The sequence below is a fragment of the Shewanella sp. ANA-3 genome (assembly GCF_000203935.1).
In the GTDB taxonomy this organism is placed as follows: Bacteria; Pseudomonadota; Gammaproteobacteria; order Enterobacterales; family Shewanellaceae; genus Shewanella.
In genome coordinates this window covers 230,687-287,300 of record NC_008577.1, presented here as the reverse complement: position 1 = coordinate 287,300, position 56,614 = coordinate 230,687, and the positions used below count along the sequence as shown (strand labels likewise).

Genomic DNA, 56,614 nt, shown 5'->3' with positions numbered 1-56,614 from the left:
GGTTGCCGCCAGCGCCCGCTTTTGCAACATCACTAATGCTAATGTCAACACAATCGCGACGACTGAGACCACCACACCTAAAGTTGCGTGCTCAACCGGGGCGGGATTGAGTAACCGCTCTCCCCCATAAAACAGCAGCAGGAATGCCGAGCCCATAATAAAGGCCGATTGCGCCAGCGACGCTAACGGCTCCGCTTTACCGTGGCCGTATCTGTGGTCATGGTCGGCGGGGACTATGGCATAACGAATGGCGATAAAGTTGATGATTGAGGCGAGTGCGTCGGCGAAGGAATCCGTTAAGGACGCCAGCATACTGGCCGAGCCAGAATATAACCAAGCTAACAGCTTGATAAGAATAAGGGTCAAAGCGGTAGCCACGGAAGCGCGACTAGCCAGTTTGACCCAAAAATCGTATTGGGAAGTCTGAGTCATAGGGGTCTATATCGGGAAGCTATGACCCTATTGTATATCAGCTTACAAGCTTAACCGCGAGGTTCTTTACCAGCTTGTGCTTCAAATCGCGCTTTAAACTTAGCTTGCTGTTCAGGTGTCAGCAGATTGTAGATTTGATTCTGCATCTTCATCCGTTCAATCGCTTGGGCTTGACGTTTTTCCTGCTGTGCACTCATCAGCGCCTTAGCTTGCGCCTCATCGAAGGTCGCGGAGGTGATCAATGCTTGCATTTCAGCACGATGCGCTAAACGCTCCTCCTTGCTCGGTTTGTCGTCGCTACGTGCGGCGCGTTGCTCAGCAAACAACTTTTTAATGTCGGCCTTCTGTGCATCGGTTAAATCCAAGCCCTCAAACATTCTGTGCATACCATCATGGGCCATACGATCGCCGTGTTTGTGGAACTCGCCACGAGGATGGTCACAACCTTGGCCCGGCTCGGCATTAACTGTCGTCGCGAATACCGCGGAGCTTGCTAGGATGGCAAATAGGCCTGCTTTAAAAGGAGATAATGTTTTCATCATGTTAACCTCAATAGTTCAACGTTATGTTGTAAAGACAAGATACAGTGACGACCCTTTTAAAAGCCGAATCACTTTCGACGATTACAGTCTAAAGCGTCATATGTAAGTGAGGGCGTGATCTGAGTAAATCAGTGTAAAGTTGCGACAATAACTAACAAATTCCCTATTCTTTACTTTGGCTTACATTGCTACACAGCAATTGACATCAAAAGAGGTATACTCAGGCAAAATACTCAAGCCGTCTGTGGTTTAGCACATCGCTTTGAGTCTTTCACACCAGTTCACCCAGATTAAGGAACACTATGAGTCGGATATTATTAATCGATGATGACCTTGGTTTATCAGAACTCCTCGGACAATTACTCGAACTCGAAGGGTTTAAGCTCACGCTGGCCTACGATGGCAAGCAAGGCCTAGAACTGGCCCTAGCGGGGGATTACGATCTGATCTTACTCGATGTGATGTTACCTAAATTAAACGGTTTTGAAGTGCTACGCGCCCTGCGCCAACACAAGCAAACGCCAGTGCTGATGCTCACCGCCAGAGGCGATGAGATTGACCGAGTGGTTGGCCTTGAGATCGGTGCCGATGACTATTTACCTAAACCCTTCAATGACAGAGAGCTTATCGCTCGGATTCGCGCCATCATTCGCCGTTCACACTTAACCGCCCAAGAGATCCACGCCACCCCGGCGCAGGAGTTTGGTGATCTACGCTTAGATCCCTCACGCCAAGAAGCCTACTGCAATGAGCAGCTGATTATTCTGACGGGAACCGAGTTTACCCTGCTACACACGCTAGCGCTGCATGCGGGTGAGTTGATGAATAAAGAAGAGCTTAACGAGATAGTGCTCGGCAAAAAACTCATGCCCTTCGACCGCAGCCTAGATATGCACCTCTCGAATCTACGCAAAAAACTCCCCGAGCGAAGCGACGGCAGACCTAGGGTGAAAACCATCCGTGGCAAAGGCTATATCTGGCTACCATAACGGCGGGAACAACTGTGCCTAATCGCTTATTTATCAAGTTACTACTCGGATTTTGGATCTGTAGCTCGCTGATTATCGCTTTGGTCGGCCTGCTGCCATTGCTGCAGCAAAATCATGACCGCGCCCCAATTCCGCCGCATCTGCAAAAGGTGTTGGCAAGCATAGCGCAGCGTATTCAAGACAATCCCGAGCTAGTCACATCTGATTTTCTGCGCCGCTGGGAAAGACGTGGCGATATGGAAGGCAAACCCCTTAGGCTCTATCTGGCCAACAGCCAAGGCCAAGTGATTAATACCAGCCGAGTGAGCCGCGGTGTACGCAGCTTTATGCTGATGACCGACGAGGAAAAACAGCCGATTAGTCATCAATTTAAAGATGAATTGGTCTTCGGCCCACACCAATTTACCCTTCAGGGTGAAACCTATTATCTCTATGGCCGCTTGCCGGATATTCACCCTCGCCCCTGGTTCTTCTTCTTTATCGAAAATAAGCTGCTCACCCTAAGCCTAGCCATAGTGCTCTCGGGATTACTGTGCGCCATACTCGCTTGGCATTTAGGTAAACCATTAAACTCGCTCAAGAAAAGTGCCGATGCCCTCGCCGAAGGTGATCTCAGCAATCGCGTCGATAAGGCGACCACTCAACGTAACGATGAAATCGGCCAGCTCGCCACCGCCTTTAATAGCATGGCGGATTCGATCGAAGCCATGGTGAAGAATCAGCAACGTTTGATGGGGGATATTTCCCACGAACTGCGCACCCCACTGACCCGCCTACAATTATCACTGGCATTGGCCCGCAAGAAAGGCCAACAGACTACGGAAACCGACCGTATCGCCTATGAGGCCGAGCAACTAGAGAAATTGATCGCAGAGCTCTTGGAGTTGTCGCGGGTCAAACTCAGCACCAATGAGACTAAGGTGCGCCTCGGATTGGCCGAGTCTCTCAGTCAAGTGCTTGATGACGCTGAATTTGAGGCCGATCAACAGGGTAAAAAGATCACTATCGATATCGATGAAGCCATCGAGCTCAGCCATTATCCGAAATCCCTGTCCCGTGCGATAGAAAACCTGCTGCGCAACGCGATTCGTTATGCCCAGAGCGATATTCATCTGCTCGCGAGCCAAGCCAACGGCCAAGTACAGATCACCATTAAAGACGATGGTCCAGGGATTGATCCTGCTGAGCTTGAGGCAATTTTCAAACCCTTCTATCGCCCCGATTCGGCAAGACAGCGAGAAAGCGGTGGCTGGGGCCTAGGACTCGCCATTACCGAAGCAGCCATTAGCGCCCATAAAGGTAAAATCAGGGCCGAGAATCGCCAGCCCCACGGCCTTGAAGTCAATATCAGTTTACCAACCTAAAAACATAAGGCTCGCTAACACAGTTAGCGGGGCTTATATCATCAACAGTCAACTGCCGTTAATCCTTAATCCCTAGCTGTTTTAACTTGCGATACAAGGCATTACGGCTAATCCCCAAACGCTTGGCGCATTGGCTCACATTGCCATCGCAGGCACGGTAAGCCTGCAACACATTCAGATTAATGGTTCCGTGGAGCGAGTCGATGGTGACGGAGCTAGACTCAACCAGCTCGTGCGGATGCGCCGTAGCTTCTGCGTCAGCAACCTCAGTTAAAGTTTGGGGCTCACACGCCAGATTCATTAGCTTTTGAGCAAGGTAATCGGGGAGATGATTGATCTCGAGTACAGCTTCACCTTCGGCCATCAAACAAGCCACCTGCATCAGATTATCCAGCTCCCTTAGGTTGCCGGGCCAATCGTAACGCATCAGTTGCGCCAACAGCTCAGTACACAAGGTTTGCGCGCTGCTGCGGTGACGGCGGTGCAATTTATGGATGATGCGCTCAATATCCTGCCGCTCACGCAGCGCAGGCAGCCGCACCTGCAATCCATTCAGGCGATAAAACAAATCCTGACGGAACAACCCCTGCGCCACCAGCGACTCTAAGTCCATATGGGTCGCGGCGATGATCTGAATATCGACCTTAAAACTTTGATTACTGCCGACGGGGACCACCTCGCGCTCCTGTAGCACCCGGAGTAAACGACTCTGCGCCGCTAGCGGCATCTCGCCAATTTCATCGAGGAACAAAAAGCCGCCGTGTGCCTGGCGGATCTTACCGATAAAACCAGTTCGATTGGCGCCAGTAAAAGCTCCCGCCTGATAGCCAAATAACTCAGACTCAACTAACTCAGCGGGCAAGGCGGCGCAATTTACTGCAACTATGGGCTGTGCGCGGCGGGTACTCTGGGCGTGGAGCTTTTTCACAAATTGCTCCTTACCGACACCCGTTTCGCCAAGCACAAGTAAAGGAATTTGCTTAGTGATCACCTTGTTCGCCTGCTGCCAGGCACGCTCAAGTAATGGGTCACGAAACCTGACACCCAATTGGTTCAAGGGTTTATCTTGAAGGGTTCTGGTACTTTTCGTCTGCGTCAGTGCCAATGCTTGCGTCTGCACATGCAGCGCCGAATCGCGATGAAAGCCCCCCGCTCGCGCCCAATTGTCGCCGAGGTGTTGATCTAAACTGTCACCCAACTTGGCTTGGCTCAGCAGTTGTTTCGCCATGGGATTACAACCCACAATCCGCCCGTCACTGCTAGCGATAACTATGCCTTGCCAGCCGGAATTTAATAGACTCGGCTGCGCCGCGAAATCGATTCGATAATGACTATCGGGTAGATGACACAGCAGCGCCGTTTCGACCTGCTGCGCCAGACTCGACACTAGCATTAAGGTTTGCTGCGAATGCCGTTGCTGCTCACTGGTAATATCAAGCACTCCGAGCATCTCACCTTGGGGCGAAAAAATCGGGCAAGCGGTGCAACTCATAAAACGGTTTTGGCGGATAAAATGCTGCTCGCCGACCACTGACACCGCCTGCTTGGCCGTGAGCGCTGTGCCTATTGCATTGGTGCCCTTATACTTTTCGAGCCAGTTGACCCCAATATCGAGCGCCACATCCGCCAGCTTGCTGGAATAGCGGCTCACCCCCCAATGTTTCAGCACATAACCGTCGGCATCGGAGAGCAATAATCGACTATTAGAGTGCGCCATCAGTTGATTAAATAGCGGCAAGGCGTGGGATTGTACTAATTCGATGAGCTGCTGATATTGCTCATGTTTATATTTGAGCTCCGAACGCGTGAGCCTGAGATCCTCACCGGCACGAAACTCTGACAAGCCAGCACCTAAGCTGCGCTGCCATGAATCGGTTAACCATGCCTGTGTGGTTGGAAAATGCAGTTTTACTGTCATAGCCAAGCTCCCCGAGCGCTGCTCCATTTCGGCACACCCATGGTGTGTCGTTGGATGACAAAATGACCACAGGGCACCTTTCCTTCCGTGAGCGCCCCTATTGTTTGGGATCTGCAAAATTAGCTTTTCATCATACTGTTAGCTCAACAAGTGTACAACTCCTGCCAGTTTGGCACTGTCCTTGCGATGTCTGTTTGTACGCAGTGCTCAAGTGTTGCGTAAGAGAACACCAACTTAATCAATAGCTTTGTCAGTCAACTCGATTGGCAAAGGACAAAAATAACAACAGTGCTTAAACCTATTTCAACAAGACCCATTGCTGAGACGCTGTACATTTAGCGTATTCGGCAGCCACAGAAGGAAAACACTATGATTTATGCTCAACCCGGAACCGCTGGTGCCATCGTTAACTTTAAAGAAAAATACGCCAACTTTATCGGTGGCAAATGGGTCGCCCCAGTCAACGGCGATTACTTTGAAAATCGCTCTCCCGTCAATGGTCAAAACTTCTGTAAAATTCCCCGCTCCGACTACCGCGATATCGAACTGGCGCTCGATGCTGCCCACGCAGCTAAGGATGCTTGGGGCAAAACCTCAGTCACCGAGCGTGCCAATTTACTGTTGCGTATCGCCGATCGCGTTGAGCAAAATCTCGAATACTTAGCCGTTGCCGAAACCTGGGAAAACGGTAAAGCAGTGCGTGAAACCCTCAACGCCGACTTACCTCTGTTTGTCGACCATTTCCGTTACTTCGCCGGCTGCATTCGAGCACAGGAAGGAAGCGCAGCCGATATCGATGGCAACACCGTCAGCTACCACTTCCCAGAGCCATTAGGTGTCGTCGGGCAAATCATTCCGTGGAACTTCCCGTTGTTGATGGCTGCGTGGAAAATCGCCCCCGCACTCGCCGCGGGCAACTGCGTAGTACTCAAACCCGCAGAGCAAACGCCCGTATCTATCCTTGTGCTGCTCGAACTGATTGAAGATCTGCTGCCGCCCGGCATCCTTAACGTCGTCAACGGTTTTGGCGCCGAAGCGGGTCAAGCCCTCGCCACCAGCAAACGCATCGCTAAACTGGCCTTTACTGGCTCCACCGAAGTCGGTTACCACATCTTAAAATGTGCCGCGGAATCGCTGATCCCATCGACAGTCGAACTCGGCGGTAAATCGCCTAACCTGTATTTCGCCGATGTGATGGACCACGAAGACGAGTATTTAGATAAGGCCGTCGAAGGCATGTTGCTGGCCTTCTTCAACCAAGGTGAAGTCTGTACTTGCCCATCACGGGTATTGATCCAAGAGTCGATTTACGATCGCTTTATCGAAAAAGTTCTCGCCCGTGCGCAAACCATCAAGCAGGGCAACCCGCTGGATACCGCCACCCAAGTGGGCGCACAGGCCTCCCAAGAACAGTTCGATAAGATTTTAAGCTATCTCGCAATTGGTAAAGATGAAGGCGCACAGGTGCTCTTAGGCGGCTCGCTCTGCCAACTCGAAGGCGATCAAAGCAAGGGCTATTACATCAGCCCAACGATCATGAAAGGTCATAATAAGATGCGGATTTTCCAAGAGGAAATCTTCGGTCCGGTTATTTCGGTCACCACCTTCAAGGATGAAGCCGAAGCCTTGGCAATTGCCAACGATACCGAATACGGCCTTGGTGCGGGTGTATGGACGCGGGATATGAACCGCGCTCAGCGTCTAGGTCGAGGCATTCAAGCGGGTCGAGTTTGGATTAACTGCTACCACGCCTATCCCGCCCACGCAGCCTTTGGTGGTTATAAGAAGTCAGGCATCGGCCGTGAAACCCACAAGATGATGCTTAATCACTATCAAAACACCAAAAACCTATTGGTGAGCTACGATATCAATCCGCTCGGGTTCTTCTAACCAAACTGAAACTATGCCTTGATAACAAGAAAGGGCCATGGGCCCTTTCTTTGTTTTTATCGCATTGAACTATAAGAACATACCGCCAGAAGCCTCGATACGCTGGGCGTTTATCCACGCCGCGGCGGGTGACAACAAGACACTGATTGCGCCGCCAATATCCTCGGGTAATCCCACCCGCCCCAAAGCCGTTTGCTGCGCTAAAAACTCATTCATTTTTGGATTATCCCGCACGGCACCACCACCAAAGTCCGTTTCAATTGCACCGGGAGCCAGCACATTGACGCGAATCCCGCGTGGCCCTAGCTCCTTCGCCCAGTATTTGGTCATGGTTTCGACCGCGCCTTTCATGATGGCGTAGGCACCAAACCCTGGGACTGCAAAGCGCGTTAACCCCGTAGAGACATTGATAATACTGCCATTATCGGCAAGCAGAGGCAGCAACGCCTGAGTTAAAAAGAAGGGGCCTTTGACATGGATATTCATCAGAGTATCGAACTGCTCCACACTGGTTTCAGCCATGGGAACATGGATACCAATCCCAGCATTATTAACTAGATAGTTAAAACTATCCCGCAGCCAAGTCTGTTCGAGTGCGGCTTTTACGCGCAGCGAAAAATCACTAAAGGACTGGCTATCACCCACATCTAACGGTAAAGCGACGGCCTTGCGTCCATGCCATTCAATTTCCGCAACCACCTCGGCGGCTGCAGCGGCATTGCTTTGGTAGGTTAGAATAATATCAACACCTTGTGCGGCTAAGGTCAGGGCCGCATTTTTACCTAAGCCACGGCTTGCACCAGTGATCAGCGCGATGGGAGCTGTGTTCATTGTGTATCCTCTTCATTCATCTATGTTAATGCCGCCGCACAGCATGGCGATTCCACTACACAGCTTATTACTTGCACAAAGAGGGATAAACACACTATAAATGGCAAGACTGTTAGCTATTAGAGAACAATTGCGATGCAAGATAGACTACAAGCCATGCAAATTTTTATGCGAGTGGCTGAATTAGAGAGTTTTACTCAAGCCAGTATCAGCCTTGGTCTGTCGAAAACCCATGTGTCGAATGTCGTAGCTCAGTTCGAAACCGCACTAGGTGCACGCTTACTACAACGCACCACTCGCACGGTGCGCCTCACTCAAGACGGCATAAGTTGTTATGAGCGCTGCAAAAACTTGCTCACCGACTATCAAGAATTAGAAAGCCTTTTCCAGCTACAGGCGACGCAAATTTCGGGGCGCTTAAGAGTCGATATGTCTACAGGGATTGCGCGCAACTTAGTGCTTCCTCATCTTCCTGACTTTATTGAACAATATCCCCAAATTGAGTTGGAGCTAAGCAGCACCGACCGTAAAGTCGATATTGTCGCCGAAGGTTTTGACTGCGTGATCCGCGTTGGCAGCGTGCAGCAAGAAGGCGTTATCGCTAAAAAGATTGGCCACTTTAAGATGCTCAATTGTGTCAGCCCAAGCTACATCACAAAATACGGCAGACCCTCGAATATAGAAGAACTTAGCCATGGGCATAAGCTTATCCACTACGTTGGCCAGTTAGGCGGCAGTGATTCAGGATTTGAGTATCTGAGCCAAGATAACCACGAACTATGCGCCCTAGCCTTACCTAAGCTAATCACAGTCAATAATGCCGATGCCTACAGCGCGGCCTGCCTAGCGGGATTAGGGATTATTCAAGCGCCGAATATTGGGGTGGCAAAATATCTCCAAACCGGAGAACTGATTGAGATCCTGCCAGATTACCCAGCCCCCTCAATGCCAGTGAGCCTGCTCTATCCCCATAGACGACATCTTTCTAAAAGACTTCAGGTATTTATGGCTTGGTTGACCGAGCTGCTAACGCCTTTTTTAGTATCGCGTTAACGGCCAGTCTCGATATTCGCTAACCGCTGCGACAGTTCCGCCATCGAGCTTGCCGTGTGGGGATCGCACTCAGGGTTGGCTACTGGGCTAAATTCGAGACGCGGACCGCCGAACCGACCTAAACGGCTTGGCAGAATATACAAATCCCAAACTAGCTGATCGTAGTAATGCAGCCGCAGGCCATTATCCGCAACTGGCCAATGGGCATAGAGTAAAAACGAATGATAGCTCTGCGAGAGGGAGCGACTCGCCACTAATTTAAAGGATGCATCGAGCAGGCTGCACTCGGTCGATTCTTCAAAGGGGCAATTGTAGGAGGTCAGCAGTAAATAGCCTTGGGCGCCATTGGGTAACGAGCAGCGGTACTGGGCCTCAAGCTGCCTTCCTGCGATGTTGACCCCAGCAGCTTGCTGATTGAAATATAAAGGCTGAGTGAGCGCCTCGGTATCGGACACTCGCAGTGTGAAGGCTGTTATCGGCTGCATGCGGTATCCTCCCTGAGCCTTGAAATCGCTAATTTCGCTTCCAATACAAGCCCATCAGTATCAGGTATCCCACAAAATACGCTAGCAAGTCGAGTGGATCGAAATGGCTACCAATCACGATTCGCGCCAAGCGATTGCCGCCCAGCCCCAGTTTGTCCACTAAGCCCCAATACTGACCAAATTCGATAGCGAAGGCAAACAGCAACACCGCCAGTGCCAACCATGGCGTGTGCCAAAACCGATTGATTGGCTCCCCTTTTGCATTCACTACAGGCACTAGTGCGCGCGCCATGCAAAACAACAGGATCACCACTAACACGTCACCGACAAAACCGCGAATAAACCCCGAAGGCGCAAAACGCGCGATCAACACTTCGATGATAAACAGCAGCACCGCATAAATTAAAAAAGATTTTCGATCGGGCCGACGGCTAAAAAGATGGACAGGCATAAACGGTTAATCCCTTACCTCTCGAAGATGAAGCGGAAAAATCTAGCTGAATACCAATAGCTTAACAAGCTTAGTTCGATGGATTTCTCACTTATTTACCCAGTTAGCTCATCAGAACACCGGGCAAGTTCACCCCGCAAAATTTAAGCGCCGTTTAAGTTTGGCTTTAGTAGCCTGCAAGCACACCACCTTAGGAGCAACAGATCATGTCCTCAAATATGCAGCAAAACATCAAAGTCTGGGATCCCTTGATCCGTATCTTTCACTGGTCATTGGTGGGCTTTTTTACCTTAGCCTACCTCACCGAAGGTGAAGACGAATGGATGAATATCCATAGTTACGCCGGCTACAGCATCTTAACCCTGCTGGTATTTCGCCTGTTATGGGGCGTTATTGGCACTCACCATGCGCGTTTTATCAACTTTGTTACCCGTCCGAGCATCGCATGGGCATACCTGAAGGAACTGTTCACGGGCAAGGCTAAGGATTACATCGGCCACAATCCCGCAGGCGCACTGATGATAGTCGCCCTGATCCTCAGCATAGGGTTCACTGGCTTCTCCGGCATGGCGCTTTATGCCACCGATGGCCAAGGTCCACTGGCCACAAGCTTTTTCGCCACTTGGCCCGAGGGCGCCCTGAAGGAAGTGCATGAGTTTTTCGCCAACTTCAGCCTGCTTCTTATCGTCACCCATGTCGGCGGCGTGATCGTCAGCAGCCTGCTGCATAAGGAAAACCTCGTCAAAGCCATGCTGACAGGTAAAAAGCAGCGCCAACTGATCCAACAAGATGAACATCAATAATCGTCACAATCCGACCGTTCAAAGGAGTCAGACATGAACAACAACCTGAATAAAAGCCTGATGGGACTGGCGCTCACTGTGGTACTGCTCAGCAGTGTTAATGCCAGTGCCGCCAATACTAAGGTCGCCAGCTTGCCACTCAGCGCCGAGCGAATTGGCTTACAACTGCAACAATATCAGGCACAAGGTGCAGGCCCCTTTAGCGCCGCAGCAGGACAAGCACTGTGGCTACAGCAGAGTGAAGACCGCAGCTGTGCCAGCTGCCACACCGCCAAAGTGACAGACTCAGGTATGCATCAAAACACCCGAAAGTCCATCGAGGCCATGGCGCCGTCGCTCACCAGTAACCGTTTAACCGATGCGGCCAAGATTGAGAAATGGTTTACCCGCAACTGTAACTGGACCTTTAAACGCGAGTGCACGCCTCAAGAAAAAGGCGACGTACTGCTGTGGCTGAGTTTGCAATAACGGCGTTATTCACATCCATTTTAATCATTAAAACCTAAGGAAATATCATGACTAAACAAGCCCATCCCCTAAGCTGGATTGTAGGTTCAACACTCACCGCCCTCGCCCTTGCGATAGGCGTCGTAGGGCTCAGCTTGACCTTTACTGGTACAGGTTATGCCCACGATGGCTTCGAACATAATCAAGCCATCCCACAAAATGCAGAATATTCAGCAGAATGCGGCAGCTGCCATATGGCGTATCCCGCAAATTTACTGCCCGCCGAAAAGTGGCAGGCAATTACCAGCAACCTAAGCAACCACTTTGGTGATGATGCCAGCCTAGCGCCTGAAGCAACGGCTAGAATTGAGCAATATCTCGTTCAACATGCTGCGCAAAATGGTAAGGTCATGAAAAATAGCAAACCTTTGATTGACGGCATGGGGCCGCAGAAAATTACCGAGCAGGCATTTTTTATCCGTAAGCACGATGAGATCCCAAGACGCATGGTGCAAGATAACCCCAAAGTCGGCTCATTCAGCCAATGCAGCAATTGCCATAACCTCGCAGAGAAGGGCATATTCGATGAAGATACCGTTAATATTCCTAGCTTTGGCCGCTGGGATGATTAACAGCCCAAGCTGTCTAGCCCATGATGAAGACCTCTCCAACAAAGTGGTCGAATGGGTGAAGGAGGGTAAAGTATTACCCTTCGACACCATAATGCAGCGCTATGAGTCGCGCCTTAAGGGGCGCTTGCTCGACCTCGAGGTCGAGCAAAAACACGGGCGCATCATCTATGAACTCGAAATCCTGCGCGACGATGGCATCGTCTATGAGATTAAGATCGATGCCAAAACGGGTGAATGGCTTAAGGAAAAGGTCGACTGATGCGCTTACTCTTAATTGAAGACGATACTGACTTAGTGGCTCGCCTCATCCCCGCCCTTAACAAGGCGGGCTACACGGTTGAACATGCCAATAACGGTATCGATGGCGCGTTTCTTGGTGAGGAAGAAACCTTCGAAGCGGTGATCCTCGATTTAGGCTTGCCCGGTAAGCCGGGCTTAAGCGTACTGAGCCAATGGCGCCAAAAGGGCTTGCTGATGCCAGTGTTAATTCTTACGGCTCGCGATGCTTGGCACGAACGCGTCGATGGCCTTAAGGCCGGCGCCGATGATTATCTCGGCAAACCATTCCATGTAGAGGAGCTGCTCGCCAGATTGGAAGCGCTGATCCGCCGCCACTTTGGCCGCGCCGATAATCTGCTGCAACATGCAGGCGTCTCCCTCGATGTGGATAAACAAGCGGTGACCAATGCCGAAGGGGATGTTATCGAGCTGACTAAGATTGAGTATCGCCTGCTGCATTATTTAATGGCCAACCCGACTAAGATTGTCTCCAAATCCGAGTTGAGTGAGCGCATTTACGAAGAGGAACAAATCAAAGACAGCAATGTGATTGAAGTGTACATCAACCGACTCCGCCAACGCCTAGGCAAAGACTATATCGAAACGCGACGCGGCCAAGGTTATCGACTCAAGGATGCCTAAGCGTGTATTCACTCAAAGCCTATCTCACCCGCAATCTGCTTATCACCCTCACCTGTGCCATGGCGCTATTGTTGTATTTACTGTTTCAAGGCATTCAAATCTTAACCCAAGACTTTGTTGCCTCGCGCCTACAACACGATGCCGATAGTCTGATCTCCGCCCTCGAACCGCAAGCCGATGGCACTTGGTCACTGAGTGCCGATAGGCTCCCCAATGTGTATCACAGGGTCAATTCGGGCCACTACTTTGCGATTAACATCGGTGAACAGCTATTACGTTCACGCTCGCTGTTTGACCATGCCGTCTCACTCCCCAATCTTAACGTTGGCGAGCAACAACAAGTCACTCAATATGTTGGGCAGGAACACTGGCTGATGTTCAGCCAGACCATAGTCAAGAATGGGCAAACCATTACCCTGTGGGTGACGGAAGACATAAGCTCGCTTGAGCAAACCCAATTACGCTTTTTAGGCTTTGCGGCGGTAGTGGTACTGCTGACCATTATGATCCTACTATTTGCGCAGCATCTGTTGCTCAAACGAGGCTTTAAACCGCTAGAGCAAATGCCAGATGCCATCAGGCAACTGCGGCTCCAGGGGCAAGAAATCGATACCCAGCACACGCCAACAGAAATTAGCCCTTTGATTGAGGAAATCGAACGCCTCATTAATCAACTCGGGCAGAGGGTACAACGTTCACGCAATGCCTTGGGTAATCTTGCCCACGAAATGAAACGTCCTCTGCAAGGGCTACAATCCTACCTCGAGAGCCTAGCGCCAGAGCAAAGACGCGAAGGCAGTAAGGTGCTCGCGGATCTGCACCATATTATTGAGCGAGAGCTTAAACGTACTAAAATCGTCGGGCTTTCAACCCCTGGACGTTTCACCGTGCTCAATGACGATCTGCCGCCACTTATCCAAGTGATGCAGCGCATTTATCCTGAGCGTCAAATTGATAGTCAGTTTGATAAAACACTTGTCATGCCCTTCGACCGGGACGACTTGCTGGAACTGCTTGGCAATCTGCTCGATAACGCTTGTAAGCATGCGCATCGACAGATACAGCTTTGTATTAAGCAGACGAATACCATCAATCAAGCGTATCAAATAGAGGTCAGCGACGATGGCGAAGGCGTATCGGATAGCGATTTAGCTGTGATTACGGAGCGAGGGATTCGGCTCGATGAGAGCATTCAAGGCCATGGTTTAGGCCTGTCGATTTGCAAAGATATTGTCGAGAGTTGTCAGGGGGAACTTAGCTTTACGCATTCAGCTCTTGGCGGGTTAAAGGTTAGTGTGATATTGCCTCAACCGCATTAAGCGCACAGCAAAGCAAACACTCTGCTGTGCGATGGGGATTATGATTTGTAAGGCATAGGGCCAAGATAATCTTTCTTACCCACATCCACACCGTTATGGCGCAAAATCGCATAAGCTGTCGTCACATGGAAATATAAGTTTGGGATAGCATGCTCAATCGCAAACTCGTACCCTGTCAAATACTTACCTTCCCAACGAGGTTGAGAAACATGGATAGTCGCCGCATCGGCAAAATCTGCCTCGGTAAATTGAGACAAGTACTCGATAACAGAAGCAATACGCGCCTGCAGCTCAGGTAACGTCGTTTCAGTATCATCATGCTTAGGCACAGTTTCTAAATTACCCGTCAGACGTGCGACCCCAATCTTAGCGGTATCACAGGCGATCTGGATCTGACGGATCAGATTAAATTGATCGGGTGCTAAGCGGGAATTCAATAATACCGCCATATCCACCTTCTTCAAGTTGGCAAAAACCTCACCCTTCTCCAGAATAAGACTCAAATTTTTCAGCATCTTGCTAAATTGAACAGCCGTTAAATCATAAAGCATGACATAAACTCCTGTGATAAACGCCACCAGATTGCAGCACTTCGGATTATCTTGGGGCAAATAACATGATTTCAACAGCAGAAAATAAAGATTTATTTTGCGTTAGCCTGAGGGCTGGTAGACAAAGAAAGATAGGAGCGGCTAAAAAATGGTACAGATAAAACGAAAAAAGCCTCATCTTTCGATGAGGCTTATCTCTTTGTGTTGGCGGAGCGGACGGGACTCGAACCCGCGACCCCCGGCGTGACAGGCCGGTATTCTAACCAACTGAACTACCGCTCCAACTCTGTCTGGCGCTACTTGTTTCAGGTAGAGACCAAATTAGGCGCTTGGCGATGACCTACTCTCACATGGGGAGACCCCACACTACCATCGGCGCGATTGCGTTTCACTTCTGAGTTCGGGATGGGATCAGGTGGGACCACAATGCTATTGTCACCAAGCAAATTTGTTATTTACTACCTGTCTTATTGTCGCAGGCAGTAAATTAATTCGGAAAGCTGGTTTGAGTTGCACTTCTTAAGTGTTTGTATTCAAGCTAAGAACTGTACGACCTCCAGGGAAGGAGGAAGTACTGGAAAATGTCTGGAACATTTTCAGTAAAACCCATCTGGGTTGTATGGTTAAGCCTCTCGAGTCATTAGTATCAGTTAGCTCAACGCCTCACAACGCTTACACACCTGACCTATCAACGTCCTAGTCTCGAACGGCTCTTTAGTGGACTTAAAGTCCAAGGGATGACTCATCTTGGGGCTCGCTTCCCGCTTAGATGCTTTCAGCGGTTATCGATTCCGAACATAGCTACCGGGCAATGCCATTGGCATGACAACCCGAACACCAGCGGTTCGTTCACTCCGGTCCTCTCGTACTAGGAGCAACTCCCCTCAATCATCCAACGCCCACGGCAGATAGGGACCGAACTGTCTCACGACGTTCTGAACCCAGCTCGCGTACCACTTTAAATGGCGAACAGCCATACCCTTGGGACCGACTTCAGCCCCAGGATGTGATGAGCCGACATCGAGGTGCCAAACACCGCCGTCGATATGAACTCTTGGGCGGTATCAGCCTGTTATCCCCGGAGTACCTTTTATCCGTTGAGCGATGGCCCTTCCATTCAGAACCACCGGATCACTATGACCTACTTTCGTACCTGCTCGACGTGTCTGTCTCGCAGTTAAGCTGGCTTATGCCATTGCACTAACCGTACGATGTCCGACCGTACTTAGCCAACCTTCGTGCTCCTCCGTTACTCTTTGGGAGGAGACCGCCCCAGTCAAACTACCCACCAGGCACTGTCCTTAACCCCGATTAGGGGCCCAAGTTAGAACATCAACACTACAAGGGTGGTATTTCAAGGACGACTCCACGAGAACTAGCGTTCCCGCTTCAAAGTCTCCCACCTATCCTACACATGTAGGGTCAATGTTCAGTGCCAAGCTATAGTAAAGGTTCACGGGGTCTTTCCGTCTAGCCGCGGGTATACGGCATCTTCACCGCAATTTCAACTTCACTGAGTCTCGGCTGGAGACAGCGTGGCCATCATTACGCCATTCGTGCAGGTCGGAACTTACCCGACAAGGAATTTCGCTACCTTAGGACCGTTATAGTTACGGCCGCCGTTTACCGGGGCTTCGATCATGAGCTTCTCTTGCGATAACCCAATCAATTAACCTTCCGGCACCGGGCAGGCGTCACACCGTATACGTCATCTTGCGATTTTGCACAGTGCTGTGTTTTTGATAAACAGTTGCAGCCACCTGGTATCTGCGACTGCCGTCAGCTTAGGGAGCAAGTCCCATCACCAACAGCAGCGTACCTTCTCCCGAAGTTACGGTACCATTTTGCCTAGTTCCTTCAGCCGAGTTCTCTCAAGCGCCTTGGTATTCTCTACCCGACCACCTGTGTCGGTTTGGGGTACGATTCCCGCTAACCTGAAGCTTAGAAGATTTTCCTGGAAGCATGGCATCAACTACTTCATCCCCTTGGGGACTCGTCATCAGCTCTCAGTGTATAGTGACCCGGATTTGCCTAAGTCACCCACCTACCACCTTAAACGCGGACTACCAACGCCGCGCTAGCCTAGCCTTCTCCGTCTCTCCATCGCAGTTAGCGGAAGTACAGAAATATTAATCTGTTTCCCATCGACTACGCCTTTCGGCCTCGCCTTAGGGGTCGACTCACCCTGCCCCGATTAACGTTGGACAGGAACCCTTGGTCTTTCGGCGAGGGGGTTTTTCACCCCCTTTATCGTTACTCATGTCAGCATTCGCACTTCTGATACCTCCAGTGTGGGTCACCCCTTCACCTTCAACGGCTTACAGAACGCTCCTCTACCGCGCAACCCTAATGGATTGCACCCGTAGCTTCGGTGGTATGTTTAGCCCCGTTACATCTTCCGCGCAGGCCGACTCGACTAGTGAGCTATTACGCTTTCTTTAAATGATGGCTGCTTCTAAGCCAACATCCTAGCTGTCTAAGCCTTCCCACATCGTTTCCCACTTAACATACACTTTGGGACCTTAGCTGACGGTCTGGGTTGTTTCCCTTTTGACGACGGACGTTAGCACCCGCCGTCTGTCTCCCGGATAGCACTCTTTGGTATTCGGAGTTTGCAAAGGGTTGGTAAGTCGGGATGACCCCCTAGCCTTAACAGTGCTCTACCCCCAAAGGTGTTCGTCCGAGGCGCTACCTAAATAGCTTTCGAGGAGAACCAGATATCTCCCGGTTTGATTGGCCTTTCACCCCCAGCCACAAGTCATCCGCTAATTTTTCAACATTAGTCGGTTCGGTCCTCCAGTTGATGTTACTCAACCTTCAACCTGCCCATGGCTAGATCACCGGGTTTCGGGTCTACGCCTTGCAACTAAACGCGCAGTTAACACTCGGTTTCCCTACGGCTCCGCTATTCGCTTAACCTCGCTACAAAACGTAAGTCGCTGACCCATTATACAAAAGGTACGCAGTCACGGTCTCAAGAACCGCTCCCACTGCTTGTACGTATACGGTTTCAGGTTCTATTTCACTCCCCTCACAGGGGTTCTTTTCGCCTTTCCCTCACGGTACTGGTTCACTATCGGTCAGTCAGGAGTATTTAGCCTTGGAGGATGGTCCCCCCATATTCAAACAGGATATCACGTGTCCCGCCTTACTCGTTTTCATCAAAGGTTAGTTTTCGTGTACGGGGCTATCACCCTGTGCCGCTGGACTTTCCAGACCATTCCACTAACACCCCTCTGACTTAAGGGCTAATCCCCGTTCGCTCGCCGCTACTAGGGGAATCTCGGTTGATTTCTTTTCCTAAGGGTACTTAGATGTTTCAGTTCCCCTCGTTTGCCTCACTACACTATGTATTCATGTAGTGATAACAGCTTATGCTGCTGGGTTCCCCCATTCGGACATCGTTAGCTCAAATGCTTGTTACTAGCTCGCCAACGCTTTTCGCAAGTTACTACGTCCTTCATCGCCTCTGACTGCCAAGGCATCCACCGTATACGCTTAGTCGCTTAACCATACAACCCAAATGAGTTTCACTTGAATTGTTGCGACCAGCTGGTTTTACTTGTCTCATCTTCGACCAAGAAGATGGACTCGCCTTAGACTTGAATATTCAAGACACTTAAAAAGTGTTTTAAGAACTCAATTTTTTTCGTATTAACACAACGACAGACATCATTGTATTAATTACTATCAGCTTTCCAAATTGTTAAAGAACAATGCTTACCGGCATGCGGTGCATTTCGCTCTCCCTCCTCTTTCGAGAAGTTCAACAAGCCATCTGTGTGAACACTCAACAAACATCGAGTTAGTCGTATAGGTAAGGAGGTGATCCAGCCCCAGGTTCCCCTAGGGCTACCTTGTTACGACTTCACCCCAGTCATGAACCACAAAGTGGTGAGCGCCCTCCCGAAGGTTAAGCTACCCACTTCTTTTGCAGCCCACTCCCATGGTGTGACGGGCGGTGTGTACAAGGCCCGGGAACGTATTCACCGTGGCATTCTGATCCACGATTACTAGCGATTCCGACTTCATGGAGTCGAGTTGCAGACTCCAATCCGGACTACGACGAGCTTTGTGAGATTAGCTCCACCTCGCGGCTTTGCAACCCTCTGTACTCGCCATTGTAGCACGTGTGTAGCCCTACTCGTAAGGGCCATGATGACTTGACGTCGTCCCCACCTTCCTCCGGTTTATCACCGGCAGTCTCCCTAGAGTTCCCGCCATTACGCGCTGGCAAATAAGGATAGGGGTTGCGCTCGTTGCGGGACTTAACCCAACATTTCACAACACGAGCTGACGACAGCCATGCAGCACCTGTCTCAGAGTTCCCGAAGGCACTAAGCTATCTCTAGCGAATTCTCTGGATGTCAAGAGTAGGTAAGGTTCTTCGCGTTGCATCGAATTAAACCACATGCTCCACCGCTTGTGCGGGCCCCCGTCAATTCATTTGAGTTTTAACCTTGCGGCCGTACTCCCCAGGCGGTCTACTTAATGCGTTAGCTTGAGAGCCCAGTGTTCAAGACACCAAACTCCGAGTAGACATCGTTTACGGCGTGGACTACCAGGGTATCTAATCCTGTTTGCTCCCCACGCTTTCGTGCCTGAGCGTCAGTCTTTGTCCAGGGGGCCGCCTTCGCCACCGGTATTCCTCCAGATCTCTACGCATTTCACCGCTACACCTGGAATTCTACCCCCCTCTACAAGACTCTAGTTTGCCAGTTCGAAATGCAATTCCCAGGTTGAGCCCGGGGCTTTCACATCTCGCTTAACAAACCGCCTGCGCACGCTTTACGCCCAGTAATTCCGATTAACGCTTGGACCCTCCGTATTACCGCGGCTGCTGGCACGGAGTTAGCCGGTCCTTCTTCTGTAGGTAACGTCACAGCTGCAAGGTATTAACTTACAACCTTTCCTCCCTACTGAAAGTGCTTTACAACCCGAAGGCCTTCTTCACACACGCGGCATGGCTGCATCAGGGTTTCCCCCATTGTGCAATATTCCCCACTGCTGCCTCCCGTAGGAGTCTGGGCCGTGTCTCAGTCCCAGTGTGGCTGATCATCCTCTCAGAACAGCTAGGGATCGTCGCCTTGGTGAGCCATTACCTCACCAACTAGCTAATCCCACCTAGGTTCATCCAATCGCGAGAGGCCCGAAAGTCCCCCTCTTTCCCCCGTAGGGCGTATGCGGTATTAGCAGTCGTTTCCAACTGTTATCCCCCTCGACTGGGCAGATCCCTAGGCATTACTCACCCGTCCGCCGCTCGCCACCTCAGGAGTAAACTCCCTTGTGCTGCCGCTCGACTTGCATGTGTTAGGCCTGCCGCCAGCGTTCAATCTGAGCCATGATCAAACTCTTCAATTAAAAGTTTTTTGAATCCGAAGATTCGACTCAATGAATTCTGAATCGACTTAACTTAATAAGTCGTTGTACATATTGCTATGAACACTCATTCATTGATTTAAATTTTGATTACTCGCCAAACGGCAGAGTAATTTCGATTAACTCAACACCTGTGAGTGTCCACACAGATTTCTTGTTTAGATTGTTAAAGAGCATTTGACCTCAGCTTTCGCGTTACCGCTCAGCGGGTCAGGGCTGCGTATTCTACGCATTTCCCTTGTCGCGTCAAGGCGTTTTTACAAACTTCTTGATGCTTTCGAATCAACTGCACATTTTGCATTCGATTCGCACTGTCACCGCGCTTGCTTTCGCTGTCTGCCGTGTCAGTGGATGCGCATTATAGGCAGCAGAACTTTTTGTGCAAGGGCTTTTTAAAAGAAAAAAGATCGCATGGCGATCTTTTCTACAATGGCGTTCTATTTACGCGCAATCTGCTGCTTAATTCAGCTTTTTCGCGCCTTTATCGATAAAACCTTGGATCAGCGATACGGCTTTTGCATCATCCCAGTCGACAAATGATCTCACAAACGCGATCAATTGACCGTTTTGATCGAGAATAAAGGTCGCAGGGATAGTATCTAATGGAAACACCTGCCCAAGGTTTTGCTGGGGATCATAGTAGGAATTAAAGTTTGCCATTCCTAATGAGGTTAAAAATGGCTGAACCTGTTGTTTGCCATCCGCATCGATAGAGATAGGTAATAGTGCAAACTCTTCTGCTTTAAACTTTGTCGCCAAGCGTTCAATCGCAGGTAACTCTCTGACACAGGGAGGACACCAAGTCGCCCACATGTTCACCATCACGACTTTGCCTTTATATTGGCTGAAATCGATCGCCTTGCCATCGACATCGCTAAAAGCGACGGGATCGATAGGATAAGTCTTGGGTAGAACGTTAATCAGATCGACTGTCGACTCTATCGGCTTGTTTGCCTGCTGCATGCCGGGGTACGCTTGGGCACCACCAGCAAAGGCAACAGACAGACTCGCAAGGATTGCAGCTAAGGCAAATGACTTCATTTAGTATCACGCTTTAATAAAGCATCGAGCGCTTTTTGATCTTCGGCGCTGATCTCGGCCTCAGTGCAGCCACCGATACGTTGCTTGCGGATAAAGATGAAGCCAATGATCAGACCGAGCAGCAACAAACCCACTGGACCTAACCAAAGAATATAGGTTTTGGTTTCCATTTTAGGTTTGTAGAGAACGAACTCACCATAGCGGCTCGTCATAAACTCGATGATCTCATCATCGCCCTTGCCTTCATCAACCATCTTGTAGACTTCAAGACGCAGATCTCGGGCAACGGGTGAGTTAGAGTCGATCAGGTTTTGGTTTTGACATTGCGGACAACGCAGTTCATGGGCCAGCGATAAACCACGTTTTTGGTTTTCTGGCGATTTAAACTCGTAAGTATCGACGGGTGTCGCCATGGCCGCTGTTGCCATACTCAGCAACAACACTAAACCACCGATGATTTTTGTCAGTGTTCTCACGCTGCACCATCCTTCGCCGCTTCAGCTTGTAGTTGTTGGATCATGGGGTACAAAGTTTCGCTCCATACGCGCTGGTCGATTGGACCGGCGTAACGGAAACGAATGATGCCTTTATGATCGACAATAAAGCTTTCTGGCGCACCATAAACCCCGAGGTCTAATCCTAAACGGCCATCCTTATCGAAGATGTTGGTATGGTACGGATCGCCTTGACGTTTTAATTCTTCCAATGCGGGAATACGCTCGTCGCGGTAGTTAATCCCGTAGATAGGCAGAATATTTTGGCGTTTCAGCATGACTAAGAAAGGATGCTCATACTTACAAGATGGACACCAAGTGGCCCATACGTTGAGTAGTGAGACTTTGCCTTTCAGTTGCTCATTGGTAATCATCTCGCTTGGTGTTTCGAGACGTTCCAGTTGGAAAGCCGGGATCGGCTTTCCTTCCAGAGCTGAATCCAGTTTCTGTGGATTTAAAAACAATCCTTTGTATAAAAATACCCCCATGCCAAGAAAGATGACTAATGGGATAAACAGAACCAACTTCTTCATATATTCCCCAACTATTGCGCGGTAGCTAATTTCGCTTTTTCAGCTTGTGGCTTAACCGTAGCCGCCACTTTTGAGCGATAGCGTTTATCCGATGCGGCGAAGAAACCACCAACCATCATGAATATTGCTCCAAACCATAACCAACGAACAAATGGCTTGTAGTTCAAACGCACAGCAAACTCAGTGCTGCTGATTGGGTCGCCCATGGTGACATATAAGTCACGGAACAGACCCCAATCGATACCCGCTTCGGTCATGTCCATAGTACGCACATTGTATTGGCGACGATCAGGCTTGAGCAACGTCAGCAGTTTATCGCCTTTGTAGATCTCAATTTGACCTTGTTGCGCGGTGTAGTTAGGACCTACGACGTTCTTAGTCTCGAGATACTTAAAGGTATAGCCCGCAAGCTCTTGGCTCACGCCTGGGCCCATACGCACACTCTTCTCAACCGAGTAGTTCGATACCATAGTGGCACCAATCACCGACACGGCAATACCTAAGTGGGCTAAGATCATCCCTAGTTCGCTGCGGCCCATACGTGCCACGCTCACTTCGCCTTCTTTTGGCTTAACGATGTTATACGCGGCTCTTGCCGTCGCTAACACAATCCAAGACGCAGCGGCGATACCACAGGCAACCCAAGCGTTGAACGCACCATCCACAATAAACGGTGTCACGATACCAATCGCTGCAGAGACTAATGCAGGCACCAGTAATTGACGTTTGAGCTCACCGGCTTTGGATTTCTTCCAGCGGATGATTGGACCGACACCCATAAAGCCAAACAGTACGAGGACGATAGGCACAAACACAGCATTGAAGTATGGAGGTCCAACAGAAATCTTACCCATGCCTAAGGCATCGATCAGCAGTGGATATAGAGTTCCTAACAACACAGTACCCGCTGCAACCGTGAGTAACACGTTACAGACTAACAGCATGGTTTCTTTTGATTTCAGCTCGAAACGTGCAGGGCTGCTCATTTCACTGGCGCGGAAGGCGAACAGCGTGAGTGAACCACCAATCGCAAGACCCAGCAGTAACAGAATGAACATACCGCGGCTTGGATCGGCTGCGAAGGAGTGTACTGAGGTCAATACACCCGAACGCACGATAAAGGTACCGAGTAAGCTTAAAGAGAACGCGAAGATAGACAGTAATACGGTCCAGTTACGGAACGCACCACGTTTTTCGGTCACGATCAGTGAATGCACTAATGCTGTACCGACTAACCAAGGCATAAAGGAAGCGTTTTCTACGGGATCCCAGAACCACCAGCCACCCCAGCCTAATTCGTAGTATGCCCACCAAGAACCTAATGCAATACCGCCTGTGAGGAAAATCCAAGCGGCTAAAGTCCAAGGACGTGACCAACGTGCCCATGCAGAGTCAAGGTGACCACTCATCAGAGCTGCAATCGCAAACGCGAAGCTTACCGAGAAGCCCACATAACCTAAGTACAGCATAGGTGGATGGAAGATTAAGCCCACGTCCTGCAGCATTGGGTTTAAGTCACGACCTTCGGCTGGCATTGGGAATAGGCGTTCAAATGGGCTAGAGGTGAGTAGCATAAATAAGCTAAAGCCAATCACGATCAGCGCCAGTACAGCTAAAACCCTAGCGGTGAACACTTCTTCTAAGCCTTTACTGAATAAGGCAACCGAAGCCGCCCAGGTCGATAGCGCAAACACCCAGAACAGCAGTGACCCTTCATGACCGCCCCATACGGCCGCAATCTTAAAGAAGATAGGTAACTGGGAGTTCGAGTGATGTGCCACATAGGCAACGGAGAAGTCATCAACGGCGAAGCTGTAACCAAGAGATACTACGGATAAAGCGATAAAAAAGAACATTCCGTAGGTTAACGGCCAAGCATACCTCACTAGATATTGGTCTTTACGGGCAACACCTATAAGGGGAACGCTGACTAATAAGAAGGCGAATGCCACTCCTATAATCAGCGAAAAGTGTCCAAGTTCTGGGATCATGGGTTTTCCTCAGTCTCTAATAATATGTTGATTTAGAAAGACTCTAGACCAACGCACAACATGCTGTTCACACAAATGCACGAAATTTTGTTCATTTTAGTATTTGCTATTGTTCCTGTCTGCCTCTTTCATACAAAACTGGGTGACTTGTCTCATTCTCGATTTTTGTCGAAATGGAGCCATCACTGGCCTACAGTTTTGCATGTGACAGATAAATGAGCCTTAAGTTTCATACAAAATTTACCTGATGGATCAATTTGTGAACCAGTGCCCAACTCTCAGTTTTCACTGCGTTGAAGGTCTTATATTACTGTTCAATGAATAATCTTTACGTATAATCTTGCTTCCAAGCCGGCGGTAACAACCGCTTTTATGCAAACTAAAGTGAATATAGAAACAATGACGACATTTTGGATTTTTATTGCGCTTGTTGTGTTGGTCAGCTTAACGCTGATCTGGATCCCGCATTTCAGACAGCAAAAGTTGTTACGCACTGAAGAAGCCGGCGTTCGCAGACAAACTAACCTTGAATTGTTCAATGAACGTCTTGCCACTCTTGAGAAAGAACTCAATGAAGAACTGCTCGACCAAGCTGAATTTGATGCACTGAAGAAAGAGCTAGAAATCAGCCTGCTCCAAGACATCAAACAAGCGAGCGATGATTCACTCGTCAACCAGATCAAACCTAAGAGCATTTTATGGCCATCGGTCATGTCGGTCTGCTTGATTGCGATTTCAGGTTACCTCTATCAGCACTTGGGTGCCTTTGAGAATATCGGCAACACCCAACCTGCTAACCCACATGCGGGTATGGACGCGGCGCAAATCATGGCACAACGCGTACAGATGATGGAGGCACAAGTACAAGCCGAGCCTGAAAACAGCCAAGCTTGGTTCAGCCTAGGTCACGCTTATATCTCTGCTAACCAATTCGATAAAGCCGTTGCAGCCTTCGATAAGGTGATGGAATTAGTCGGTAAACACGCTGAATTAATTGGTCCAAAAGCAACAGCTATGTACTATAAAGCGGGTCAGCAAATGACTCCGCAAATTCAAGCTTTAATTGATGAATCTTTAGCGTTAGATCCACAGGATCCATCAACCTTACTGCTCGTCGGTATGGATGCTTTCTTCACTGCTAACTATCAAAAAGCCATTGATTCATGGCAAACCATTCTCAATAGCGACCGCACCGATGTAGACCGCGCCGCGCTGATGAATGCCATTGAAACGGCAAACCTGCGTATGCAAGGCGAAACCGCGGGCATGCCTAACGATGATGTCCACAAGCAGGCAAAAGTTGCGACTAAGTCTGTAAGTATTGCGATTTCAATTTCACCCGAACTGGCCGCACAAGCAGGCCCTGATGACACTATCTTCGTCTTCGCCCGTGCGACCGAAGGTCCTAAAGTGCCATTAGCGGCAACTAAGGTGAGCGCAAAAACTTTACCGGTAACAGTAACGCTCGATGACAGCACAGGTATGGGTGGCGATGTGAAACTGAGCCAAACTGCGAGTGTTGAAGTGATCGCGGTGTTGTCTAAGCATGGCAATATCAAACCTCAGGCAGGTGATATTCAAGGCAAAGTCAGCAAAGTAAATGTGGGTGACACTGCAAGCTTAGTGTTAGATACCCAAGTGCAATAAGTTATCCGTGCCTAGCGCTAGGTTTCGGCTTAGCGCAGACATAAAAAAACCGGCTAATGCCGGTTTTTTTAACACTGCAAAAATTACTGAGCTTTAGACATAAACTCGATAGCTGCTTTGTAATCTTCGTCAGTACAATCAGTACACATACCACCTGGTGGCATTGCGTTTAAGCCAGTTTTTACACTGTGTAACAGAGTGTCCATACCTTTTGCTAAGCGTGGTTCCCACTCAGCAGCGTTGTGCGCCTTTGGAGCACCAGCAACACCCATGCTGTGGCATACGGTACATGCCTTGTTGAAAATAGCTTCAGCATCTTGAGCTGAAACGTTGACTGACATAGTCAAAGCAGCGACTGCAGTCATTGCTAACAGTTTTTTCATGTTCAATGTTCCTAATGCAAATACGTACAAAGCTCTCGCTGCCCTTTGAGGCAGACTCATTATAGCGGACTAAGATTACTACAAACTTCAATAAATCTCATCTTTTTGTGATTAGAATCTCAGCACAAATGATATAAGGCGACAAGCGTGACAAATTCGTTAATATATTAGCAAGTATTAAAAAAGTTCGATTAGTTCGAGAAATATTGCGGTTATTGGAACCACATCAAATTGCTGACATCTAGTATTAAGCAAGTGTAAACCCCGCAATATCGTTTGTGTTAGAATCACTTGTGTTTCCTTCCGGCTTGAGATAGAGGGTTCAGTGACAAATATAACTTCAGTAAACACACTGGTATCGGCGAGCAAGCTGACATGTATCCGCGAAGAACGCATCCTGTTTGATGAATTAAGTTTTGATATTAATGCTGGCGATATCGTCCAGATCGAAGGCCCAAATGGCGCCGGCAAAACCAGTTTATTACGTATATTGGCAGGCTTATCTCGTCCCTACGCTGGACAAACTTTTTATCTCAATGAAGATATTAACCGTTACCGCGACGAATATAACGAAGACCTATTGTATTTAGGCCATCTTGCTGGGGTGAAATCCGAATTATCCGCTGAAGAAAACCTTAACTTCAATTTAAGAATCAGTGGCTATGATGATTTCGATACTTCCGCCATTCTCGCTAAAGTGAATTTAGCCGGGTTTGAGGAAGCACTCGCCGGGCATTTATCCGCTGGTCAACACCGCCGTACAGCATTAGCCAGACTCTGGCACAATGACTGTAAAGTGTGGATCCTCGATGAGCCTTTTACCGCAATCGATAAAAGAGGTGTCGAAGAGCTTGAACAGTTATTTATTCAACATGCGGATAATGGTGGCTGCGTGATCCTCACCACTCACCAAGATATGGGCATTATCAAAGATGATAGGCTTCGTAAAATTCGTCTAGATTATCGCTTCGTATAAGGTTTGGCATAATGAAAAGAGGCATCAGCTTTACCCAAGCGTTTTTAACATTACTACAGCGGGATCTAAAAATCGCCATTCGTCACCGCGGTGATATCTTTAATCCCTTGTTATTCTTCATCATGGTTGTGACTCTATTCCCTTTGGGAATTGGTCCTGAACCACAAATGCTAGCCCGTATTGCTCCTGGGATTATTTGGGTTGCGGCATTACTGGCGTCTATGCTTTCACTCGAGCGTCTATTTAAAGCCGACTTTAGCGATGGCAGCTTAGAGCAAATGCTACTCAGCCCACAGCCACTCTCGGTATTGGTATTGGCCAAAGTATTAGCCCACTGGCTACTGACTGGCGTGCCACTGATTATTATCGCGCCCTTGCTGGCGGTGCTGCTCAATTTAGACGCCAACAGTTATGGTGCGCTGATTGCAACACTCGCACTGGGCACACCAGTATTATCCCTCTTAGGCGCAATTGGTGTGGCCCTAACCGTGGGTCTGCGTAAAGGCGGCGTGTTACTGAGTCTGCTTATTTTACCACTTTATATTCCTGTGCTGATTTTCGCGACCAGCGCCATAGATGCTGCAGGAATGAATTTACCCTATGATGGTCAGCTCGCTATAATTGGCGCCATGTTGATCGGTTCGTTAACCTTAGCACCCTTTGCAATTGGTGCATCTCTGCGAGTGAGTACTAACTAAAATGTGGAAATGGTTACACCCTTACGCGGATCCTGAGCGCGCTTACAAATTATCAGGAACATTATTTCCATGGTTTGCCACCTTAGCCTGCCTTTTTATTGCCGTCGGCACGGTATGGGGATTAATGTTTGCTCCAACAGATTATCAACAGGGCGACAGCTACCGGATTATCTTTATCCATGTTCCAGCAGCCTCAATGTCAATGGCCGCCTACATGGGTATGGCGACAGCCGCATTTATCGGCCTCGTATGGCAAATTAAACTGGCTGATTGGGCCGCCGCATCCATTGCACCTATTGGTGCCGTGATTACCTTTATCGCCCTCTTTACTGGTGCGACTTGGGGTAAGCCCATGTGGGGGACTTGGTGGGTATGGGATGCGCGTCTAACGTCTGAATTAGTTCTGCTATTCCTCTACTTGGGCGTTATCTCGCTCTATGCTTCCTTCGAAGACAAAGTGCTGGCAGCACGTGCAGCAGGGATCTTAGCGATCGTCGGCGTGATCAACATTCCGATCATCAAATACTCGGTTGAATGGTGGAGCTCTCTGCATCAACCATCAACTATCAAAATTACCTCTAAATCGACTATGTCGAGCGAAATGTTATACCCACTTTTAATCAATATTTTAGGTTTCGGCCTTATGATAGGGGCTATCACAATTGTGAGATTTAGAGCAGAAATCTTAGCAAGAAACGGCATGCGCCCTTGGGTGCGTGAACTTGCTAAAGCTGAGGAGGTCAAATAATGCAATTCGATTCTATCAGTGATTTTTTCAACATGGGTGGCTATGCCTTTTATGTATGGCTTGCCTATGGCGTGACCTTCTTCTGTTTATCGACGCTGATCATCACTAGTGCGCGCCAAAAGCGCAAAGTACTGATTGAAATCGCGAAGAAGATGAACCGCGAAGAACGCCTTAAAGAGACTAGGAGTACCAAATCGTGAACCCAAGACGCAAAAAGAGACTGACGTTAGCTGTAGCATTAATCGGTGGCGTAGCCGCGATTGCTTCGCTTCTGCTGTATGCGCTGAACTCCAACTTAAACTTATTCTATACACCGTCGGAGATCGTACACGGTAAAACCGATACCGGTGTTAAACCCGAAGCGGGCCAACGTATTCGCGTAGGCGGTATGGTAACGGTTGGTTCTATGGTGCGCGATCCAAACAGCCTGCACGTGCAATTTGCCGTGCATGACTCATTAGGTGGCGAAATTCTCGTGACCTATGACGATCTGCTGCCGGATCTGTTCCGCGAAGGCCAAGGTATTGTGGCACAAGGTGTATTAGGTGAAGACGGCAAATTGGCCGCAACCGAAGTACTGGCTAAGCATGACGAAAACTACATGCCGCCAGAAGTGGCCGAAGCCATGGGCCAAAAACATGAAAAGTTAGATTACAGCCAGCAAAAATCGGCGGCGCAATAATCGCCATGCTGTAAATTTAGATAAACAAAGAGCCTCTTCGGAGGCTTTTTTATTGTCCATTCACAATTAACGGCTGAACTATACTCAAGACAGTTTTCCAGCAGGACGCTGTCTATGAATGTGATTAAGCCATTTAACAAAAGATGGCGACTGTTGCTACTCCTAATGCTCACCAGTCACCCGCTGATGCTCTACGCTGCTAAAGTGGTGGTTATCGAAAGTTACCATCAAGGCTATCAGTGGGATAAAGAATACTATCAAGCCATTACCGATAAACTGACACCACAACATCAAGTTAGCCACTTTGAGATGGACACTAAGCGCTTAGCTAAAGAGCGCTACGCCGAGCGTGCAGAACTCGCTTGGCAATTTATTGTGGAGCAACAACCACAACTTGTGATCCTTGCCGATGACAACGCCGTTCATTATCTCCATAAACGCCTCAATCACGGCCAAATTCCCGTGGTTTACCTCGAGGTGAATATGAATCCTCGGGAATACCATTTAAATGAACATAGACGCTTCACAGGCGTGCTAGAGCGCCCCTTACTCAAGCGTTCCTTACTCTTACTCGAGAGATTATTGCCACAAGCCAAGCATCGTAAAATCCTAGTGCTCTTCGATGGCAGCAATACTTCGAAAATCGCGGCCGAGTACATCAGTAAGCAACCATCAAGCATGTTAAGTGATATCGAAGTTCACATTCTCCAGCTAGCCCAATTAGCAGAGTGGCAACAACAAGTCAGAGCGGCAAAGGATAATGGTTATAGTGCAATTGTAGTGGCGCTGTATCACGCAGTCAGAGATGAACACGATCAATCAGTGGATGCCGATAACTTGCTCGAATGGATTGCTAACCACACGCCGGTGCCGAATTTCGGCTTTTGGGGATTTAGCATCTATGCCAATGGCAATCTAGGTGGCTATGTGCTCGATGGCTATCATCATGGCTCAATCGCTGCGGACATGGCCCTTAGAATACTCACAGGAGAAAAGCCTGAGAACATCTTCCCTATCACGGATGCTCTTGGCCAATATCGATTTAGCCGTGCAGCGATAAAGAAATGGCAACTCAAACTGCCAAAGGAAATTGAGAAACAAACGACTTGGGTTGATTAAAGAAGAAACGCTAAAAACAAAAAAACCGGGCTTAGAGCCCGGTTTTTCAATCTTTGTAACCTTAATTACTCAGCAGCTTCAACTTCAACAGCTTGAGCAGCTTCTGGACGACCTACTAGCTCGATGTAAGCCATTGGGGCTTTATCACCAGCACGTAAACCGCACTTAAGGATACGGGTGTAGCCACCAGGACGTTCCTGGTAACGTGGACCCAATTCAGTGAATAACTTACCTACGACTTCAGCGTCGCGAGTACGTGCAAACGCTAAACGACGGTTTGCAACGCTGTCACTCTTAGCAAGTGTTATCAGAGGCTCAACTACGCGACGCAGTTCTTTCGCTTTAGCTACGGTTGTCTTGATGATCTCATGACGAACCAGTGAGCTTGCCATGTTACGGAACATAGCTTGGCGGTGGCTGCTGTTGCGGTTAAGTTGACGACCACTCTTACGATGGCGCATGACCTAATCCTTATAACCTAAATCTGTACAAACCTGAGACTTATAGGTCGTCTGCTAAACTAGCTGGAGGCCAGTTTTCCAGACGCATACCTAACGACAGTCCGCGAGAAGCTAAAACGTCCTTAATTTCAGTAAGAGACTTCTTACCTAAGTTAGGGGTCTTCAGCAGCTCAACTTCAGTACGCTGTACCAGATCTCCGATGTAATGAATCGCTTCGGCTTTCAAACAGTTAGCCGAACGTACAGTTAGCTCTAAATCGTCGACAGGACGCAACAGAATCGGATCGAACTCCGGCTTCTCTTCTTTCATTTCTGGCTCAGTCACGTCGCGCAGCTCAACAAACGCATCCAGCTGTTCAGCTAAGATGGTTGCAGAACGACGGATAGCTTCCTCAGGATCGATAGTACCGTTAGTGGTCATATCGATAACGAGTTTATCCAAGTCAGTACGCTGTTCAACACGAGCTGCTTCTACATTGTAGGCAATACGTGCAACTGGCGAGAAAGAAGCATCAACCAGCAAACGGCCGATTGGGCGATCATCGTCTTCAGTCTGTGCACGAGCAGATGCTGGCACATAACCACGACCACGCTCAACGCGAATACGCATGCTGATATCATTGTTACCTGTTAAATGACAGATAACATGATCAGGATTCACGATAGTGACATCACCATCATGCGTGATATCTGCTGCGATGACAGGGCCTGCGCCGGACTTGCTTAATGTAAGCATAGCCTCGTCTTTACCCTCGATAGTCACTGCTAACCCTTTCAGGTTCAGCAAGATTTCAAGGATATCTTCTTGTACGCCTTCCTTACTGCTGTATTCGTGCAGTACGCCGTCAATCTCGACTTCGGTAACCGCGCAGCCGGGCATAGACGACAATAGGATGCGACGCAACGCGTTACCTAAAGTGTGGCCGAAACCACGCTCAAGCGGTTCCAAAGTAACCTTGGCACGTGTTGAGTTAACCTGCTCGATATCAACGAGACGCGGTTTAAGAAATTCTGTAACAGAACCCTGCATTGTGTCCTCTCTTGTTTGTTAGCCTTACTTAGAGTAAAGCTCGACGATCAGCTGTTCGTTAATTTCCGCAGACAAATCGCTACGTTCTGGAATACGCTTGAAAGCACCTTCCATTTTCGCGCTGTCGACTTCAACCCATGTAGGCTTCTCGCGTTGAGCAGCCACTTCTAAAGCCGCTTTGATACGAGCTTGAGTGCGTGACTTTTCACGGATGCTTACAACATCATTCGCAGACACTTTGAATGACGGAATGTTAACAACACGACCGTTAACCATAATTGATTTATGGCTTACTAGCTGACGTGATTCTGCACGAGTCGCACCGAAACCCATACGATAAACAACGTTATCTAAACGAGTTTCTAAAAGTTGCAACAGGTTCTCACCAGTGTTGCCTTTCAGACGTGCAGCCTCTTTGTAGTAGTTACGGAATTGCTTTTCTAACACACCGTAAATACGACGAACTTTTTGTTTTTCGCGTAACTGTAAACCGTACTCTGACAGACGTGGCTTACGAGCGCCATGCTGTCCTGGTGCAGATTCCAGTTTACACTTTGAATCGATTGCTCTCACACCGCTTTTTAAGAAAAGGTCAGTACCTTCTCGGCGGCTGAGCTTGAGCTTGGGACCCAAGTATCTTGCCATGATCTTTCTCCAACTATCCTAATGAAACGCGTTATACACGACGCTTTTTAGGAGGACGACAACCATTATGAGGGATCGGCGTCACATCGGTAATGTTGGTAATTTTATAACCAACAGCGTTCAGCGCACGAATGGCTGATTCACGACCTGGACCTGGACCCTTCACAAACACTTCAAGGTTTTTTAAACCGTAGTCTTGAGCAGCAGCACCTGCACGCTCAGCAGCTACCTGTGCAGCAAATGGCGTAGATTTACGTGAACCACGGAAACCTGAACCACCTGAAGTAGCCCATGACAACGCATTACCTTGACGATCTGTAATGGTGACAATTGTGTTGTTGAAAGAAGCATGGATATGAGCCATGCCATCTGCAACCTGTTTACGTACGCGCTTACGCGGAGAACGTGACGGAACTTTAGCCATTGTCTACCTTCCCGTTACTTCTTGATTGGTTTACGTGGACCTTTACGCGTACGCGCATTGGTCTTAGTACGTTGCCCACGAAGAGGCAGGCTACGACGATGGCGGAGACCACGATAGCAACCAAGGTCCATCAGACGCTTGATGTTCATGGAAATCTCACGACGTAAGTCACCTTCTACTAAGTATTTGGCAACTTCTTCGCGTAGGGTGTCGATTTGAGCTTCGCTCAATTCCTTGATCTTAGCAGTTTCAGCAATTGACGTAGCTGCGCAGATTGCTCTAGCGCGAGTACGGCCGATGCCGAAAATTGCAGTCAATGCGATGACTGTATGCTTTTGATCAGGAATGTTAATGCCAGCGATACGGGCCACTATGCACTCCTTAAGTTAAAGGCCAACTGCGAAAAGCCCGAAAGGATACTCGACAGTTGACAGATTTGCAAACAATATTTTGTTCAGCCCAAAACTGGGCTGAACAATCTTTCAATTAGCCTTGACGCTGTTTGTGTTTTGGTTCAACACAGATAACGCGTACAACGCCACTACGCTTGACGATCTTGCAGTTACGGCAGATCTTCTTCACGGAAGCTCGAACTTTCATTTCATCACTCCGTAAAGCTACTTAGCGACCAAAGCGATCTAAGTTCGCTTTGTTTACTAGGTTAGCTTTCTTCATCACAGACTCATACTGATGTGACATCATATGGGTCTGAACCTGAGCCATGAAGTCCATGATTACGACTACCATAATTAGTAGTGAAGTACCGCCAAAATAGAACTGTACTTTCCACGCAATTAACATGAACTCCGGAATTAAACAGATAAAGGTAATGTATAACGCGCCAGCTAATGTCAGGCGAGTCATTACTTTATCAATGTAACGCGAAGTCTGTTCTCCAGGACGGATCCCAGGGATGAATGCACCACTCTTCTTCAGGTTATCTGCTGTTTCACGTGGGTTAAATACCAACGCAGTATAGAAGAAACAGAAGAAGATAATCGCTGCTGCATACAATAATGAGTAAAGCGGTTGTCCTGGTGACACGGCCAGTGAAAAATCACTTAACCATGACATAGACTCATTTTGACCAAACCACTGAGCCAGTGTGCCTGGGAACAAAATGATGCTTGACGCAAAAATTGGAGGAATTACACCCGCCATGTTTATTTTCAGCGGCAAGTGAGTAGATTGCGCAGCGAATACCTTACGGCCTTGCTGGCGCTTAGCGTAGTTAACAACGATACGACGTTGACCACGTTCTACAAACACCACGAAATAAGTCACAGCAAAAATAATTACCGCGAGCAACAACAATACTAACACATTCAGGTCACCTTGACGCGCCTGCTCAGCCGTTTGGCCGATAGCGGAAGGTAATCCAGCAACAATACCTGCGAAAATTAAAATCGAGATACCGTTACCTATACCTCGTTCGGTAATTTGCTCACCTAGCCACATCAGGAACATGGTTCCTGTTACTAAGCTCACAACCGCAACAAAGTAGAAACCGAATCCAATGTTGACCACTAGGCCTGGGACTAAGTTTGGTAACCCTGTTGCAATACCGATCGACTGGAATGTACCCAGCACCAACGTACCCCAACGTGTGTACTGACTGATTTTTTTACGTCCAGACTCGCCTTCTTTTTTCAATTCAGCGAGTGCTGGATGCACCACAGTCAATAACTGCATGATAATCGATGCCGAAATGTACGGCATGATACCTAATGCAAAGATAGAAGCACGGGAAAGAGCACCACCCGAGAACATGTTGAACATGCCAAGGATGGTACCTTTTTGCTGAGCAAACAGCTCTGCTAATACAGCTGCGTCAATACCAGGAATTGGCACAAACGAACCGGCTCTAAAGACGATAATCGCACCAATCACGAACAGGAGGCGAGCTTTCAACTCAGAAAGTCCACCTTTCGCGCTTTTTAAATCAAGTCCTGGTTTTGCCATCGACGTATTATTCCTCGATCTTACCGCCAGCAGCTTCAATCGCTGCACGTGCACCTTTGGTTACCTTGAGACCTTTTACGGTCACTGGGCGCTCAATGGTACCTGAAAGAACGATTTTCGCAAACTGGATGTTGCGAGTAATAACGTTCGCATCTTTCAGAGCGTTTAAGTCGATAACATCACCGTTAACTTTAGCCAGTTCGAGTACACGAACTTCAGCTGTTACCATAGCGCGACGCGAGGTAAAACCAAATTTAGGTAAACGGATCTTAAGTGGCATTTGACCACCCTCGAAGCCCGGGCGTACACCGCCACCGCTACGAGATTTTTGGCCTTTGTGACCACGACCAGCAGTTTTACCTAAGCCTGAACCCATACCACGGCCTACACGCTTTGGTGCATGCTTAGCGCCTGCAGCTGGAGATAGAGTATTTAAACGCATCTATTAATCCTCCACCTTAACCATGTAGTAGACCTTGTTGATCATACCGCGAACTGAAGGAGTATCTTCTAATTCAACAGTGTGACCAATGCGACGCAGACCAAGACCAGTTAAGGTCGCACGGTGCTTTGGTAAACGACCGATAGCACTTTTAGTCTGAGTAACTTTTACAGTTTTAGTTGCCATGGTGCATTACCCCCGAATTTCGTCAACATTCAGGCCACGCTTAGCTGCGATTTGCGAAGGTGACTTCATGTGCACCAGAGCATCTACAGTCGCGCGAACGATGTTGATCGGGTTAGTAGAACCGTATGCTTTTGACAGAACGTTATGAACGCCTGCAACTTCTAATACGGCACGCATTGCGCCACCGGCGATAATACCGGTACCCTGTGATGCTGGTTGCATGTATACACGTGAACCAGTATGACGACCTTTAACTGGGTGATGCAGAGTGCCTGCATTCAACTCAACGGTCACCATGTTACGACGGGCTTTTTCCATAGCTTTTTGAATCGCTGCTGGAACTTCGCGCGCTTTACCATAGCCATAGCCGACCTTACCGTTACCATCACCCACTACTGTTAGTGCAGTGAAGCTAAAGATACGACCGCCCTTAACTACTTTAGAAACACGATTAACTGCAATTAATTTCTCTTGCAGATCGTCTTTTTGCTGAGCTTCTAATTTAGCCATTTTTATAACCCCTTAGAACTGGAGGCCAGCTTCACGAGCAGCATCTGCCAGAGCAGCTACACGACCGTGATACTTGAAACCAGAACGATCGAACGCAACAGTAGTTACGCCTTTCTCGATCGCGCGTTCAGCAATAAATTTACCTACTGCTTTAGCCGCGTCTACGTTACCGGTACTCTTCAGTTGCTCTTTAACCGCTTTTTCCACGGTTGAAGCAGCTGCCACCACCTGAGCTTCAGGATTGATCACCTGAGCATAAATGTGACGCGGTGTACGATGTACAACCAGACGGTTCACGCCCAGCTCTTGGATCTTCTTACGAGCGCGAATAGCGCGACGTAAGCGAGATGTTTTCTTATCCATATCGCGTTACCTACTTCTTCTTAGCCTCTTTACGGCGTACTTCTTCGTCGTCATAGCGAACACCCTTGCCTTTGTATGGCTCTGGTGGACGGTATCCGCGAATCTCAGCAGCGACTTGGCCAATTAACTGCTTATCAACGCCACGTAGGACGATGTCAGTTTGGCTTGGACACTCTGCAGTAACGCCTGCGGGCAGTTTGTGTACTAACGGATGAGAGAAACCTAAAGTCAGGTCAATGTCAGAACCGACGAGCTTCGCACGGTAACCAACGCCAACTAACTTTAACTTACGCTCAAAACCTTGAGATACACCAACAACCATGTTGTTTACTAATGCACGTGTGGTACCAGCCTGTGCCCAAGCGCCAACAGCGCCTTCAACAGGTAGGAACTTGATCACGCCATCTTCAATAACAACATTGACCGCATTGTTGATCACTCGAGTCAGACTTCCTTTCGCGCCTTTGACGGTCAGGGTCTGTTCGTTTAAGGTCACCTCTACGCCAGCTGGAATAGATACTGGTGCTTTTGCTACACGAGACATTCCTAGCTCCTTATGCTACGTAGCAGATAACCTCGCCACCCATGCCTGCAAGGCGGGCGGCACGATCAGTCATCAGGCCTTTAGAAGTGGACACAATTGCGACACCCAGTCCGCCCATCACTTTTGGTAATTCGTTTTTACCTTTGTAAATACGAAGACCAGGACGGCTTACGCGCTGGATAGTCTCAACGACTGGTTGGCCTTGGAAATACTTTAAAGTGATTTCCAGTTCAGGCTTGGCTTCATCTGCTACGGCGTAATCAGCGATGTAACCTTCTTCTTTAAGCAGTTTCGCGATAGCGACTTTCAGCTTAGCAGAAGGCATCTTCACAGATACTTTGTTAGCAGCTTGGCCGTTACGAATACGGGTTAACATATCCGCAATAGGATCTTGCATGCTCATATTAGCTTACTCCGTGACAAGTGCTTACCAGCTAGCCTTACGCAGGCCAGGAACTTCACCACGCATGGTTGCTTCACGTAACTTGATACGGCTTAAACCGAACTTACGCAGGAAACCATGTGGGCGACCAGTTTGATTACAACGATTGCGTTGACGCGATGCGCTGGAATCACGTGGTAGAGCTTGCAGCTTTAATACTGCGTCCCAACGGTCTTCGTCAGAAGAAGCTGGACTTGCAATAATTGCTTTCAGAGCAGCGCGCTTTTCAGCGAACTTAGCTACGAGCTGTGCACGCTTTGCTTCACGTGCTTTCATTGATGTTTTTGCCATTACGCTACCCTTATTTCTTGAATGGGAAGTTAAAAGCGTCTAACAAAGCACGACCTTCTTCGTCAGAATTCGCAGAGGTAGTGATAACAATATCCATACCGCGAATTTTATCGATTTTATCGTAATCGATTTCTGGGAAAATGATCTGCTCACGCACGCCCATTGCGTAGTTACCACGGCCATCGAACGCTTTAGCGCTCAGACCACGGAAGTCACGAATACGTGGGATTGCGATGTCAACTAAACGCTCTAAGAATTCCCACATACGCTCACCGCGCAGGGTCACTTTACAGCCAATAGGGTAGCCTTCACGGATTTTAAAACCAGCAACTGATTTACGAGCAACAGTCACTACTGGTTTTTGACCAGCGATTGCAGTCATGTCACGAACAGCATGTTCCATAACTTTTTTGTCTGCAACGGCTTCGCCAACACCCATGTTCAGGGTGATTTTCTCAATCCGAGGGACTTGCATGACACTGGTATAACCGAACTTTTTAGTCAGTTCAGCGACAACAGTCTCTTGATATTTATCATGCAGTTTCGCCATCGTTTACTCCAGTTACTTAACGAGTTCACTGTTCGATTTAAAGAAACGAACTTTTTTGCCGTCTTCAAATCGGAAACCAACACGATCCGCCTTGCCAGTGACAGGGTTAAAGATCGCAACATTTGATGCTTGAATCGGTGCTTCTTTCTCAACAATACCACCGGCTACACCCAGTTGTGGGTTTGGCTTTTGGTGTTTCTTGACAAGATTGATGCCTTCAACAATTAACTTACCAGTAGGTAAAACTTGAGCAACTTTAGCGCGTTTGCCCTTGTCTTTACCTGCTAATACGATTACTTCGTCTTGACGACGGATTTTAGCTGCCATTTTGAAGCTCCTTACAGTACTTCTGGTGCCAGCGAGACAATCTTCATGAACTGCTCAGAGCGCAATTCACGTGTCACTGGTCCAAAGATACGAGTGCCAATCGGCTGCAGGTTGTTGTTCAGAAGAACTGCTGCATTCCGATCGAAGCGAATGACAGAACCGTCTGGACGACGTACGCCTTTCTTAGTACGGACTACCACCGCGTTATACACATCACCTTTCTTCGCTTTAGCGCGAGGAATTGCTTCTTTAACAGAAACCTTGATGATGTCGCCGATACCGGCATAACGACGATGAGAGCCACCCAAGACCTTAATACACTGAACTCTGCGTGCGCCGCTGTTACATGCGACGTCAAGAGTCGATTGCATTTGGATCATTTTAAGTGCTCCGCTATCGTTACTACACAATTCCCACAATTGGGACTATAAACACCATTTTTGCTTTGAATTTAGTCAAAAATGGCGCGCAAATATAACACCATAAATATGGAATGTATAGTATTAAAAAACAAACGGCCCCAAATACTGGAGCCGTTTACCTAAATACCTAATATAATTAGGCCTTTGATACTACTTCAACCAGAGTCCAAGATTTAGTCTTAGACAGAGGACGACATTCGCGGATCGCTACTACATCGCCTTCGTTGCACTGATTAGCTTCATCGTGTGCATGGATCTTAGTCGTACGCTTAATGTACTTCCCATAGATTGGGTGTTTCACTTGGCGTTCGATAGCTACAGTAATGGTTTTATCCATTTTGTTGCTTGTCACACGACCTTGCAAAGTACGGATTTTATCAGACATTATGCACCCGCCTTAGAAGTAATAATGGTCTTAACGCGCGCAATGTTACGGCGCACTAATTTCAGTTGATGAGTCTGAGTCAACTGACCAGTGGCGTGTTGCATACGCAGGTTGAACTGCTCACGCAGCAGACCAAGTAGTTCAGCGTTCAGTTCTTCAACGCTCTTTTCTCTTAGTTCGCTCGCTTTCATTACATCACCGTCTTAGTTACGAAGGTAGTCTTAATTGGAAGCTTGGCAGCAGCTAAAGCAAACGCTTCACGAGCGATCACTTCAGAAACACCATTCATCTCATAAAGAACCTTACCAGGTTGAATCTGACATACCCAGTATTCAACGTTACCTTTACCTTTACCCATACGCACTTCAAGAGGCTTAGAGGTAATTGGTTTGTCCGGGAAAACTCGAATCCAAATTTGTCCCTGACGCTTAATGTGACGTGTCATGGCACGACGTGCAGATTCGATCTGACGAGCAGTTAAACGACCACGGCCGACTGCTTTCAGACCAAAAGTACCAAAGCTAACTTCGGTACCGTTCGCTAGACCGCGGTTGCGGCCTTTGAACATCTTGCGAAACTTCATACGTTTAGGTTGCAGCATTGCCGGCTCTCCTATTTACCACGAGGCTTGCGCTTAGGTTGCTGCTGTTTCGGCTCTTCAATCTGTGGCAGCATTCCGTCCAGAACTTCACCTTTGAAGATCCAAACTTTAATACCAATCACACCGTATTGAGTGTGACTTTCAGAGGTTGAATAGTCGATATCAGCACGCAGTGTATGCAAAGGTACACGACCTTCACGGTACCACTCAGAGCGCGCAATCTCAGCACCGCCTAAACGGCCACTAACTTCAACTTTGATACCTTGAGCACCAATACGCATTGCGTTTTGTACTGCACGCTTCATAGCGCGACGGAACATAACACGACGCTCTAATTGCTGTGCAATTGAGTCAGCAACTAACTTGGCATCTAGCTCAGGTTTACGGATCTCAGCGATGTTAATTTGAGCAGGAGTGCCAGCCAGTTTTGAAACTGCAGCACGCAATACTTCAACGTCTTCACCTTTCTTACCGATCACAACGCCTGGACGGGCAGTGTGAATAGTAACGCGGATGCTTTTCGCTGGGCGTTCGATAACAATCTTAGATACTGATGCAGCTTGCAGTTTGTCTGCAAGATACTTACGCACTTCCCAGTCGCTGTTCAGGTTATTTGCATAATCTGACTTATCTGCGTACCAGGTAGAGATCCAAGGCTTGGTGATACCCAGACGGATACCATTAGGATGTACTTTCTGTCCCATTGCTCTCTCCTAGCGATCTGATACAACCACAGTGATGTGGCTGGTACGCTTCATGATACGATCAGCGCGGCCTTTAGCACGTGGCATGATACGCTTCATAGTTGGACCCTCGTCAACGAAGACGGCGCCTACTTTTAGCTCATCAATGTCAGCGCCTTCGTTGTGTTCGGCGTTTGCGATAGCTGAGTCAAGTACTTTTTTAACCAGTACGGCGGCTTTCTTTGGGCTGAAAGTCAGAATTTCGAGGGCCTTAGCAACAGGCAAACCACGAATTTGATCAGCAACTAGACGAGCCTTCTGCGCAGACGTACGGGCAAAACGATGTTTAGCTAAAACTTCCATCTTATTCCTCCCGTATTAACGCTTCTTCGCTTTCTTATCAGCAGCATGGCCGCGATAAGTGCGAGTTGGTGAGAATTCACCAAGTTTGTGGCCGATCATTTCGTCAGTTACGAACACAGGAACGTGCTGACGACCATTATGGACAGCGATGGTCAAACCAATCATATTTGGAATGATCATAGAGCGACGTGACCAAGTCTTAATAGGCTTCTTGTCACCTGCTTCCATCGCTTTCTCTACCTTCTTCAGCAAGTGCAGGTCAATGAAGGGACCTTTCTTGAGAGAACGTGGCATGGCGAATCCTCTTACTATTTATTACGACGACGTACGATGTACTTGTCAGTGCGCTTGTTACTACGAGTCTTATAACCCTTAGTTGGCACACCCCATGGAGTCACTGGGTGACGACCACCAGAAGTACGGCCTTCACCACCACCGTGTGGATGGTCTACCGGGTTCATTGCAACACCGCGAACTGTTGGGCGAACGCCTCTCCAGCGCTTAGCACCTGCTTTACCTAACTGGCGTAGCATGTGTTCGGCATTACCAACTTCACCAAATGTTGCGCGGCAATCAACTGGCACTTTGCGCATTTCGCCAGAGCGAAGACGTAAAGTGGCATATGCGCCATCACGAGCAACAACTTGTACATAAGCACCCGCTGAACGCGCGATCTGAGCACCTTTACCAGGCTTCATTTCTACAGCGTGCACAACAGAACCTACTGGAATGTTGCGCAGTGGCATTGCGTTACCGGTTTTGATTTCGGCTTCAACACCAGACTGGATCTTGTCGCCAGCTTGCATGCCTTTAGCAGCAAGGATGTAACGACGCTCACCATCCGCATACAGTACTAACGCGATGTGCGCAGTACGGTTTGGATCGTATTCCAGACGCTCAATTTTTGCAGGGATACCGTCTTTATCGCGTTTGAAGTCGATTAAACGGTAGTGCTGCTTGTGACCGCCACCAACGTGACGAACAGTGATACGGCCAGTGTTGTTACGGCCACCACTTTTAGATTTTTTCGCCAACAGGCCAGCAAAAGGTTTACCCTTGTGCAGGTCAGAGTTCACCACTTTAACAACGTGGCGACGACCTGGAGAGGTTGGCTTACACTTAATAACTGCCATGATAATTCTCCTTTGCTTACTCAGCGCCGCCGACGAAATCGATGTCAGCACCAGCAGCTAAAGTCACGTAGGCTTTTTTCCAATCGCTACGACGGCCAGCACGGCCACCAGTACGTTTAGTTTTGCCTTTGCTCACTAAAGTGCGAACTGATTCGACTTCAACTTCAAATAGCTTAGCAACAGCAGCTTTGATTTCAGCTTTAGTTGCATCGATAGCTACGCGGAAAACAACAGTGTTGTGCTTCTCAGCATTCACAGTGCTCTTTTCAGAGATGTGAGGTGCAAGAATTACTTTTAGCAAACGTTCTTCGCGGATCATCATGCTAGCATCTCCTCGATTTGCTTAACTGCATCAGCAGTCACAAGCACTGTGTTGAACGCGATCAGACTTACTGGGTCTAGACCTGCAACGTCACGAACGTCAACCTTGTACAGGTTGCGAGCTGCTAAGAATAAATTCTCGTCAACTTCTGAAGTCACAATTAACACGTCTTCTAAGTTCATTGCTTTCAGTTTAGCTTTCAGCTCTTTAGTTTTAGGAGCTTCAACGCTGAATGATTCAACAACAACCAGACGGTCTTGACGTACCAGCTCAGACAGAATGCTTTTCAGCGCGCCGCGGTACATCTTCTTGTTAACTTTTTGGCTGTGATCTTGAGTTTTAGCAGCGAAAGTTACGCCACCGCCACGCCAGATTGGGCCCTTAACACCACCCGCACGAGCGCGGCCAGTGCCTTTTTGGCGCCATGGCTTTTTGCCAGAGCCAGTTACTTCCGCACGAGTCTTTTGAGCACGAGTGCCCTGACGTGCGTTTGCAGCGTATGCTACAACTACCTGATGAACCAGTGCCTCGTTAAAGTCACGGCCGAAGGTAGTTTCGGAAACTTCAAGAGCGCTTTGCGCGTCTTTCAATACCAATTCCATTACTATCTCCTCAGACCTTAAGCTTTAACTGCAGGCTTGATGATCAGGTCGCCGTTAGTTGCGCCCGGAACAGCACCTTTAACCAGTAGCAGGTTACGTTCAACATCTACACGTACAACGTCTAGATTTTGAGTAGTAACACGCTCGGCACCCATGTGGCCTGACATTTTCTTGCCTTTAAATACGCGACCAGGCGTTTGGTTCTGACCGATAGAACCGTTCGAACGGTGCGACAAAGAGTTACCGTGAGTCATATCTTGAGTACGGAAGTTCCAACGCTTAACGCCGCCTTGGAATCCTTTACCTTTAGATTGACCAGTAACGTCAACTTTCGCTACATCAGCGAAGATACCTACATTTAGCTCAGCACCAACTTCAATGCCTTCGCCTTCACCGTCTGCCAGACGCAATTCCCACAGTCCACGACCGGCTTCAACACCGCTCTTGGCAAAGTGACCTGCTTCTGGTTTAGTGATGCGATTGGCTTTTTTGGTACCAGTAGTAACTTGAAGAGCACGGTAACCGTCAGTTTCTAAAGTTTTCACTTGAGTAACACGGTTGCCAGCAACTTCAATTACTGTAACAGGTATAGAAACACCATCTTCAGTGAAGATGCGAGTCATACCAACTTTACGACCAATAAGACCGATAGCCATCTCTCAAACCTCTTCTAAGGATCTCAATTAACCCAAGCTAATCTGTACGTCGACACCAGCCGCAAGATCTAAACGCATTAGTGCGTCTACAGTCTTTTCAGTTGGCTCTACGATGTCAACCAGGCGCTTGTGAGTACGTAATTCGTACTGGTCACGAGCATCTTTATTAACGTGCGGAGAGATCAAAACGGTATAACGCTCTTTGCGCGTAGGTAGTGGAATTGGACCACGTACTTGGGCGCCTGTACGCTTAGCAGTTTCAACGATTTCCGCTGTAGACTGATCAATTAAGCGATGATCAAATCCTTTTAAGCGGATACGGATTCTTTGGTTCTGCATTGACCAGAGCTCCTAAAATGGACACATAAAAAATCACCCTCTAGCTTCTTCCTTACTGGAAAAGCAGAGCGAGATGATTTAACCGTTCGACTCCCAATCGGAGCCGCTATGATAATGACAAGTTCATTGACTCATCATTTAATTCGCTAACCTAGGTTAACGAGGGGGCCATTATACTTATCTAAAATTAGATTTCAAGCCCGCTGTGTAAATAGTCATCAAAAAGACTATTCAACTTCAGAGTGGCGAGCATTTTACACAAATTTCAGAATAACGCCAGCCCAAAATAAAAAAGGAAGCCGAAGCTTCCTTTTTCAGTACTATAACTCGTTCGCGATTAAGCGAAAATCTTAGCTACAACACCAGCGCCTACTGTACGGCCACCTTCACGGATTGCGAAGCGTAAACCTTCGTCCATCGCGATTGGGCAGATCAGAGTCACTTTCATCTTGATGTTGTCGCCTGGCATTACCATCTCTACGCCTTCTGGCAGTTCGATAGTACCTGTCACGTCAGTTGTACGGAAGTAGAACTGTGGACGGTAGCCTTTGAAGAATGGAGTGTGACGACCACCTTCTTCTTTTGACAGAACGTATACTTCTGATTCAAAAGTAGTGTGTGGGTTGATTGAACCTGGCTTAGATAATACTTGACCACGTTCTACGTCATCACGCTTAGTACCACGTAACAGGATACCACAGTTCTCACCTGCACGACCTTCGTCAAGCAGCTTACGGAACATTTCAACACCAGTACAGGTTGTCTTAGTAGTTGCACGGATACCAACGATTTCTACTTCGTCACCAACACGTACGATACCACGCTCAACACGACCTGTTACTACTGTACCACGGCCAGAGATTGAGAATACGTCTTCGATTGGCATCAGGAATGGCTTATCGATATCACGCTCTGGTTCTGGAATGTAAGAATCCAGTGCAGCGGCTAATTCGATGATCTTAGCTTCCCACTCTGGCTCGCCTTCAAGCGCTTTCAGAGCAGAACCTTGGATAACTGGTAAGTCATCACCTGGGAAGTCGTATTCTGATAACAGTTCACGTACTTCCATTTCTACTAATTCTAACAGCTCAGCATCGTCAACCATGTCACATTTGTTCATGAATACGATGATGAATGGTACGCCTACTTGGCGAGACAGCAGGATGTGCTCACGTGTTTGTGGCATTGGACCGTCAGTAGAAGCTACTACCAGGATCGCGCCGTCCATCTGTGCAGCACCAGTGATCATGTTTTTAACATAGTCAGCGTGGCCTGGGCAGTCTACGTGTGCGTAATGGCGAGTTGGTGTATCGTATTCGATGTGAGAGGTATTGATGGTAATACCGCGCTCACGCTCTTCTGGAGCGTTATCGATTTGAGAGAAGTCTTTAGCTTCACCACCGTAGGTCTTAGCCAGTACGTGAGAGATAGCTGCAGTCAGAGTGGTTTTACCATGGTCAACGTGACCGATGGTGCCCACGTTCACGTGAGGCTTATTACGTTCAAATTTAGCTTTTGCCACGATATATTCCTTTCTTTTCAGAATAATCCTGTATCAACAGGACCATATTACATTTATGTCGTAACTTAAAATTAGCTACGAGATTCAATAATCGCTTTCGCAATGTTTTGCGGTGCATCAGTGTACTTCAAGAACTCCATGGAGTAGGAAGCACGACCCTGAGTCGCAGAACGCAAATCAGTTGCATAACCAAACATTTCAGAAAGAGGCACTACAGCATGGACTATTTTGATGCCACCGAAGCCATCATCCATACCTTCAATCAAACCACGACGACGGTTTAAGTCACCAACCACATCGCCCATGTAGTTCTCAGGAGTAGTTACTTCTACTTTCATGCAAGGCTCGAGCAACACAGGATTCGCTTCGAGCGCACCCTTTTTGAAGCCCATAGAACCCGCAATTTTGAACGCCATTTCATTCGAGTCCACATCGTGATATGAACCGTCGAACAGAGTGACCTTCACGTCCAACACAGGGAAGCCGGCGAGAACACCGTTCTTCATCTGCTCTTGGATACCTTTATCAACCGCAGGAATGAATTCACGTGGAACGACACCCCCAACGATCGCGTTGGTAAATTCGTAACCAGCGCCTTCTTCATTAGGCTCTAGTTTTAACCAAACATGACCGAATTGTCCACGGCCACCTGATTGGCGTACAAATTTACCTTCAGCCTCGACTGATGCGCGAATGGTTTCGCGGTAGGCCACTTGTGGCTTACCAACGTTACACTCAACACCAAATTCGCGACGCATACGGTCAACGATAATGTCTAAGTGTAACTCACCCATTCCAGAAATCAGTGTTTGTGATGATTCTTCGTCAGTCTCAACCCGGAAAGATGGATCTTCCGCTGCAAGTTTTTGCAGCGCGATACCCATTTTATCTTGGTCCGCTTTAGACTTAGGCTCAACGGCAATGGTAATTACTGGCTCAGGGAACTCCATGCGTTCCAAGATCACCTTGTGATCAGGATCACAAAGTGTATCACCCGTGGTGACTTCTTTCAGACCGATAGCCGCAGCGATATCACCTGCACGTACTTCTTTCAGTTCGGTACGGTCGTTAGCGTGCATTTGCACGATACGGCCGATACGTTCACGCTTCTGTTTAACAGAGTTATAAACGCCAGAACCTGATTCGAGTACGCCAGAGTACACGCGAATAAAGGTCAAAGTGCCCACGAACGGGTCTGTAGCAATCTTAAATGCCAACGCCGCAAAGGGGGCATTGTCATCTGATGGGCGCTCAACTTCTTGCTCATCGTCATCAATGCCCTTAATTGGAGGCACATCGACAGGGGCTGGCAAGAATTCCACAACCGCATCAAGAACCGCTTGAACGCCTTTGTTCTTAAATGCAGAACCACAGGTCGCTAAAACGATTTCATTATTAATAGTACGCTGACGCAGTGCCTTTTTGATCTCGTCTTCTGACAGTGTGCCTTCTTCAAGGTACTTGTCCATCAGTTCATCCGAGGCCTCGGCTGCTGCCTCAACCAGATACTCATGCATTTCAGCCGCTTTATCGGCTAACTCTGCAGGGATCTCTTCATAAGAGAAAGTCATACCCTGGTCCGCTTCGTTCCAGTTAATGGCTTTCATCTTGATTAAGTCGATCACGCCAGTGAAGTTTTCTTCTGCACCGATATTCAGTTGAATAGGCACACAAGTCGCTCCTAGGCGAGTTCTGATTTGCTTCACTACACGTTCAAAGTCCGCACCTGCGCGGTCCATCTTGTTAACAAACACTAAGCGTGGAACGCGGTATTTGTCAGCTTGACGCCAAACGGTTTCTGATTGAGGTTCAACACCTGAAGAACCACAGAAAACCACGACAGCGCCGTCGAGAACGCGCAAAGAACGTTCAACTTCAATAGTGAAGTCAACGTGACCAGGGGTATCGATGATATTGATGCGGTGTTCAGTGAATTGAGCATCCATACCACGCCAGAATGTAGTAACAGCAGCCGAGGTGATAGTAATACCACGCTCTTGCTCTTGTACCATCCAGTCAGTGGTCGCGGCGCCGTCATGCACCTCACCGATTTTATGAGACAAACCGGTATAGAACAGAACACGTTCTGTTGTGGTGGTTTTACCTGCATCCACATGAGCACAAATACCGATATTACGATAACGCTCAATTGGGGTTGTACGAGCCACTATTATACCCTCTCCACCAAGACAGGTGCCTTGGCAATATCAACAACAATGGTGTGGGCCTAAGCCCACACCATCAGATTACCAACGGTAATGAGCAAAGGCCTTGTTAGCTTCAGCCATGCGGTGCACGTCTTCACGCTTCTTAACAGCAGTACCTTTGTTTTCAGACGCATCTAGCATTTCACCTGCTAGACGTAAAGCCATAGATTTTTCACCACGCTTACGAGCAGCTTCAACTAACCAGCGCATCGCCAGTGCGTTACGACGCACAGGACGAACTTCACATGGTACCTGGTAAGTAGAACCACCAACGCGACGAGATTTAACTTCGACTGATGGGCGTACGTTGTCCAGGGCTGCTTCAAGAACGTCTAAATGGTTAGCGCCTTTCTTTTCAGCGATAACATCTAGCGCCTTGTAAATGATTTTTTCTGCAGTCGACTTTTTGCCGTCTTGCATAATGACGTTGATGAACTTAGCCAGCAACTCACTGTGAAACTTTGGATCTGGTAGGATTTTACGTTGTCCTACAACGCGACGTCTTGGCATAACAATTCTCCGTATGCTTCAGGGATTTCCAAAACTGGAATTCTCAAAATAAAACTAGCTTGGCCTTACTTAACGGATTGCGTTAAGACTTAGGACGCTTAGCACCGTACTTAGAACGACCTTGGCGACGAGTGTTCACGCCAGCACAGTCTAGGGCGCCACGAACAGTGTGATAGCGCACACCTGGTAAGTCTTTAACACGACCACCACGGATTAAGATCACGCTGTGTTCCTGCAGGTTGTGGCCTTCACCGCCGATGTACGAAGTAACTTCGAAACCGTTAGTTAAGCGCACACGAGCTACTTTACGTAGTGCAGAGTTAGGTTTTTTAGGGGTAGTAGTGTACACACGTGTACATACACCACGTTTTTGTGGGCACGCGTTCAACGCAGGCACGTTAGTCTTGTCGACTTTAGGTGCGCGTGGCTTACGTACCAACTGGTTTACAGTTGCCATGTATAGCTCCGAAACAGTTGAATCAAACTCAACGATAAGGTGTGAAAAATCTATATCCCACAATGGTGGGACGCGGAATTTTAAAAAGGTAATGCCTGACTGTCAAGAAATAGCCAACTTTTGCGGCATTTTACAATAAAAAAGGCGCCATCGGCGCCTTTTTGTTACAAACTGATTACTTAATCTTGGCTACCGGCCAGGTTTAAGAGGTCTGCAAGGTTTTGTTCTGCTTCACTTGCAGTGATCTTATTCACTACAACTGGCTCGTCTTTCTTAGCACGGGCATCGTTACGAGTCTTGTGATAAGCATAACCAGTACCGGCTGGGATCAGACGGCCAACGATTACGTTTTCTTTCAGACCACGTAAGTTATCAGACTTACCACCTACGGCAGCTTCTGTCAGTACGCGAGTGGTTTCTTGGAACGATGCTGCAGAGATAAACGATTCTGTTGCCAGAGACGCTTTGGTAATACCCAGCAGTTCACGTTCGAAGGTCGCAGGCACTTTGCCTTGTTCGATCAGGTCGCGGTTAGCGATCTTCACGCGAGACACTTCAACTTGTTCGCCTTCTAAGAACTCACTGTCACCCGCAGAGGTGATCACGCACTTACGCAGCATTTGACGGATGATCACTTCGATATGCTTATCGTTGATCTTCACGCCTTGTAGACGGTATACGTCTTGTACTTCGTTCACAATGTAGTTTGCTACGTTGTGGATGCCACGTAGACGCAGAATGTCGTGCGCCGCTTCTGGACCATCTGCAATAACTTCACCACGTTCGACTTTTTCACCTTCGAACACGTTTAAGTTACGCCATTTCGGGATCATCTCTTCGTACTGTTCACCGCCATCCGCTGGTGTAATCACCAGACGACGCTTGCCTTTGGTCTCTTTACCAAACGAGATGGTACCAGAGATTTCCGCCAGAATAGCTGGCTCTTTTGGCTTACGAGCTTCGAACAGGTCAGCAACGCGTGGTAGACCACCCGTGATGTCGCGTGTTTTAGACGATTCTTGTGGAATACGTGCTAACGCGTCACCCACGGCGATTTGCGCGTTGTCGTCGAGGTTAACGATCGCACTGCCTGGTAAGAAGTATTGTGCAGGTACTTCAGTACCTGGGATCATCAGGTCGCTACCGTCGGCACCAACCAGACGGATCATTGGGCGCATTTCTTTACCCGCTGAACCACGTTGACCCACGTCGAGGATCACGATTGAAGACAGACCAGTCAGTTCGTCTGTTTGACGAGTCATGGTCACGCCGTCGATCATGTCAACGAACTTAATACTACCCGCCACTTCGGTGATGATTGGGTGAGTATGTGGATCCCAGTTAGCGATGATATCGCCCGCTTCTACCGCAGCTTCTTCTAACTTCTCGAGCACAGTACCGTAAGGCACTTTATAACGCTCTTTCTCACGACCTAGTTCGTCGATGATCGCCAGTTCAGAAGAACGAGAAACGATAACCAGCTTGCCGTCAGTGTTAGTTACGTACTTAGCATTGTGCAGTTTCAACGAACCAGAGTTCTTCACTTGAACGTTGTTTTCTGCAGACGCTCTTGATGCCGCACCACCGATGTGGAACGTACGCATCGTTAACTGTGTACCTGGTTCACCGATTGATTGCGCCGCGACAACACCGATGGCTTCGCCGTGGTTAATCAGGTGACCACGGGCTAAGTCACGGCCATAACATGCCGCACACACACCGAAGTCGGTATCACAGGTAATGACTGAACGTACAATCACTTCGTCGATTGAGTGTTCTTCTAACTTGTCACACCATGCTTCATCGAGCAGAGTGTTACGTGGCGCAAGCACATCTTCAGTACCAGGGTACAGAACATCAACCGCAACCACACGACCCAGTACGCGTTCACGTAATGGCTCAACAACGTCACCACCTTCGATCAGCGGCTTCATTGTCAGACCTTCGTGAGTACCACAATCGTCTTCGATGACCACTAAGTCTTGAGCAACATCAACCAGACGACGAGTCAGGTAACCCGAGTTCGCTGTCTTCAATGCGGTATCGGCAAGACCTTTACGCGCACCGTGGGTTGAGATGAAGTACTGAAGTACGTTCAGACCTTCACGGAAGTTCGCCACGATTGGGGTTTCGATGATCGAACCGTCTGGTTTCGCCATCAGACCACGCATACCCGCTAACTGACGGATCTGTGCGGCACTACCACGAGCGCCCGAGTCGGCCATCATGTAAATGCTGTTGAACGATGCTTGTTTCTCTTCAACGCCATCACGGTTAATCACTGTCTCAGTTGACAGGTTTTCCATCATCGCTTTAGAAACTTTTTCGTTCGCACTTGCCCAGATGTCGATGACTTTGTTGTAACGCTCACCCGCGGTTACCAGACCTGATTGGAACTGCTCTTGAATCTCGAGCACTTCTGCTTCAGCGTCAGCAACTAAGGTGTACTTCTCAGCTGGGATCACCATGTCGTCAATACCGACAGATGCACCAGAGATAGTGGCGTAACGGAAACCTGTGTACATCAGTTGGTCAGCGAAGATAACAGTATCTTTCAGACCTAATTGACGGTAACAAGTGTTCAATAGTTTAGAAATCTGCTTTTTGCCCATGTTCTGGTTAACCAGATCAAATGACAAACCTGCTGGCAGAATTTGTGACAGCAGAGCACGACCCACAGTTGTATCTACGATACGACGTTGCTCAGTACGCTCACCATTGTCACCGATAACGGTTTCAGTGATACGCACTTTCACGCGGGCATGCAGTTCAGCAGCGCCAGTTGCGTAAGCTTTTTCAACTTCAGCAACAGACATAAAGTACATACCTTCACCACGGCCGTTGATACGCTCACGGCTGGTGTAGTACAGACCTAATACCACGTCTTGAGACGGAGTGATAACAGGCTCGCCGTTTGCTGGTGACAGGATGTTGTTGGTAGACATCATCAAGGCACGAGCTTCAAGCTGCGCTTCCAGTGTTAACGGTACGTGTACCGCCATTTGGTCACCGTCGAAGTCGGCGTTATATGCCGCACAAACGAGTGGGTGTAACTGGATCGCTTTACCTTCAATCAGTACAGGTTCGAACGCTTGGATACCCAGTCTGTGCAGTGTTGGTGCACGGTTAAGCATCACTGGATGTTCGCGGATCACTTCATCTAGAACGTCCCAAACTTCCGCCACTTCACGCTCTACCATCTTCTTAGCCGCTTTGATGGTTGTCGCTAAGCCACGACCTTCCAGCTTGCCATAGATGAATGGCTTGAACAGTTCCAGTGCCATCTTCTTAGGAAGACCACATTGGTGCAGACGTAAAGTAGGACCTACGGTAATTACCGAACGACCTGAGTAGTCAACACGCTTACCTAACAAGTTCTGACGGAAACGACCTTGTTTACCTTTGATCATGTCGGCCAAAGATTTCAGAGGACGTTTGTTAGAACCAGTAATAGCACGACCACGACGACCGTTATCTAATAGCGCATCAACGGACTCTTGTAACATACGCTTTTCGTTGCGTACGATGATGTCCGGCGCAGCTAAATCTAACAGACGCTTCAAACGGTTGTTACGGTTGATCACGCGGCGATACAGATCGTTCAGATCTGAAGTCGCGAAGCGGCCGCCATCGAGCGGTACCAGCGGACGTAAGTCAGGTGGTAACACAGGCAGTACTTTTAAGATCATCCACTCTGGCTTGTTGCCAGAAGTGTGGAACGCTTCCATCAACTTAAGACGTTTAGTCACTTTCTTGCGACGAGTCTCAGAGTTGATTGATGGCAGCTCTTCACGCATTTGTTCGATTTCTTTTTCGAGATCGATTGCGCGCAGCAGTTCTAATACCGCTTCAGCACCCATCTTAGCTTCGAATTCGTCACCGTATTCTTCTAATGCGTCCAGATAGTTTTCTTCTGTCAGCATTTGGCCACGTTCAAGGCTGGTCATGCCAGGCTCGATCACGACGAAAGATTCAAAATACAGTACGCGTTCGATATCACGCAGCGTCATGTCCAGCATTAAACCGATGCGGGACGGCAGTGATTTCAAGAACCAAATGTGGGCAACTGGGCTAGCCAGTTCAATGTGACCCATACGCTCACGACGTACTTTAGTCTGGGTAACTTCTACTCCACACTTTTCACAGATCACACCACGGTGCTTCAAACGCTTGTACTTACCGCACAAACATTCGTAATCTTTGACCGGGCCAAAGATACGCGCACAGAACAGACCTTCACGCTCAGGCTTGAAGGTACGGTAGTTAATGGTTTCTGGCTTCTTAACTTCACCAAAAGACCAAGAACGGATCAGATCAGGCGATGCCAGACCAATTTTGATGCCGTTAAATTCTTCAGTCTTGCTTTGCTGTTTCAGAAACTTTAATAAGTCTTTCACGTTTCTCTCCTGAAGGAGTTAAACCGGGTGCTCCGCTCGCACGGAGCACCATTCTGTTGCCAAACGCGGCTAAATACCTGCGCTTATTCCTGATCCAACTCGATGTTGATACCGAGTGAACGGATCTCCTTCAGTAATACGTTGAAGGACTCTGGCATGCCAGGCTGCATCTGATGGTTACCGTCGACGATGTTCTTATACATCTGAGTACGACCGTTAACGTCATCCGATTTCACGGTGAGCATTTCTTGAAGCGTATAAGCGGCACCGTATGCTTCGAGTGCCCACACTTCCATCTCACCGAAACGCTGACCACCGAACTGAGCTTTACCGCCCAGTGGTTGTTGAGTCACTAAGCTGTACGAACCGGTAGAACGGGCGTGCATCTTATCGTCAACTAAGTGGTTCAGTTTGAGCATGTACATGTAACCTACAGTTACTGGACGCTCAAATTCGTTACCGGTACGACCATCAAATAATTTCAGCTGACCAGAGGTTGGCAAGCCTGCAAGCTCAAGCATCTGCTTGATCTCTTTCTCTTTAGCACCGTCGAAGGCTGGCGTAGCAACTGGGATACCGCCTTTCAGATTGTTCGCTAACCGCAGTAACTCATCGTCAGTGAATGAATCGATGTCAACGCGCTGCTGCACTTCGTCACCTAATTCGTACACTTGCTTGATGTAGTTACGAACTTCTGCAAGTCCCTTCTCGCGCTGATCTTCCAGCATGGCAGCAATCTTGTTACCAATACCTTTAGCAGCAGCACCTAAGTGAACTTCAAGAACCTGACCGATGTTCATACGTGATGGAACGCCTAACGGGTTCAATACGATGTCCACAGGGTTGCCTTGCTCGTCGTACGGCATGTCTTCAATTGGGTTAATCTTAGAGATAACACCCTTGTTACCGTGACGACCCGCCATCTTGTCACCGGGTTGGATAGTACGTTTAACCGCTAAGTAAACCTTAACGATCTTCAGTACGCCAGGTGCCAAGTCATCACCTTGGGTGATCTTGCGACGTTTGATTTCAAACTTCTTATCGAAGTCTGCTTTCAGCTCTTCATGCTGTTCAGCTAATTGCTCAAGCTCAGTTTGTTTGGTTTCATCGTCAATAACTTGAACCAATACATCTTTACGTGGCAATGCTGCGATTTGTGCTTCAGTGAAACCGGCACTTAATAATAAGTTGCGCGCACGGCTCAATACGCCTTCTTCAAGGATCTTGAACTCTTCGCCTAAGTCTTTACGAGCTTGGGCAATGTGCATTTCTTCGATTTCAATGGCGCGTTTGTCTTTCTCAACGCCGTCACGGGTAAATACCTGAACGTCGATGATGGTACCTTTAACAGAGTTAGGTACACGCAGTGAGCTGTCTTTCACATCAGACGCTTTCTCACCGAAGATGGCGCGCAGTAACTTCTCTTCCGGCGTCAGTTGAGTCTCGCCTTTTGGCGTCACTTTACCAACCAGAATGTCACCGCCCTTCACTTCTGCACCGATGTAAACGATACCTGACTCGTCGAGTTTCGACAGAGCAGATTCACCTACGTTTGGAATGTCAGCAGTGATTTCTTCGCTACCCAGCTTGGTATCACGAGCGATACAAGACAGCTCTTGAATGTGGATAGTGGTGAAACGGTCTTCCTGTGCAACACGCTCAGAAATTAAGATCGAGTCTTCGAAGTTGTAACCGTTCCAAGGCATGAACGCGATACGCATGTTCTGGCCAAGGGCTAAGTCACCTAAGTCAGTAGACGGACCGTCTGCTAACACGTCACCACGAACCACTGGCTCACCAACAGAACAGCAAGGACGTTGGTTGATACAAGTGTTTTGGTTAGAACGGGTGTACTTAGTCAGGTTGTAAATGTCGATACCGGCTTCGCCTGGGCGCAGCTCGTCTTCATTTACTTTAACTACGATACGGCTCGCATCAACGTAATCGATCACACCGCCACGTTTAGCGGCGACTACTACGCCTGAGTCCACAGCTAACGTGCGCTCAATACCAGTACCGACCAGAGGCTTCTCTGATTTCAGTGTTGGTACTGCTTGACGTTGCATGTTCGCACCCATCAATGCACGGTTCGCGTCGTCGTGTTCTAAGAACGGGATCAGTGACGCAGCAACAGAAATAATCTGTTGTGGCGATACGTCCATGTATTGAATGTCAGACGCGCGCATAAAGGTAGATTCACCTTTGTGACGACATGCGATCTGCTCTTCAACCATGCGGCCTTCAGAGTCAACTTCGATGTTCGCCTGTGCAATCACATAACGACCTTCTTCAATCGCTGACAAGTATTCCACATCGTCAGTGATCACACCGTCTACCACTTTGCGGTATGGTGTTTCTAAGAAGCCGTAAGAGTTAGTACGGGCAAAGCTTGCTAATGAGTTGATCAGACCAATGTTTGGACCTTCAGGGGTCTCAATTGGACATAAACGACCATAGTGCGTTGGGTGTACGTCGCGGACTTCGAAGCCTGCACGCTCACGGGTCAAACCACCTGGGCCTAGAGCAGAAATACGACGCTTATGCGTTACTTCTGACAGCGGGTTGTTTTGGTCCATGAATTGTGACAGCTGAGAAGAACCGAAGAACTCTTTCACTGCAGCAGAGATTGGCTTAGCGTTGATTAAGTCTTGTGGCATCAGCTCGTTCAGATCGCCTAATGACAGACGTTCACGCACGGCGCGCTCAACACGGACCAGACCAACACGGAATTGGTTTTCAGCCATTTCACCCACAGAACGAATACGACGGTTACCTAAGTGGTCGATATCGTCCACTTCGTCGAAGCCGTTACGGATGTGGATGATGTTCTTCATTACTGCAACGATGTCTTCTTTAGACAGTACGCCGCTACCTTCGTCATCAGGAATGCTGAGACGACGGTTGAACTTCATACGACCTACTTTAGACAGGTCATAACGTTCTTCGCTGAAGAATAAGTTTTGGAACAGGGCTTCTGCAGCATCTTTGGTTGGTGGCTCACCAGGACGCATCATTCGGTAGATCTCAACTAACGCTTCTAAGCGGTTAGTGGTTGGATCGATACGCAGAGTGTCAGAGATGTAAGCACCGTGGTCTAGCTCGTTGATGTACAACGTGCTTAGCTCTTTGATGCCTGCCAGTGATAACTTCGCTAAGTCTTCTAAGCTGATTTCACTGTTAGCAGAAACTAATACTTCACCCGTGTCCGGATCGATGTAATCTTGGGCTGCATATTTGCCCACGATGTACTCAACTGGTACTTCGAGTTCAGTGGTGTTGGTTTTTTCGAGTTGGCGAATATGACGTGCAGTCACGCGACGGCCCGCTTCAACCAATACGGTACCTTCAGCATCCTTGATGTCGTAGCTGGCGGTTTCGCCACGCAGACGCTCAGGTACTAAGGTCATAACCAGAGTATCTTTCTTGATCTTGAATTCAACGCGTTCGAAGAACAGGTCGAGGATCTCTTGAGTAGAGTACTCTAATGCGCGCAGAATGATGGTCGCAGGTAATTTACGG

The 56,614-nt window shown here is 48.4% G+C and carries 63 protein-coding genes, 1 tRNA gene and 3 rRNA genes (2 of these 67 cut by a window edge); 17 read left to right on the top strand and 50 right to left on the bottom strand.

Going from position 1 to position 56,614, the window contains the following annotated elements; all coding sequences use genetic code 11:
* Together SHEWANA3_RS01375 and SHEWANA3_RS01370 are read right to left on the bottom strand one after the other, a co-directional pair.
* Positions 1-432 carry the 5' portion of a cation diffusion facilitator family transporter gene (locus SHEWANA3_RS01375; protein WP_011715494.1) on the bottom strand. Its footprint begins 468 nt before the window's first position, so only the first 432 of its 900 coding nucleotides appear in the window; its start codon is at positions 430-432; its stop codon lies off the left edge, out of view.
* A gap of 50 nt (positions 433-482) precedes the next feature.
* The gene (locus SHEWANA3_RS01370) at positions 483-971 is read right to left on the bottom strand and encodes a Spy/CpxP family protein refolding chaperone (protein WP_049796036.1); all 489 of its coding nucleotides are present in this window, start codon (positions 969-971) and stop codon (positions 483-485) included.
* Positions 972-1,276: 305 nt separating this feature from the next.
* Here SHEWANA3_RS01370 and SHEWANA3_RS01365 point away from each other — a divergent pair, with 305 nt between their 5' ends.
* Positions 1,277-1,963 (top strand): response regulator, encoded by a 687-nt coding sequence (locus tag SHEWANA3_RS01365; RefSeq protein ID WP_011621060.1) that lies wholly within the window; start codon positions 1,277-1,279, stop codon positions 1,961-1,963.
* Between the two features lie 14 nt (positions 1,964-1,977).
* Entirely contained in the window at positions 1,978-3,327 is a 1,350-nt protein-coding gene (locus SHEWANA3_RS01360; protein WP_011715492.1) for an ATP-binding protein, read from the top strand.
* A 58-nt stretch (positions 3,328-3,385) separates the two neighbouring features.
* On the opposite strand, the gene SHEWANA3_RS01355 is transcribed toward SHEWANA3_RS01360, so the two are convergent.
* Positions 3,386-5,245, bottom strand: a complete 1,860-nt coding sequence (locus SHEWANA3_RS01355; RefSeq protein ID WP_041412902.1) for a sigma-54-dependent Fis family transcriptional regulator — start codon at positions 5,243-5,245, stop codon at positions 3,386-3,388.
* A gap of 369 nt (positions 5,246-5,614) precedes the next feature.
* Between SHEWANA3_RS01355 and SHEWANA3_RS01350 the strand changes: the two genes are divergently transcribed.
* Positions 5,615-7,135, top strand: a complete 1,521-nt coding sequence (locus SHEWANA3_RS01350) for an aldehyde dehydrogenase family protein (RefSeq protein WP_011715490.1) — start codon at positions 5,615-5,617, stop codon at positions 7,133-7,135.
* Positions 7,136-7,204: 69 nt separating this feature from the next.
* Here the strand turns inward: SHEWANA3_RS01350 and SHEWANA3_RS01345 are convergent, their stop codons facing one another.
* Positions 7,205-7,966 (bottom strand): SDR family oxidoreductase, encoded by a 762-nt coding sequence (locus SHEWANA3_RS01345; RefSeq protein WP_011715489.1) that lies wholly within the window; start codon positions 7,964-7,966, stop codon positions 7,205-7,207.
* Between the two features lie 135 nt (positions 7,967-8,101).
* On the opposite strand from SHEWANA3_RS01345, the gene SHEWANA3_RS01340 reads away from it, so the two are divergent.
* Positions 8,102-9,019 (top strand): LysR family transcriptional regulator, encoded by a 918-nt coding sequence (locus tag SHEWANA3_RS01340; protein WP_011715488.1) that lies wholly within the window; start codon positions 8,102-8,104, stop codon positions 9,017-9,019.
* Here SHEWANA3_RS01340 and SHEWANA3_RS01335 read toward each other — a convergent pair.
* Positions 9,016-9,504 (bottom strand): hypothetical protein, encoded by a 489-nt coding sequence (locus SHEWANA3_RS01335; protein WP_011715487.1) that lies wholly within the window; start codon positions 9,502-9,504, stop codon positions 9,016-9,018. The genes SHEWANA3_RS01340 and SHEWANA3_RS01335 overlap by 4 nt on opposite strands.
* Positions 9,505-9,532: 28 nt before the next feature.
* Positions 9,533-9,955 carry a DUF2809 domain-containing protein gene (locus SHEWANA3_RS01330; protein WP_011715486.1) on the bottom strand — a complete coding sequence of 141 codons (423 nt, stop codon included), beginning with the start codon at positions 9,953-9,955 and terminating at the stop codon, positions 9,533-9,535.
* A 206-nt stretch (positions 9,956-10,161) separates the two neighbouring features.
* Between SHEWANA3_RS01330 and SHEWANA3_RS01325 the strand changes: the two genes are divergently transcribed.
* From SHEWANA3_RS01325 to SHEWANA3_RS01300, 6 genes are read left to right on the top strand one after another with little or no spacing between them, the layout of a single operon-like run.
* On the top strand, positions 10,162-10,758 hold the full coding sequence (locus SHEWANA3_RS01325; RefSeq protein ID WP_011715485.1) for a cytochrome b/b6 domain-containing protein: 597 nt from the start codon (positions 10,162-10,164) through the stop codon (positions 10,756-10,758).
* A gap of 33 nt (positions 10,759-10,791) precedes the next feature.
* Entirely contained in the window at positions 10,792-11,226 is a 435-nt protein-coding gene (locus SHEWANA3_RS01320) for a DUF1924 domain-containing protein (protein ID WP_011715484.1), read from the top strand.
* Between the two features lie 47 nt (positions 11,227-11,273).
* Positions 11,274-11,837: a diheme cytochrome c gene (locus SHEWANA3_RS01315; protein ID WP_011715483.1), complete on the top strand. Its 564-nt coding sequence runs from the start codon at positions 11,274-11,276 to the stop codon at positions 11,835-11,837.
* Positions 11,830-12,096: a PepSY domain-containing protein gene (locus SHEWANA3_RS01310; protein ID WP_011715482.1), complete on the top strand. Its 267-nt coding sequence runs from the start codon at positions 11,830-11,832 to the stop codon at positions 12,094-12,096. Before SHEWANA3_RS01315 ends, SHEWANA3_RS01310 begins: the two co-directional genes overlap by 8 nt.
* The gene (locus SHEWANA3_RS01305) at positions 12,096-12,758 is read left to right on the top strand and encodes a response regulator transcription factor (protein ID WP_011715481.1); all 663 of its coding nucleotides are present in this window, start codon (positions 12,096-12,098) and stop codon (positions 12,756-12,758) included. The genes SHEWANA3_RS01310 and SHEWANA3_RS01305 overlap by 1 nt, the downstream gene beginning before the upstream one ends.
* A gap of 2 nt (positions 12,759-12,760) precedes the next feature.
* A complete protein-coding gene (locus SHEWANA3_RS01300) occupies positions 12,761-14,077 on the top strand; it encodes a sensor histidine kinase (protein WP_011715480.1) in 1,317 nt (438 codons plus the stop codon).
* A 38-nt stretch (positions 14,078-14,115) separates the two neighbouring features.
* Here SHEWANA3_RS01300 and SHEWANA3_RS01295 read toward each other — a convergent pair whose 3' ends face one another.
* The 9 genes from SHEWANA3_RS01295 to SHEWANA3_RS01255 form a co-directional block, all read right to left on the bottom strand.
* The gene (locus SHEWANA3_RS01295; protein WP_011715479.1) at positions 14,116-14,628 is read right to left on the bottom strand and encodes a DUF1993 domain-containing protein; all 513 of its coding nucleotides are present in this window, start codon (positions 14,626-14,628) and stop codon (positions 14,116-14,118) included.
* 205 nt (positions 14,629-14,833) lie between these two features.
* Positions 14,834-14,910, bottom strand: a tRNA-Asp gene (locus SHEWANA3_RS01290).
* A gap of 45 nt (positions 14,911-14,955) precedes the next feature.
* Positions 14,956-15,071: ribosomal RNA gene (gene rrf, locus SHEWANA3_RS01285) — 5S ribosomal RNA — on the bottom strand.
* A 176-nt stretch (positions 15,072-15,247) separates the two neighbouring features.
* Positions 15,248-18,140, bottom strand: a 23S ribosomal RNA gene (locus SHEWANA3_RS01280).
* A 306-nt stretch (positions 18,141-18,446) separates the two neighbouring features.
* A 16S ribosomal RNA gene (locus SHEWANA3_RS01275) occupies positions 18,447-19,989 on the bottom strand.
* Together the 16S, 23S and 5S rRNA genes with 1 tRNA gene alongside form the textbook arrangement of a ribosomal RNA operon.
* Positions 19,990-20,466: 477 nt before the next feature.
* Positions 20,467-21,048 carry a TlpA disulfide reductase family protein gene (locus SHEWANA3_RS01270; protein ID WP_011715478.1) on the bottom strand — a complete coding sequence of 194 codons (582 nt, stop codon included), beginning with the start codon at positions 21,046-21,048 and terminating at the stop codon, positions 20,467-20,469.
* Positions 21,045-21,524, bottom strand: coding sequence for a heme lyase NrfEFG subunit NrfF (gene nrfF, locus SHEWANA3_RS01265; RefSeq protein ID WP_011715477.1), 480 nt, complete (start codon positions 21,522-21,524; stop codon positions 21,045-21,047). Before nrfF ends, SHEWANA3_RS01270 begins: the two co-directional genes overlap by 4 nt.
* Positions 21,521-22,075, bottom strand: coding sequence for a DsbE family thiol:disulfide interchange protein (locus SHEWANA3_RS01260; protein ID WP_011715476.1), 555 nt, complete (start codon positions 22,073-22,075; stop codon positions 21,521-21,523). Before SHEWANA3_RS01260 ends, nrfF begins: the two co-directional genes overlap by 4 nt.
* 11 nt (positions 22,076-22,086) lie before the next feature.
* Complete coding sequence (locus tag SHEWANA3_RS01255) at positions 22,087-24,066, bottom strand: heme lyase CcmF/NrfE family subunit (protein ID WP_011715475.1); 1,980 nt, start codon at positions 24,064-24,066, stop codon at positions 22,087-22,089.
* A gap of 399 nt (positions 24,067-24,465) precedes the next feature.
* On the opposite strand from SHEWANA3_RS01255, the gene ccmI reads away from it, so the two are divergent.
* Positions 24,466-25,713 (top strand): c-type cytochrome biogenesis protein CcmI, encoded by a 1,248-nt coding sequence (gene ccmI / locus SHEWANA3_RS01250; protein ID WP_011715474.1) that lies wholly within the window; start codon positions 24,466-24,468, stop codon positions 25,711-25,713.
* 83 nt (positions 25,714-25,796) lie between these two features.
* On the opposite strand, the gene SHEWANA3_RS01245 is transcribed toward ccmI, so the two are convergent.
* Positions 25,797-26,096: a c-type cytochrome gene (locus SHEWANA3_RS01245; protein ID WP_011621040.1), complete on the bottom strand. Its 300-nt coding sequence runs from the start codon at positions 26,094-26,096 to the stop codon at positions 25,797-25,799.
* 325 nt (positions 26,097-26,421) lie between these two features.
* Between SHEWANA3_RS01245 and ccmA the strand changes: the two genes are divergently transcribed.
* From ccmA to SHEWANA3_RS01215, 6 genes are all read left to right on the top strand, one after another.
* Positions 26,422-27,072, top strand: a complete 651-nt coding sequence (ccmA, locus tag SHEWANA3_RS01240) for a cytochrome c biogenesis heme-transporting ATPase CcmA (RefSeq protein ID WP_011715473.1) — start codon at positions 26,422-26,424, stop codon at positions 27,070-27,072.
* Positions 27,073-27,083: 11 nt separating this feature from the next.
* Positions 27,084-27,770: a heme exporter protein CcmB gene (ccmB, locus tag SHEWANA3_RS01235; RefSeq protein ID WP_011715472.1), complete on the top strand. Its 687-nt coding sequence runs from the start codon at positions 27,084-27,086 to the stop codon at positions 27,768-27,770.
* Between the two features lies 1 nt (position 27,771).
* Positions 27,772-28,518: a heme ABC transporter permease gene (locus tag SHEWANA3_RS01230; protein ID WP_011715471.1), complete on the top strand. Its 747-nt coding sequence runs from the start codon at positions 27,772-27,774 to the stop codon at positions 28,516-28,518.
* Positions 28,518-28,718 carry a heme exporter protein CcmD gene (ccmD, locus tag SHEWANA3_RS01225; protein WP_011621036.1) on the top strand — a complete coding sequence of 67 codons (201 nt, stop codon included), beginning with the start codon at positions 28,518-28,520 and terminating at the stop codon, positions 28,716-28,718. Before SHEWANA3_RS01230 ends, ccmD begins: the two co-directional genes overlap by 1 nt.
* Positions 28,715-29,200, top strand: a complete 486-nt coding sequence (ccmE, locus tag SHEWANA3_RS01220) for a cytochrome c maturation protein CcmE (RefSeq protein WP_011715470.1) — start codon at positions 28,715-28,717, stop codon at positions 29,198-29,200. Before ccmD ends, ccmE begins: the two co-directional genes overlap by 4 nt.
* A gap of 114 nt (positions 29,201-29,314) precedes the next feature.
* Positions 29,315-30,319 (top strand): ABC transporter substrate binding protein, encoded by a 1,005-nt coding sequence (locus tag SHEWANA3_RS01215; RefSeq protein ID WP_011715469.1) that lies wholly within the window; start codon positions 29,315-29,317, stop codon positions 30,317-30,319.
* 65 nt (positions 30,320-30,384) lie between these two features.
* Here the strand turns inward: SHEWANA3_RS01215 and rplQ are convergent, their stop codons facing one another.
* The 34 genes from rplQ to rpoB form a co-directional block, all read right to left on the bottom strand.
* The gene (gene rplQ / locus SHEWANA3_RS01210; RefSeq protein WP_011621033.1) at positions 30,385-30,780 is read right to left on the bottom strand and encodes a 50S ribosomal protein L17; all 396 of its coding nucleotides are present in this window, start codon (positions 30,778-30,780) and stop codon (positions 30,385-30,387) included.
* A 40-nt stretch (positions 30,781-30,820) separates the two neighbouring features.
* Entirely contained in the window at positions 30,821-31,810 is a 990-nt protein-coding gene (rpoA, locus tag SHEWANA3_RS01205) for a DNA-directed RNA polymerase subunit alpha (RefSeq protein ID WP_011070632.1), read from the bottom strand.
* 24 nt (positions 31,811-31,834) lie between these two features.
* Positions 31,835-32,455 (bottom strand): 30S ribosomal protein S4, encoded by a 621-nt coding sequence (gene rpsD / locus SHEWANA3_RS01200; protein WP_011715468.1) that lies wholly within the window; start codon positions 32,453-32,455, stop codon positions 31,835-31,837.
* Positions 32,456-32,486: 31 nt separating this feature from the next.
* On the bottom strand, positions 32,487-32,879 hold the full coding sequence (gene rpsK / locus SHEWANA3_RS01195; RefSeq protein ID WP_006083577.1) for a 30S ribosomal protein S11: 393 nt from the start codon (positions 32,877-32,879) through the stop codon (positions 32,487-32,489).
* Between the two features lie 14 nt (positions 32,880-32,893).
* Positions 32,894-33,250 (bottom strand): 30S ribosomal protein S13, encoded by a 357-nt coding sequence (rpsM, locus tag SHEWANA3_RS01190; RefSeq protein ID WP_011070630.1) that lies wholly within the window; start codon positions 33,248-33,250, stop codon positions 32,894-32,896.
* A 115-nt stretch (positions 33,251-33,365) separates the two neighbouring features.
* Entirely contained in the window at positions 33,366-33,479 is a 114-nt protein-coding gene (gene rpmJ / locus SHEWANA3_RS01185) for a 50S ribosomal protein L36 (protein WP_006083579.1), read from the bottom strand.
* Between the two features lie 21 nt (positions 33,480-33,500).
* Complete coding sequence (gene secY / locus SHEWANA3_RS01180; RefSeq protein WP_011621032.1) at positions 33,501-34,841, bottom strand: preprotein translocase subunit SecY; 1,341 nt, start codon at positions 34,839-34,841, stop codon at positions 33,501-33,503.
* Positions 34,842-34,848: 7 nt separating this feature from the next.
* Positions 34,849-35,283, bottom strand: coding sequence for a 50S ribosomal protein L15 (gene rplO / locus SHEWANA3_RS01175; RefSeq protein ID WP_011070628.1), 435 nt, complete (start codon positions 35,281-35,283; stop codon positions 34,849-34,851).
* 3 nt (positions 35,284-35,286) lie between these two features.
* Positions 35,287-35,469, bottom strand: a complete 183-nt coding sequence (gene rpmD, locus SHEWANA3_RS01170) for a 50S ribosomal protein L30 (RefSeq protein WP_007644440.1) — start codon at positions 35,467-35,469, stop codon at positions 35,287-35,289.
* 6 nt (positions 35,470-35,475) lie between these two features.
* Positions 35,476-35,979 carry a 30S ribosomal protein S5 gene (gene rpsE, locus SHEWANA3_RS01165; protein ID WP_007644438.1) on the bottom strand — a complete coding sequence of 168 codons (504 nt, stop codon included), beginning with the start codon at positions 35,977-35,979 and terminating at the stop codon, positions 35,476-35,478.
* Positions 35,980-35,991: 12 nt separating this feature from the next.
* Complete coding sequence (gene rplR / locus SHEWANA3_RS01160; RefSeq protein ID WP_011715467.1) at positions 35,992-36,342, bottom strand: 50S ribosomal protein L18; 351 nt, start codon at positions 36,340-36,342, stop codon at positions 35,992-35,994.
* A 10-nt stretch (positions 36,343-36,352) separates the two neighbouring features.
* Positions 36,353-36,886: a 50S ribosomal protein L6 gene (gene rplF / locus SHEWANA3_RS01155; protein ID WP_011715466.1), complete on the bottom strand. Its 534-nt coding sequence runs from the start codon at positions 36,884-36,886 to the stop codon at positions 36,353-36,355.
* A 10-nt stretch (positions 36,887-36,896) separates the two neighbouring features.
* A complete protein-coding gene (rpsH, locus tag SHEWANA3_RS01150) occupies positions 36,897-37,289 on the bottom strand; it encodes a 30S ribosomal protein S8 (protein WP_007644434.1) in 393 nt (130 codons plus the stop codon).
* Between the two features lie 24 nt (positions 37,290-37,313).
* Positions 37,314-37,619 (bottom strand): 30S ribosomal protein S14, encoded by a 306-nt coding sequence (rpsN, locus tag SHEWANA3_RS01145; RefSeq protein ID WP_011715465.1) that lies wholly within the window; start codon positions 37,617-37,619, stop codon positions 37,314-37,316.
* A 10-nt stretch (positions 37,620-37,629) separates the two neighbouring features.
* Positions 37,630-38,169 (bottom strand): 50S ribosomal protein L5, encoded by a 540-nt coding sequence (gene rplE, locus SHEWANA3_RS01140; RefSeq protein WP_011715464.1) that lies wholly within the window; start codon positions 38,167-38,169, stop codon positions 37,630-37,632.
* A 12-nt stretch (positions 38,170-38,181) separates the two neighbouring features.
* Complete coding sequence (rplX, locus tag SHEWANA3_RS01135; RefSeq protein WP_011070623.1) at positions 38,182-38,496, bottom strand: 50S ribosomal protein L24; 315 nt, start codon at positions 38,494-38,496, stop codon at positions 38,182-38,184.
* Between the two features lie 11 nt (positions 38,497-38,507).
* On the bottom strand, positions 38,508-38,876 hold the full coding sequence (gene rplN / locus SHEWANA3_RS01130; protein ID WP_011715463.1) for a 50S ribosomal protein L14: 369 nt from the start codon (positions 38,874-38,876) through the stop codon (positions 38,508-38,510).
* Positions 38,877-39,054: 178 nt separating this feature from the next.
* Positions 39,055-39,303 carry a 30S ribosomal protein S17 gene (rpsQ, locus tag SHEWANA3_RS01125; RefSeq protein ID WP_011070622.1) on the bottom strand — a complete coding sequence of 83 codons (249 nt, stop codon included), beginning with the start codon at positions 39,301-39,303 and terminating at the stop codon, positions 39,055-39,057.
* A complete protein-coding gene (gene rpmC / locus SHEWANA3_RS01120) occupies positions 39,303-39,494 on the bottom strand; it encodes a 50S ribosomal protein L29 (protein ID WP_007644429.1) in 192 nt (63 codons plus the stop codon). Before rpmC ends, rpsQ begins: the two co-directional genes overlap by 1 nt.
* Positions 39,494-39,904 carry a 50S ribosomal protein L16 gene (gene rplP, locus SHEWANA3_RS01115; RefSeq protein WP_006083593.1) on the bottom strand — a complete coding sequence of 137 codons (411 nt, stop codon included), beginning with the start codon at positions 39,902-39,904 and terminating at the stop codon, positions 39,494-39,496. Before rplP ends, rpmC begins: the two co-directional genes overlap by 1 nt.
* 11 nt (positions 39,905-39,915) lie before the next feature.
* Positions 39,916-40,608 carry a 30S ribosomal protein S3 gene (gene rpsC / locus SHEWANA3_RS01110; protein ID WP_011070621.1) on the bottom strand — a complete coding sequence of 231 codons (693 nt, stop codon included), beginning with the start codon at positions 40,606-40,608 and terminating at the stop codon, positions 39,916-39,918.
* Between the two features lie 9 nt (positions 40,609-40,617).
* Entirely contained in the window at positions 40,618-40,950 is a 333-nt protein-coding gene (gene rplV / locus SHEWANA3_RS01105) for a 50S ribosomal protein L22 (protein ID WP_006083595.1), read from the bottom strand.
* A 15-nt stretch (positions 40,951-40,965) separates the two neighbouring features.
* The gene (gene rpsS, locus SHEWANA3_RS01100; RefSeq protein WP_006083596.1) at positions 40,966-41,244 is read right to left on the bottom strand and encodes a 30S ribosomal protein S19; all 279 of its coding nucleotides are present in this window, start codon (positions 41,242-41,244) and stop codon (positions 40,966-40,968) included.
* A gap of 14 nt (positions 41,245-41,258) precedes the next feature.
* Positions 41,259-42,083 carry a 50S ribosomal protein L2 gene (gene rplB / locus SHEWANA3_RS01095; RefSeq protein WP_011621028.1) on the bottom strand — a complete coding sequence of 275 codons (825 nt, stop codon included), beginning with the start codon at positions 42,081-42,083 and terminating at the stop codon, positions 41,259-41,261.
* 16 nt (positions 42,084-42,099) lie between these two features.
* Positions 42,100-42,402, bottom strand: coding sequence for a 50S ribosomal protein L23 (gene rplW / locus SHEWANA3_RS01090; RefSeq protein WP_039977607.1), 303 nt, complete (start codon positions 42,400-42,402; stop codon positions 42,100-42,102).
* Entirely contained in the window at positions 42,402-43,007 is a 606-nt protein-coding gene (gene rplD / locus SHEWANA3_RS01085; RefSeq protein WP_011070618.1) for a 50S ribosomal protein L4, read from the bottom strand. Before rplD ends, rplW begins: the two co-directional genes overlap by 1 nt.
* 17 nt (positions 43,008-43,024) lie before the next feature.
* A complete protein-coding gene (gene rplC / locus SHEWANA3_RS01080; protein WP_011070617.1) occupies positions 43,025-43,663 on the bottom strand; it encodes a 50S ribosomal protein L3 in 639 nt (212 codons plus the stop codon).
* A gap of 27 nt (positions 43,664-43,690) precedes the next feature.
* Positions 43,691-44,002: a 30S ribosomal protein S10 gene (rpsJ, locus tag SHEWANA3_RS01075; protein WP_011070616.1), complete on the bottom strand. Its 312-nt coding sequence runs from the start codon at positions 44,000-44,002 to the stop codon at positions 43,691-43,693.
* A gap of 337 nt (positions 44,003-44,339) precedes the next feature.
* Complete coding sequence (gene tuf / locus SHEWANA3_RS01070) at positions 44,340-45,524, bottom strand: elongation factor Tu (protein ID WP_011715454.1); 1,185 nt, start codon at positions 45,522-45,524, stop codon at positions 44,340-44,342.
* Positions 45,525-45,595: 71 nt separating this feature from the next.
* Positions 45,596-47,692 carry an elongation factor G gene (fusA, locus tag SHEWANA3_RS01065; RefSeq protein ID WP_011715461.1) on the bottom strand — a complete coding sequence of 699 codons (2,097 nt, stop codon included), beginning with the start codon at positions 47,690-47,692 and terminating at the stop codon, positions 45,596-45,598.
* 78 nt (positions 47,693-47,770) lie between these two features.
* Complete coding sequence (rpsG, locus tag SHEWANA3_RS01060) at positions 47,771-48,241, bottom strand: 30S ribosomal protein S7 (protein ID WP_011715460.1); 471 nt, start codon at positions 48,239-48,241, stop codon at positions 47,771-47,773.
* A gap of 82 nt (positions 48,242-48,323) precedes the next feature.
* Positions 48,324-48,698: a 30S ribosomal protein S12 gene (gene rpsL / locus SHEWANA3_RS01055; RefSeq protein ID WP_011715459.1), complete on the bottom strand. Its 375-nt coding sequence runs from the start codon at positions 48,696-48,698 to the stop codon at positions 48,324-48,326.
* Positions 48,699-48,877: 179 nt separating this feature from the next.
* Positions 48,878-53,095 carry a DNA-directed RNA polymerase subunit beta' gene (rpoC, locus tag SHEWANA3_RS01050; RefSeq protein WP_011715458.1) on the bottom strand — a complete coding sequence of 1,406 codons (4,218 nt, stop codon included), beginning with the start codon at positions 53,093-53,095 and terminating at the stop codon, positions 48,878-48,880.
* 83 nt (positions 53,096-53,178) lie between these two features.
* Positions 53,179-56,614 carry the 3' portion of a DNA-directed RNA polymerase subunit beta gene (rpoB, locus tag SHEWANA3_RS01045; protein WP_011715457.1) on the bottom strand. The gene runs 602 nt beyond the window's last position, so only the last 3,436 of its 4,038 coding nucleotides appear in the window; the start codon falls outside the window, past its right edge; the stop codon is at positions 53,179-53,181.

Coding starts and splice junctions, on each gene's coding strand:
- rpoA (WP_011070632.1), bottom strand. CDS start 31,810: ATGCAGGGTTCTGTTACAGAATTTCTTAAACCGCGTCTCGTTGATATC.
- SHEWANA3_RS01295 (WP_011715479.1), bottom strand. CDS start 14,628: ATGCTTTATGATTTAACGGCTGTTCAATTTAGCAAGATGCTGAAAAAT.
- rpsC (WP_011070621.1), bottom strand. CDS start 40,608: ATGGGACAGAAAGTACATCCTAATGGTATCCGTCTGGGTATCACCAAG.
- SHEWANA3_RS01365 (WP_011621060.1), top strand. CDS start 1,277: ATGAGTCGGATATTATTAATCGATGATGACCTTGGTTTATCAGAACTC.
- SHEWANA3_RS01370 (WP_049796036.1), bottom strand. CDS start 971: ATGAAAACATTATCTCCTTTTAAAGCAGGCCTATTTGCCATCCTAGCA.
- rpsS (WP_006083596.1), bottom strand. CDS start 41,244: ATGCCACGTTCTCTCAAGAAAGGTCCCTTCATTGACCTGCACTTGCTG.
- rplX (WP_011070623.1), bottom strand. CDS start 38,496: ATGGCAGCTAAAATCCGTCGTCAAGACGAAGTAATCGTATTAGCAGGT.
- rplN (WP_011715463.1), bottom strand. CDS start 38,876: ATGATCCAAATGCAATCGACTCTTGACGTCGCATGTAACAGCGGCGCA.
- ccmB (WP_011715472.1), top strand. CDS start 27,084: ATGAAAAGAGGCATCAGCTTTACCCAAGCGTTTTTAACATTACTACAG.
- rpsH (WP_007644434.1), bottom strand. CDS start 37,289: ATGAGCATGCAAGATCCTATTGCGGATATGTTAACCCGTATTCGTAAC.
- SHEWANA3_RS01270 (WP_011715478.1), bottom strand. CDS start 21,048: ATGAAGTCATTTGCCTTAGCTGCAATCCTTGCGAGTCTGTCTGTTGCC.
- SHEWANA3_RS01315 (WP_011715483.1), top strand. CDS start 11,274: ATGACTAAACAAGCCCATCCCCTAAGCTGGATTGTAGGTTCAACACTC.
- rpsQ (WP_011070622.1), bottom strand. CDS start 39,303: ATGTCTGATAAAATCCGTACTTTGCAAGGTCGTGTGACAAGCAACAAA.
- rpsL (WP_011715459.1), bottom strand. CDS start 48,698: ATGGCAACTGTAAACCAGTTGGTACGTAAGCCACGCGCACCTAAAGTC.
- rplP (WP_006083593.1), bottom strand. CDS start 39,904: ATGCTGCAACCTAAACGTATGAAGTTTCGCAAGATGTTCAAAGGCCGC.
- secY (WP_011621032.1), bottom strand. CDS start 34,841: ATGGCAAAACCAGGACTTGATTTAAAAAGCGCGAAAGGTGGACTTTCT.
- rplW (WP_039977607.1), bottom strand. CDS start 42,402: ATGATCCGCGAAGAACGTTTGCTAAAAGTAATTCTTGCACCTCACATC.
- rplQ (WP_011621033.1), bottom strand. CDS start 30,780: ATGCGCCATCGTAAGAGTGGTCGTCAACTTAACCGCAACAGCAGCCAC.
- rplO (WP_011070628.1), bottom strand. CDS start 35,283: ATGCGTTTAAATACTCTATCTCCAGCTGCAGGCGCTAAGCATGCACCA.
- rpsJ (WP_011070616.1), bottom strand. CDS start 44,002: ATGCAGAACCAAAGAATCCGTATCCGCTTAAAAGGATTTGATCATCGC.
- SHEWANA3_RS01310 (WP_011715482.1), top strand. CDS start 11,830: ATGATTAACAGCCCAAGCTGTCTAGCCCATGATGAAGACCTCTCCAAC.
- SHEWANA3_RS01255 (WP_011715475.1), bottom strand. CDS start 24,066: ATGATCCCAGAACTTGGACACTTTTCGCTGATTATAGGAGTGGCATTC.
- rpmD (WP_007644440.1), bottom strand. CDS start 35,469: ATGGCAACTAAAACTGTAAAAGTTACTCAGACTAAAAGTGCTATCGGT.
- rpsN (WP_011715465.1), bottom strand. CDS start 37,619: ATGGCAAAAACATCAATGAAAGCACGTGAAGCAAAGCGTGCACAGCTC.
- SHEWANA3_RS01320 (WP_011715484.1), top strand. CDS start 10,792: ATGAACAACAACCTGAATAAAAGCCTGATGGGACTGGCGCTCACTGTG.
- rplR (WP_011715467.1), bottom strand. CDS start 36,342: ATGGATAAGAAAACATCTCGCTTACGTCGCGCTATTCGCGCTCGTAAG.
- rplF (WP_011715466.1), bottom strand. CDS start 36,886: ATGTCTCGTGTAGCAAAAGCACCAGTATCTATTCCAGCTGGCGTAGAG.
- SHEWANA3_RS01230 (WP_011715471.1), top strand. CDS start 27,772: ATGTGGAAATGGTTACACCCTTACGCGGATCCTGAGCGCGCTTACAAA.
- SHEWANA3_RS01355 (WP_041412902.1), bottom strand. CDS start 5,245: ATGACAGTAAAACTGCATTTTCCAACCACACAGGCATGGTTAACCGAT.
- SHEWANA3_RS01350 (WP_011715490.1), top strand. CDS start 5,615: ATGATTTATGCTCAACCCGGAACCGCTGGTGCCATCGTTAACTTTAAA.
- SHEWANA3_RS01305 (WP_011715481.1), top strand. CDS start 12,096: ATGCGCTTACTCTTAATTGAAGACGATACTGACTTAGTGGCTCGCCTC.
- SHEWANA3_RS01215 (WP_011715469.1), top strand. CDS start 29,315: ATGAATGTGATTAAGCCATTTAACAAAAGATGGCGACTGTTGCTACTC.
- rplB (WP_011621028.1), bottom strand. CDS start 42,083: ATGGCAGTTATTAAGTGTAAGCCAACCTCTCCAGGTCGTCGCCACGTT.
- rplD (WP_011070618.1), bottom strand. CDS start 43,007: ATGGAATTGGTATTGAAAGACGCGCAAAGCGCTCTTGAAGTTTCCGAA.
- rpsE (WP_007644438.1), bottom strand. CDS start 35,979: ATGGCTAAATTAGAAGCTCAGCAAAAAGACGATCTGCAAGAGAAATTA.
- SHEWANA3_RS01335 (WP_011715487.1), bottom strand. CDS start 9,504: ATGCAGCCGATAACAGCCTTCACACTGCGAGTGTCCGATACCGAGGCG.
- rpmC (WP_007644429.1), bottom strand. CDS start 39,494: ATGAAAGCGAGCGAACTAAGAGAAAAGAGCGTTGAAGAACTGAACGCT.
- SHEWANA3_RS01325 (WP_011715485.1), top strand. CDS start 10,162: ATGTCCTCAAATATGCAGCAAAACATCAAAGTCTGGGATCCCTTGATC.
- rplV (WP_006083595.1), bottom strand. CDS start 40,950: ATGGAAGTTTTAGCTAAACATCGTTTTGCCCGTACGTCTGCGCAGAAG.
- rplE (WP_011715464.1), bottom strand. CDS start 38,169: ATGGCGAAACTGCATGATAAATATCAAGAGACTGTTGTCGCTGAACTG.
- SHEWANA3_RS01345 (WP_011715489.1), bottom strand. CDS start 7,966: ATGAACACAGCTCCCATCGCGCTGATCACTGGTGCAAGCCGTGGCTTA.
- SHEWANA3_RS01260 (WP_011715476.1), bottom strand. CDS start 22,075: ATGAAGAAGTTGGTTCTGTTTATCCCATTAGTCATCTTTCTTGGCATG.
- rpsG (WP_011715460.1), bottom strand. CDS start 48,241: ATGCCAAGACGTCGCGTTGTAGGACAACGTAAAATCCTACCAGATCCA.
- rplC (WP_011070617.1), bottom strand. CDS start 43,663: ATGGCTATCGGTCTTATTGGTCGTAAAGTTGGTATGACTCGCATCTTC.
- ccmD (WP_011621036.1), top strand. CDS start 28,518: ATGCAATTCGATTCTATCAGTGATTTTTTCAACATGGGTGGCTATGCC.
- rpmJ (WP_006083579.1), bottom strand. CDS start 33,479: ATGAAAGTTCGAGCTTCCGTGAAGAAGATCTGCCGTAACTGCAAGATC.
- rpsD (WP_011715468.1), bottom strand. CDS start 32,455: ATGGCAAGATACTTGGGTCCCAAGCTCAAGCTCAGCCGCCGAGAAGGT.
- SHEWANA3_RS01330 (WP_011715486.1), bottom strand. CDS start 9,955: ATGCCTGTCCATCTTTTTAGCCGTCGGCCCGATCGAAAATCTTTTTTA.
- ccmI (WP_011715474.1), top strand. CDS start 24,466: ATGACGACATTTTGGATTTTTATTGCGCTTGTTGTGTTGGTCAGCTTA.
- SHEWANA3_RS01340 (WP_011715488.1), top strand. CDS start 8,102: ATGCAAGATAGACTACAAGCCATGCAAATTTTTATGCGAGTGGCTGAA.
- SHEWANA3_RS01245 (WP_011621040.1), bottom strand. CDS start 26,096: ATGAAAAAACTGTTAGCAATGACTGCAGTCGCTGCTTTGACTATGTCA.
- rpsK (WP_006083577.1), bottom strand. CDS start 32,879: ATGGCTAAAGTTCCGTCACGTTCTCCGCGTAAGCGCGTACGTAAACAG.